Origin of the sequence: Shewanella sp. KX20019, assembly GCF_016757755.1 — a bacterium.
Classification (GTDB): Bacteria; Pseudomonadota; Gammaproteobacteria; order Enterobacterales; family Shewanellaceae; genus Shewanella.
On the sequence record NZ_CP068437.1, the window covers coordinates 4,902,071 to 4,959,741 of the forward strand.

Genomic DNA, 57,671 nt, shown 5'->3' on the forward strand with positions numbered 1-57,671 from the left:
CCTGCAGACCCCGTCATTGTTAATTTTGCAACAAGGACCGATAACAAAAATGCACTTGAAAATCTGTTAAATGTCAGCAAGCAAGCGGGTTATCCCTTGTCGCTATTAGTCTTCAACCCCAAGCATATCTTTGCTGCCGATCTGCCCATTGTTATAGAGCAGCTAAATACCAAATTAAGAGAACAGGATGTGCTGTTACAGCAAGCAGATCAGCAGATCATCATCATGCTACCGCATACGTCAGAACAGGGTGCCATTAATGTAATCAATCAGCTCTCGAGCACTATTTCGGTGTGGCAAGAAAACAATAAAGTGAATATTGGTCTATCGTGTATGCAGCAATTCGATAATCTACAATCGATGATCAAGCGCGCCAATATTAGCCAACTGCGGAAACTAAAAACCAGCTAAAACAACACTCATTAGCCTTCGGCTAAGTAATTTTCGATCTCATCTAAAAACTCGCCACCGAAGCGCTCCAATTTGCGCTCACCAACTCCATTAACCGCAAGCAGCTCACCTGGGCTGGTAGGTAAAATAGACGCCATCTCGGCTAAAGTGGCATCGTTAAATACCAGATACGGCGGCACATCTAGTTCCTCAGCCAAGGTTCGTCTTAATAACTTTAGTCTGGCAAAGAGTTTACGATCATAATTGATTGGTGCTTTAGGGTTATGCCCACGACGCTTAGTGGTTTGGATAACGATTCGTGGTTCAGCCAGTAATAACTCAACCTCCCCTTTCAATACCATTCGTGCTGAAGGATTAAGGGTCACTGATGAGCCTCGAGTGATATCTTGGTTAGCTAGCCCTAGATGAATAAGCTGACGTATAACGCTTAGCCAGTGCTCATGACTCTTCTCTTTTCCTATTCCCCAAGTCGATAGCTTGTTGTGTCCTCGCTCCATCACAGTGGCTGCTTTAGAGCCTCTGAGCACTTCGATAAGGTGATTCACACCAAAACGTTGCCCTAGTCGATAGATGCACGACAGCACTTTTTGCGCATCTTGAATACCATTATATTTTTTAGGCGGGTCCAAGCATATGTCGCAGTTACCGCAGGGTTCTAATGCACTTTCATCAAAATAGTGCAGCAACACTTGGCGGCGACATGTCTGCGCCTCGGCGAAGGCAGCCATGGTGTTGAGTTTATGAAACTCAACCTGCTGCTGTGGCCCAGGTTCCGATTGCTCAATAAGATGCCTAACCCTGCCGATATCCGCAGGGTCAAACAACAGCAGAGCTTCGGAATCGAGACCGTCTCGGCCAGCTCGGCCGGTTTCTTGGTAATAAGCTTCAACACTTTTTGGAATGTCGTAATGCACCACGTAACGCACATTGGACTTGTTGATCCCCATGCCGAACGCCACGGTTGCGACCACTATATCCAGTTGATCTTTTAGGAACCTATCTTGTACATCGGCGCGCTCTTCTTGAGTTCGACCGGCATGGTACGCTTCGGCCTGGTGCCCCTGCAGACGCAAACGCTCAGCGACTTCGTCGACTCTGCGGCGACTACTGCAGTAAACGATGCCACTGTTACCATTTTGCGCATCTATAAACTGCCTTAATTGGTTGGCGGCATTGAGCTTTTCAGCAACGGTATAGCGAATATTAGGCCTATCAAAACTGGTCAATAGCGAGAATGGCTTGATTGTCAGTCGATCACAGATATCCACCCGCGTGGCGTTATCTGCCGTCGCGGTTAATGCCATGATCGGCACTTGCGGAAACTGCTGCCGTAAGCGACCAAGCGCGGCATATTCAGGCCTAAAATCATGGCCCCACTGTGAAATACAATGCGCTTCATCAATAGCGAATAAGGAGATATTCAACTCATGCAGTCGATCAATAAAACTGGCTTGCAGTAATCGCTCTGGTGAAACGTAAAGCAACTTAAGCTCACCATAATGCATCTGCTGCAAAATCTGCTGGCTCACTTCTCGAGGTTGAGACGAGTTAAGATAAGCCGCCGCCACTCCGGTCTGAATAAGACTATCGACTTGATCTTTCATTAACGAGATCAGTGGCGATACCACTATCGTTAAACCTGACAGTTGCAATGCGGGCAGCTGATAACACAGGCTTTTACCACCGCCAGTCGGCATGATCACTAAGCAGTCTTGTCCAGCGCAGATCTGTTCAACGACCTCACGCTGCCCCTCTCTAAAGGTGCGATATCCAAAGACAGACTGAAGGCTTGCAGATAACTGTTCGACTGGTTGTTCGATTGCCGCCTGATCCATAGTAAACCTGTGTTAAATATAAGGCCGACCATTCTAATGGAGCGAACTGCTGTTGTCTCTCCCCAAACGTTTTATCGATTAAAATTTAAACTTGCAACATAGGCTCCATTAGCGATAGATTAAATGCTCTAATTTAAGCGATTGTTCCTAAAAGGAACTAGCAGGGAGCTATATGAGTAATATAATTCAACAAGAAACATTACGCAGGGTCGCTGAAGTTTTTGACAAACACGTGCCTTTTCACAACCTACTCGGCATGGACATTAAACGTTATGATGTCGATGGCATTGAAGTCGTCGTAAAAATGAAGCCAGAATTAATTGGTAACATCCATCAGCAAATACTCCATGGCGGCGTCACGGCCACCGTACTGGACGTGGTAGGCGGGTTAACTGCTTTTTCAGGCCTAGTTGCCAGCCGCGACGATTGGAGTATTGAAGAGCTGGAAAAGCGTATTAAAACTTTAGGCACTATCGATCTTAGAATCGACTATTTGCGTCCAGGGCGAGGCGAGATCTTTACCGGTACCGGTACGGTCATTCGCGCCGGCAATCGAGTGTCAGTCTCCAGAATGGAGCTACATAATGAACAGGGTGATCATATTGCTTTCGGTACGGGCACATACATGGTGGGCTAATCAAAGTATGACAGCGATGCTTGCCATCTAACCCATGGCTTTTACGCTATCAAAATCACCTTCTCAACGCCAAAAACCTACAACAGCGATGGGTTAGATGATTCTTCGGTCTGACACGGTGCTGATACGGAAGTATTTATTTTCTCACTGTCACTGTTTGCTAACACGCTAGCACGTATCTTGAGCTATAGCGGATATATACCCATCCAATCTGAAGATGCAAGATGGGTATAAACACTAAGACTCGCTTGAGTCTATGCAGCGACAGGATTACACTTGCCGCTACGCCCTCTTTTTAGCACATTCCAATGCAAGATACAGAACACCGTAATGGCATAGCATTTGCCATTTGCGCATACACACTATGGGGCTTCGCTCCCCTATACTTTAAACTGCTCACCGATGTGTCTGCGGCTGAAATTTTGCTGCACCGTGTACTTTGGTCATTTGTTTTCATGGGGCTGTTAATGAGCCTGTTTGGGGGCTTTAGCCGTGTCAGGCAGCTGTTGAGAAATCCCAAACAATTAGCTGTTCTATGTGTCACCTCACTACTTATCGCCGCCAACTGGCTGTTATTTATATGGGCGGTAAATAATGACCATATGCTAGATGCCAGTTTAGGTTATTTTATTAACCCGCTGGTGAATGTGTTTCTGGCCATGTTATTCCTCGGTGAGCGCTTACGTAAACTACAGTGGGCTGCGGTTTCTTTAGCCGCCATTGGTGTGTCGGTGCAACTCATATCATTTGGCTCTATACCGTTCGTATCGCTTGCTTTAGCGGGATCTTTTGCTTGTTACGGCTTACTGCGTAAAAAGGTCAACGTTGACGCTAAAACAGGCCTGCTCGTTGAAACAGCCATTTTGATGCCGATAGCACTGATTTACCTACTGAGCAATATGGGTGATTCAATGACACATCTGCTGAACAACGATATGCATCTCAACCTATTGTTGTTGGCAGCGGGTATCGTGACCACGGTACCCTTGTTATGTTTTGCCGCAGCTGCAGTACGGATCCCCTTCACTATGCTCGGCTTTTTTCAGTACATAGGGCCCAGCATCATGTTTATCCTCGCAGTAAACTTGTTTAATGAGCCCTTTGATATGGAAAAAGGCATTACCTTCGCTTTTATTTGGGCTGCATTAGTCCTGTTTACCATCGATATGTTCTATAAGCGAAAACAAAAAAGATAACCGACAGATAGAACGTAAAAAGCGAACCTCAATAGGTTCGCTTTTTATGTTTAGGACAGAAGCTGCATTATAGGTCCAAGGCCAAAATCTTAGATTTACGTTGATAGTTATACAGCTGTTTCTTTGTCCCCGGTAACTCATCAACTTCAACAATCTTAAAGCCGTGCTCTAAGAACCAATGAATACTACGAGTCGTTAGTGCAAATAGCCTTGAGTAGCCTCTTACACTTGCCTGACTTATGATATTTTTCAGCAGCAAGCTACCACGGTCTGCATCTCGATATTCTGGATGCACCACCAAACAGGCGAACTCGCCCGCATTGTCCTCTTCAAAAGGATAGAAGGCAGCACAGCCGATCACTAAACTATCCCGCTCAATCAACATAAACTGTTCAATTTCCACTTCGAGTTGCTCACGGGAGCGGCGTACTAAAATGCCCTTCTCCTCGAGCGGCCTAATCAGATCCAAAATACCGCCGATATCCTTGATAGAAGCACGACGTAAGCGCTCCGCACTTTCAGTTACAATTTGCGTTCCGATACCGTCCCGAGAGAACAACTCTTGCAATAGCGCACCATCATCTAAATAACTGACAAAATGACAACGACTCACCCCATTACGGCAGGCATCAATACTGGCCTGTAAAAAAGCTTTAGTCCCTAAACAGAGCGGCGCTTGTTCAGGCAAGTTATTGAGGATGCTTTGTGCATCAGTCGGCATCAGTTCCGCTAGTACCTCGCCATGTTCATCCATAATCCCTTTGTGTGCACTAAAGCCAATCATCTTGTCAGCCTTCAACTTAACCGCTATTTGCGTTGCAACCTCTTCAGCCGTTAGGTTAAAGCTCTCTCCAGTAACAGAAGCCGCCACAGGGCCTAGTAAAACGATGCCACCGCTATCTAGCTGCCGCTTAAGCCCTTGGCTGTCAATCCGCCTCACTCTGCCGCTAAGGCTGTAATCCACACCATCTTCAACCCCAAGTGGCTGCGCAATAACAAAATTGCCGCTGACCACATTAATTTGTGCGCCCTGCATTGGGGTATTACTCAAACTCATCGACAACCTTGCTGTTATGTCGAGCTGCAACGCGCCCACCACTTGCTTGATCAATTTAAAAGTATCTTCGTCAGTGATCCTCACGCCATTGTAATATTCCGGCGTTAGACTGTATCGTGCCAATGCTTCATCAATTTGAGGTCTTGCACCATGTACAAGAACAATCTTTATCCCAAGGCTATGTAGCAGGGCAATGTCGTTAATAATGGCTTTAAACTGTGGCTGCGCTAATGCTTCGCCCCCCAGCATAACGACAAATGTTTTGCCTCTATGTGCGTTGACATAGGAAGCTGAGTGACGAAAACCATCGACAAGTTCTGTAGTACGCACGCTGAATCCACCTTTTAGTCTAAATAGACAGTCGCAACAATTGGTTTTATTGATAACACCTACCGATGATACTGCATTTTAATTCACTAAAACAGCATTTATTTTCACTTTGCGAGAGTAAAAAATACTACAACTAAACAAGTAAATTTAAAAGGTTGATAGGATTAATGTTAATAATGATGAGATTGAATATTCAGTCGTTGTCGCAGCAAAAGGGATGACGGGTGATATATGTTGAATTTTAGCCAAAAAAAAGCCTCTAAAAATAGAGGCTTTTAAAGATGCTTAAAACAAGTTATTACTTGATTTTAGCTTCTTTGTACATAACGTGCTGACGAATAACTGGATCAAATTTCTTGATTTCCATTTTTTCAGGCATGTTACGCTTGTTCTTTTCAGTCGTATAGAAGTGACCAGTTTTAGCGCTAGATACTAGCTTGATCTTCTCACGATTACCTTTAGATTTAGCCATGGTTTATTATACCTTCTCGCCACGGGCACGAAGTTCAGCAATAACTACTTCGATACCTTTCTTATCAACGATACGCATACCCTTAGTAGAGATACGTAACTTAACGAAACGTTTTTCAGTTTCTAACCAGAATCTGTGATTCTGTAGGTTAGGTAAAAAACGACGACGCGTAGAATTCTTTGCGTGCGAACGGTTGTTACCAACCATTGGTTTCTTGCCAGTTACTTGGCATACTCTTGACATGTCAAACTTCTCCAAAACAATATATATAACGCTCGAGCATTAATGTACCTCGAACACGGCCGTCGCCTGAGGCACACAACAGAGGGCGCATTTTATACAGGATCTAAAATCAAAGATCAAGGGTTAGATTAATCTATCCACCCTCGTTCGGCGAAAGAAACTATCTCTCGATCGCCTACAACCATATGGTCCAACAGGGAAACATCGATGGTTTGTAGTGCTTGTTTCAATCGCTCAGTAATTCGTCTATCGGCTGTACTTGGCTCTGCAATTCCAGAGGGATGATTGTGACACACGATCACAGCCGCAGCTTTTTTTTCAAGCACCAAGCTCACCACATCTCGTGGATAAACAGATGCCGAATTTATTGTGCCCCTGAATAATTCAACAAATTGAATGACTCTATGCTGGCTATCTAATAGTAAAACAGCAAACACTTCGTAGGCACGATCTGCTAATTGTCTCATTAAATAGTCTCGAGTTAAATCAGGATCCGATAAAATTTTGCCTCTTTTTAGATTTTCTTTAGAAATTCGGTTACCGATCTCAACTGCAGCTTGCAATTGAGCAAACTTAACCGGGCCGATTCCATCCAAGCGACACACTTGTGCTTGAGAGGCTGTCAGCAAGCTTCTAAGCCCTCCGAATTCCGTTATCATCATACGAGCTAACTCAACAGCACTTAACCCCTTAAGACCGACTCTGAGTAATACAGCCAGCAACTCCGCATCCGATAGCTGCTGCGCACCATTAAGCAGTAATTTTTCTCTTGGCCCTTCACCTTGCGGCCAGTCTTTAATTCCCACAGTAACCTCCTTGTCATTACTTATAATTAAGTATGGTCGAGAATTTACTAACTTGTTCATCAACTCGATTAGGATTGTGATATCTTAGGCCGCAACATCGACTGCACGGATAGCATTAAAATCCGTCAAAATGATTATGGAAATAGACGTATGGGTTTGAAAAACAAGAAAGTCCTTTTAGGGATCGGCGGTGGCATTGCAGCCTACAAATCTGCTGATTTAGTGCGCAAGCTGAAAGATCGAGGCGCAGACGTTAGAGTCGTTATGAGCCGAAGCGCACAGGAGTTCATCACGCCTCTCACCCTACAAGCTTTATCTGGTTACCCGGTGTCTACCGATCTACTCGACCCGAGCGCAGAAGCGTCTATGGGACATATTGAATTAGCCCGCTGGGCTGACTTAGTCATCATAGCACCCGCCACGGCAAACTTAATTGCCCGCATGAGTTGCGGCATGGCTGATGAGCTCATCACCACCACATGCTTAGCTACAGAAGCCCCTATAGTGCTTTGTCCGGCAATGAATCAACAGATGTATCGCAATGCCGCAACACAAGCCAATTTAAAGACCGTAACGCAACGCGGGATCGCCGTCTGGGGCCCTGATTCTGGTTCACAGGCTTGTGGTGAGGTTGGTCCAGGTAGAATGTTAGAGCCTGTTGCCATTGCTGAGCGAACCGAGCGGTTCTTTGGTCCAAAGCTATTAGCGGGAGTCTCATTATTGCTAACCGCAGGGCCGACCCGTGAAGCCATCGATCCAGTAAGGTATATCTCAAATCACAGCTCAGGCAAGATGGGCTTTTCACTTGCTAATGCCGCTGCTGAAATGGGCGCGAAAGTGACGCTTGTTACAGGGCCTGTTAATTTAGCCACCCCAGAAAATGTCACCCGCATTGATGTAGAATCAGCACAAGAGATGCTTGATGCTGTGCTCCCCGAAGTTGAAAACCATCAAATTTTTATCGGTTGCGCTGCAGTAGCCGATTATCGAATCGCGGATATTGCCGAGAGTAAAATCAAAAAATCTGCGCAGGAGATGCAGCTTGCACTGGTTCGAAATCCTGATATCTTAGCCACCGTTGCCAGCCATGCTAAGCGACCGTTTACGGTTGGTTTTGCAGCAGAAACCAATGATGTAGAACAATACGCCAAAGGTAAACTTGAGCGTAAGAAACTCGATATGATCGCCGCCAATGATGTTTCTAACAGTAGCATTGGCTTTAATAGCGACAATAATGCGCTCAGCGTATTTTGGCACGGTGGGAAAACACATCTCCCCGCTGTCGACAAACAAACGTTAGCCAAGCAATTACTCACCCTAATCGCAGAAAAAGTAAAAAAATAAATGAAAACACCGATTGAATTAAAGATTCTAGACTCTCGTATTGGCAGCCAGTTTCCACTGCCAGCCTATGCGACGCCTGGTAGCGCTGGAATGGACTTGCGCGCCATCACTGACACTCAGCTCACCATACTCCCAGGTGAAACAGTGCTGATCCCGACTGGTATTGCAGTCCATGTGGCAGACCCAAGCTTAGCTGCCATAATATTACCTCGTTCAGGCCTAGGCCATAAACACGGTATCGTACTCGGCAACCTAGTTGGATTAATTGACTCTGATTACCAAGGGCCATTAATGGTCTCTTGCTGGAATCGTGGTAGCGAGCCCTTCACTATTGAAATTGGTGATCGTCTGGCGCAGTTAGTCTTTGTTCCAGTCGTACAAGCAGAATTTAAACTTGTTGATGAATTTGATAGCTCAGATCGCGGTGCAGGCGGGTTTGGTCATTCAGGTACAAAATAAGAAACTATCGCGTTAAACGCATCACTATATTTTATAGATAGCACGGAGCTACGTTTTCTTGCTGTCTCGCTCAGTAGTATTCGAGTGAAGGACTGATAAATGGCTGCAAGCCCAAAAATAAATCGCCGCGAACATATTCTTCAATGTTTGGCGACCATGCTAGAAACAAACCCAGGACAACGTATAACCACGGCAAAATTAGCCGCTGAAGTTGGCGTATCAGAGGCAGCCCTCTATCGTCACTTTCCGAGCAAAGCACGGATGTTTGAGGGCCTGATTGAGTTTATCGAAGAGTCGCTGCTTTCTCGTATCAATCTCATCATGGATGAAGAGAAAGACACCATGAAGCGCTGCCAACAGTTGTTACAACTGCTACTGGTTTTCGCTGAGCGTAATCCCGGTATTTCTCGAGTATTAAACGGTGATGCCCTGCTCGGTGAAAATGAGCGTTTACGTAGTCGTATTAGCCAACTATTTTCAAAAATTGAAACTCACCTTAAGCAAATTCTACGCGAAAAAAGCTTGCGTGAAGGCCAAGGCTTTAGCATCGACGAAGCCGTGCTGGCTAACTTACTGCTGGCTATCGCAGAGGGTAGAATAGCCCAGTTTGTACGTAGTGAATTCAAGATGAAGCCGACCAAACACTTCAATGAACAATGGGCATTTGTGCAGCAGCAACTACTGCAAAGTTAACGAATCATGGGGTTAAGTGTCGAATATAAAGCCACTTAACCTTACTACTTATTAATCTATTGAACCGTAAATTATTTTCCCCTATTCTCTCCCTGTTGCTGTTCGAAAATAGAACACTCTCAAATAAAACAAGGAAGTAATATGAGGATCCCATCTCTCATCACCCTCGTTGTGCTTATGAGCACAACACTGTCAGCTTTTGCTGAAGATACCCTGCCCATTGCGCAACAATTCAGTCGCGGCGCCGAGTTTAGTAATCTAAAAATATCTCCGGCCGGCGACTATATTGGTGCTATCACCAAACACGAAGGTAAAAATAAGCTACTAATATTGGATGCTGAAACCAAACAACTACACCATGCAGTATTTTTCCCAGGTAATGCTCAAGTGGGTAATTATCAATGGGTAAATAACAACCGCCTGGTATTGCAAAAAGAATATCTGAAAGGTTGGCAAGAACACCCCATCTATTATGGCGAATTATTCGCAGTCAACGCAGATGGTTCCAAAGCTACTTATCTATTTGGCTATAACAGCGGCGAGCAGCAAACGGGCTCGTATATTAAGAAAAATACGCCCATCCGAGCCACCGCCCATATTTTGGATCCTCTGCCCAATGATGACCGTCATATGCTCGTTAACGCCGTGCGATGGACCAACTCAAACTTGGTTGACTATGAGCTTAAGCAGGATGTTTACCGGGTTGATGTCTATCGAGGCAAGCGTAAAAAATTAATGCGCGCCCCCATAGGGTACTCTCGCTTCTTGACCGATTATGAAGGTGAAGTTCGCTTTGCTGTTGGTGAAGATAAGAGCAACACCACTAAAGTGTTTTACCGCAAAGATGGTGAATGGATCAATAGCGATAAGCTCACTCTGGGACTAACTGATTTTAGCCCTATCTCTTTTACTGAACAAAAAGATAGTATTTATGCGGCAGGGCGAGAAGAGGGTCAAACCGTAGGCGTATATAGAATTGATCTTGAGACGGGCAATAAAAAGAAAATAATTCAAGACAAGGTGGTCGATCCTAGTAATTTTTGGATCAATAGAAAAACCAAACAACTGTATGCGGTAGAGTTCGAAAATGGCTACCCAAACTACGCATTTGTTAACCCGAAAGAACAACACTCTAAAGTGTTAAAGCAACTGATTGACGCCTTACCGGGCCACCAAGTCCATATCGTAAGTCAAGATAGAGACTCCAACGTACTCATTATAAAGGCTTCTAATGACCGTAACCCTGGCGATTACTACATTTTTGATGCAAAAAAAGTAAAGTTGGAATACCTAGCATCGCAAAAAGACTGGCTTGACCCAGATCTTATGGCAGAGGTAAAACCCATCAGTTTTACCAGTCGTGATGGGATACTGATCCATGGTTATTTGACATTACCTCATGCTAAAGAAGCTAAAAACTTACCCTTGGTGGTAAATCCTCATGGGGGACCCTATAACACCAGAGATTGGTGGGAGTTTAACGCACAGAATCAAATGATCGCCAGTGAAGGCATGGCGGTATTGCAAGTCAACTTCCGTGGCTCAGGTGGTTACGGTAGTGCTTTTGAACAAGCTGGCTACCAAAAATGGGGCACCGACATTCAATATGACATTATTGATGCAACGCGCTACGTCATAGAGCAAGGCTACGTCGACAAAAATCGCATCTGTATTGCGGGAAGTAGTTTCGGCGGCTATAGCGCGTTGCAAAGCGCCATTATCGAGCCCGAGTTATTTAAATGCGCCATCGGCATTGCCGGTGTGTACGACTTACCGCTTTGGAAAGATGACAGCGATGTAGCAGATTCAGATTCAGGTCAAAGCTATCAAGATCAAGCCCTTGGTACTAACATCGCCCAGCTTAAAGCCATGTCTCCAGCGTACAATGTCAGCAAGCTAAAAGCATCGTTAATGCTAGTGCACGGTGGTGATGATAAACGCGTTCCCATCGAGCAACTTGAATCGTTAGAAATTAGCCTCAATAAAATAGATTATCCCTACAAAAAGTTAGTCATGGATGATGAAGGCCATAATTTTTATAACGACAGCCATAGAGCAAAATATTACAGCGAAATGCTGACCTTCCTGAAAACAAATCTTAAGTTGTAATTCATCACATCGAAAAACCGACTAATTTAGTCGGTTTTTCTTATCGCAAGCTGGTTTTTTGGTGTATATTTGCAGCAAATCGCTGTATCCTCCCTGCTCTTATAGTCAAAGCAAAGCGTTAACACTCTACTATTATTGTTTAACGACACCAGTCAGATTGTGAGTCGCAACGAAGAAAACCAGAGACAGTACCACGACCCGTTACAGTGGAGGAACTTATGACATCAAAAGAAGCTATCCTCAGTGAATCAGCACAATTAGTACAAGCTGCACTACTTGAGCGCGGGCTTGAAACCCCGATGCTGCCATGCGAATTTACTCCTGAAGAGCGTAAAGACAAAATTGAGCATCATATGCGCGAAGTCTTAACGTTAATGTCGTTAGATCTGCGAGATGACAGTTTGGCCGATACTCCGCGTCGCATAGCCAAAATGTACGTGGATGAAATCTTTTCAGGTCTTGATTACGCCAACTTTCCCAAAATTACCGTGATTGAAAACAAGATGGGCTTCGATGAGATGGTCAAGGTTAACGACATTAGCCTTACCAGTACCTGCGAACACCACCTTGTCACTATTGATGGCCTAGCACGAGTGGCTTATTTGCCGCGTAAAAACATTATTGGCCTGTCGAAAATTAACCGCATTGTACGCTTCTTCGCGCAGCGTCCACAGGTACAAGAGCGCCTGACTCAACAAGTTCTAGTCGCACTACAAACCTTGCTTGAAACCAAAGATGTTGCTGTGAAAATGGATGCTGTACATTACTGTGTTAAATCCCGTGGGGTGATGGACTCAACCAGCTCAACCACCACCACAGCATTGGGCGGTATTTTTAAATCTAATCCGGCCACCCGCGCCGAGTTTCTTAGTAACTAGGTTCTAGGTTCTAGGTTCTAAAATATTTAAGCAGATTAGAGAACGAGCCTTCGGCTCTTCTAGAACGCAGCAAACCACTGCGAGAAACTGAAAACAAAAAAGCAAAAGCCAACCTAATAGCTTTTGCTTTTTCCTAGAAGTGAGTCTGCGAACGCTCTAGTAATCTGAACTTATCTTTTAGATCCCGTATTGTTCACGGTAAGCACTCACTGATGCAAGCTCTGTTTCCATACCCGGTTTTTCTGACAAGTAGTTAATCAAGTCTTCAAGCTTAACAATTGACACTATTTCACAACCGAAATCGCGTTCAACTTCTTGAATCGCAGATAACTCACCAGCACCTTTTTCTTGGCGATCAAGTGCAATCAACACGCCCGCAAGCTTCGCATTATGCGCTGCTATGATTTCCATTGATTCGCGAATAGCAGTGCCTGCAGTAATCACATCATCAACTAACATCACGCGGCCTTTTAGCTCGCTACCGACTAAGCTGCCGCCTTCACCGTGCTGTTTTTTCTCTTTACGGTTAAAGCAGTAAGGCATATCGATATCGTGATGATCACACAAGGCAACCGCCGTGGTAGTAGCGATAGGAATACCCTTGTATGCAGGCCCAAACAACAAGTCATGTTCAATCTCAGAATCGACCAATGCCGCCGCATAGAAGCGACCAAGACGCGATAAATCACGACCAGTATTAAACAAGCCTGCATTGAAAAAGTAAGGGCTAGTGCGGCCTGATTTTAACGTAAACTCGCCAAATCTAAGTACCTGACGTTCAAGGGCAAACTCAATAAACTCACGTTGATAGGCTTTCACAATATCTCCTTAAAAAATGTAGGGGCAACTCTATTTATTTTAATCACTTTACTGATTATAAACGCTGACAAAAAGCACTTACAAAAAGGACCCCGTAGGGCCCTAATAACAAAAACATAATTTAGCTTAAAGACGCTTTTTGAATATCAACGATCTCTCGGATACCGTGCTTAGCCAAATCTAATAAGCTTAATAGCTCTTCATGACTGAACGGCTCGCCTTCAGCTGTGCCTTGAATTTCAATCATCTTACCGGTTTCAGTCATTACAACATTCATGTCGGTTTCAGCAGCACTGTCTTCGATATATTCTAAATCGCAGATAGGCTCGCCTTTATAGATACCAACACTAACAGCAGCAATAAGGAACTTAAGTGGGTTAGTTTTTAAAATACCTTTACCACGTGCCCAGTTAAGCGCGTCAACCAAAGCAACACAAGCACCAGTAATAGCAGCAGTACGCGTACCGCCGTCAGCTTGGATAACATCACAATCGATAACGATAGTGTTTTCGCCCAAAAGCTTCATATCAACAGCCGCACGTAATGAACGACCGATTAAACGCTGGATCTCTTGAGTACGACCAGACTGCTTACCACGAGCTGCTTCACGGTTCATGCGGCTATGGGTTGAACGTGGCAACATACCATATTCAGCGGTAACCCAACCTTGGCCCTGGCCTTTAAGAAAACGCGGTACACCCTCTTCAAAACTGGCGGTACACAGCACTTTAGTATCACCAAACTCAACTAAAACCGAACCTTCGGCATGAGCGGTAAATTGACGTGTGATAGTCACTGGACGAGATTGTGCTGGAGTTCTGTCGCTTGGGCGCATAGTGAATTCCTGTATTTGAAAACATTGGGGTAATTTGGCTGCATATTATAGGGATATGTGAGCCAGTATGCTATCTGAATAATAAAACTCATCTCAAAAGCACGTCAGTAAATTATGGCTATATCCTGCACCTTCGTGCCAATTGAGTATATAATCACAGCTCACTTAGACGAACTACACTGGAAATTATCCATGATCCAAAGCATGACAGCCTATGCTCGCATTGAGCACAAAGCAGACTGGGGCACCGCCTCTTGGGAAATCCGTTCAGTTAACCAGCGCTACCTAGAAACATACCTGCGTCTGCCAGAACATTTCCGCAGCTTAGAGCCAGTGCTAAGAGATCGTCTTCGTAAACGTTTAAACCGCGGTAAAGTTGAAGTCAATCTGCGTTATGACTTAGCAGACAGCACCAGTAGCGAACTGCAATTGAATCAAGATTTGGCCAAACAGATCATCAATGCCGCTAACTGGGTAAAAGATGAAGCAGGCCAAGGCGAGCTCAATGTTGTTGACGTACTGCGCTGGCCTGGCGTGATGTCTAGCTCAGAGCAGGACATGGACTCTTTAGGTAAAGAGCTGCTAGTGGCATTCGATTCAGCTGTCGACCAGTTTATTGAAGCACGTGGCCGAGAAGGCGAAGCCATCAACGTTATGTTGCAAACTCGCCTTGATCAAATCGTTGATCTCGTTGCAGTGGTTCGTTCTCACATGCCTGTTGTTATGCAGTGGCAACGAGATAAGCTAACCAACCGTTTAGCAGAAATCACCGGCGAACTTGATCCTGCACGTATGGAGCAAGAGATGGTATTGATGGCGCAAAAGATGGACGTTGCCGAAGAGATGGACAGACTAGACGCTCACGTAGCCGAGACTCGTCGCATACTCAAAAAAGGTGGCGCACAAGGCCGCAGACTCGACTTTATGATGCAAGAGTTTAACCGTGAATCAAACACGTTAGCTTCTAAATCTATCAGTGCAGAAGTCACTTCTGCAGCAGTTGATTTAAAAGTGCTTATCGAGCAGATGCGCGAGCAGATCCAAAACGTCGAGTAAGCTCTGAATGCCCTGCTAGCTCTACCTTTAACCCTGCTGTAACACTTGTTTTGGTAGGGTTTTTTATTTCTACCTTGTTTTTACTTGTTTCAGATTGTTTGCTATTGTTTCACCATAAGTGGGACTAAAATGGTGACTAAATAGATTAGTCACCACTTTAAAATAAGTTAGTCACCAATTTGGACTTGAGCAAATGAACGATAAGCAGATAAAGTCTTTTTTAAAAAGCAAAGAGCTAGGACGTAAGGCTGTAGGTGATGGACTCTATATCCGAGTACAGACTGAAGGCGTCGCTTACTGGGAGGTTCGTTACAGCATTAACGGTAAGCGCCGCTCTATGATGTTACAAGGTGGTGTATACCCAGCGATGCCTTTAGTAGAGGCGAGAGCTGAAGCCGCAAAGATTAAGTTATTAGCTAAGCAAGGTATAGATTCACTTGCTGAACGAGAGCGTCAACAAGAAGAGACCATCATTACCGTCAATGACCTTTTCGACGATTGGTATCAAACAACCGCTTCACGTTTAAAGCACCCAGAAATTCCAATGCGTATGTACACCAAAGATATTAAACCAACCATCGGTCCACTGCGGATTGCAGATGTAAACGCACTAGATATTAGGACTATCATTCATAAGGTCGCTACCAGTAACCGCCCTACCGTTTCTAATAAGACCTTGCTGTGTTGTAAACAGCTATTTAATCATGCCTGTAAACTTAATCTTATCGTTGGTAACCCAGCCACAGCTTTTAAACCTATTGATGCTGGTGGTGTAGAAAAAAGTAGAACAAGAGCACTAAAAGTTTCAGAGCTCGTTAGTTTATTCAAAGTATTAAGAGACAACCACCAAATATTTACAAGAGACAACTACTTAGCAGTTGCTTTATTACTCTCATTAGGCGTTCGAAAAGGGGAGCTAATCGCGGCTCAGTGGCGTGAATTGGATTTTAACAATCAGCTTTGGCATATGCCAAAAGAACGAAGTAAAACTGGCGTAGCTATTACTATCCCCCTACCTCCTCCAACTATCGACTGGTTTCAAGAACTTCATGCTAGAGCTGGTGGTTCGGAGTTTGTTTTCCCATCACGACGTGCAAGTAAACGCCGTGGTTATATCTCTAGCGACACACTAAACCATGCCTTAGCAAAGCTCTTCGGAAAAAAGGTCGACAGCAATAAACAACCCTATGACAACTTACTAGGACAAGCAGGTATTGAACACTTCACCATCCATGACTTACGTAGAACCTGTCGTAGCTTGTTAGCTGAGATCAAAGTCCCCCCTCATATTGCTGAACGTTGCCTCAACCACAAATTAAAAGGTATTGAAGGTGTCTACAATCAGCATGACTATTTAGAAGAACGCAGAGAGGCTTTACGCCTATTAGCGGGTCTATTAGCTCCTCTTGTCAATGACACCCACAGCTCTACACTCTCTACCAATCCCATACTAATCATATAGTTAATCGCATACAGTTTAATTGGAAGTGATCATAAAACTAAACTAATCAAAAAAGTGATCACTCAAAAATTCTAACTAAAGTATTAATACTAATTATCATGATGAAATTCAATTACACAGAGTTACAGTTTTGGTGTTATGACGATTGTGATTATAGTAATCTAAGCAAACTTAATGAACTACCGACATGGGAGCATTAATGCTAATTCGATTTAAAAAAGGGGCTCTGTTCTAGGTATCACCTAGGAGAGAGAGATGAAAAAAGAAGTTCGACTTATCCGTTTTTACGGTATCAATGAAGCTGGACTGGCAACATTACCCCGTAAAGTTTCAGGTAGACATATTTCACGTATCTGTGTTGGTGAAGATATGGGGTGTTCCCACTGCTTCCCACACGGTATTGATACGTCAAACAGTTACCTAACGAAAGAGCAGCGAAACTGGAAAAAGTACCGCAAAACTCAGTACCGCTAATAAAAATCCTAAACGAAAACAGCACTCATTTGAGTGCTGTTTTCGTAGTGATAATTCGCTAAGTCATGATATGCAATCCGTTCTTCTGCATAAACAAAACTATGCCTAAAACTAAACTGGACTTCATTCCCATACTGCTTTTTTCTGAAATGGTGTTGACATAATTTGGACGTGACTGTAAGTTAATTATCGTAAGGTTATGTGCGACCTGTCAGCTCACGGACAAAGCGAAATGCAGCACGAAGTAATAAAACCACTTCACAAAATAATTTAGTATCTTCCACTGCGGAATGTGAGCACGCAGTATTAATCGGATGCTTTATTATGACCAAATACCCTTCAGTGAGCCAAGCAAAGGCTCATGCAAAGTACATATCAAGAACTCTAAATATCAAGCTTTCTCATGCAAAAGAGTCTGTTGCCTACATGTATAGCTGTTTCGATTTCCGTGAGCTTTGCGATAAGTCCGGCTTAGAAATTACAGAAGAGCTAGGTAAGTACATATCAACTCCAAGTGTCAGTGATTTACAGAAGCTTGTTCCACTTCTAGAACCACATATACAAGCAATACGTGAGCACATCAATCCAATTATTCACCTAGAGTCTTCGGTATTATCCAAAATAGCAAAAGGAAAACTTTACCGGCTCTCTCGTGATGTTGTCTCAGGTATGCTTTGCAAAGATACTGAAGCTGACTGGTCAGATTCAGCTTCTGTTATTAAGCTTATTGAATTCCTTGATGACTCGGTTTCTACCGTTCTCCTGCAAAGGTCTAATAAGCCAGATTCGCGTAATTATGCCAACCCTTGGATTAAACCAACCGCTCTTGGATTGAAAGTCTACGGCACTTATCATTTTAACAATAAATTCGTGGATATTGTCATCCGAGAATTCGACTTCCAATTTGATCACCCTTTAAAAGGTAACAGTATAGCGAGAAGACAGTGGTTTGGTGATTACGTTGTTGGATATCTAAGACACATTGCAGAACAACTAATTTCTCTTGGATATCAAGGCAACCTGAAACTTTGCAGAGTTAACAATCTCCGAGGTTGTGAACTCCTTGAGGATACATCTGGGGTCTATGCTACAAAAGATGATGGTCAGTCTTCAGCTTTCTACAATTTACTGATTATTGGTGGTAAATGGTCTTGTTATAAAAATGAAAATGAGAAGCCCTCCTCATTTGGTGTAGAGATACCTCTCTCAACTCTTTCTGTAAAAAATAGAGCTAAGTGAGAAAAGCGGATAATTTTAACCTAATTAACTTGCCCTTTCACTTCATCCTATATTCGTGAATCCACCTATTAGTACTTCCTCATATAGCTTGAGCGCTACCCCAATCTCAAACTAAAAGGTATAGAGAAGTTATTAACCCGCATGACTACTTAGAGGAACGAAGAGAGGCTTTATGCGAATTGGCGGTTCTATTAGTCGCCTCTTATCAATGACACTCATAAAAACATAACCCCTTTTATTAAGCGTGATTATTCCAACAACACTAAACTTGCAGAGATCAAAAAATGTCAAAAAAACTTGAGAATAGAATAGCTAAAAATTTCGATAAAGTTTTTAATTTTGAACAATTCACTAGCCAAGATCAGCTAAACATTGAACCTGTTGGACGTGATTTTCTTAATCAATTTGTAAGTGAATTTTCAAGATTGAATAGACTCTCTATTCCATTAACCGTACATCACATTGAAAACATCAATGGAATACCAACACCGACAGAATACCCAACAAGTTTTCAAAAGATAAAACACCAACTAGCATACATACAGTTCTTATATGAGGAATTAGAACGACTTCAAAATAAGCTCATTAATTTCCCTCAAGAAAACAAATTTCAACTCGACGATATCAAAGCCTTAAGTCAATCCCATGAAAAATCAGAGCAGGCTAAATTTACGCTAGGCTTGCTTGTTGGTGCTCATAATCAAGAGATGAATAACTCTTATTTTAACGAGGCAGGTAAAGCAAAAATGCAGGCTGAACAGCTAAAGTCGATTAATAAATATAATCAAAAATATGCCAAGGCACTCGAACTAACACAAAAAGTGCTTTCACATTTCTATAGTGTTGAAAGTAACCATCCTTTTAAGCCTAGTTTACTGATAGATTATATTGAAATGCTGTGCAATGAACACAAGATCGGCTACCCCAAGGATAGAAAGTCAGAAATATTTAAAGATTTTATAAACATTTGCCTCAAAGCTATCACACCTCATACAAACTGGTCAGGCTCGACAAAACATGATTATAAACATATAGATAGAAGATCGTTCAATAAAACATATAAGCCTTACATAAAGCAATTAATTACAAAATAAGCAAAGGGCTCACAGAGAGCTATCTATTAGTCATCCTCAAAACAGCAAAGTCACTCCTGAAACATACAGAGATAATCTTAAACAGGAGTGACCATGAAAATATCAAGTTCAACATCACAAACCAAATCGCCAGACCGCATCATTCGCGAAGCCGAGCGCAAAAGCATCACTTCAATTTCACGATGCACTGCTTGGAGGCTTGAGCGTAGAGGCCTTTTCCCAAAGCGTCGCCAGTTATACCCACAAAGTAACCTAGTAGGTTGGCTATTATCAGAGCTAAATGAATGGGTATCTTCCCGTCCGTCTACAAATTTAAGGTAGTGAACTATATGACTCAAAATCACATTGACCATCTTGAAATGTATATTGATGAGAACCGACAAGTAAATAGGGCTCAGGTTCTTCGGCTGCTCGGTGATATAAGCCGCTCAACACTATACCGTAGAGTGAGTTCGGGTGAGTACCCCTCTCCAGTCACTAAGCAGGGCAATAAGTCTTACTGGATTTTCAAAGATATTAAAAAAGCTCACCACCTTTATCTAATAAAAAATCAGCAATCAGCGGTTAGGGAGAGATCATGAAATCAACAGCTATAGCCTATGAGCCATTATTAACGCTATCAGATATTTATCACTATCTAAATGTAAGTATTACCACTCTGCATCGATTAGTTATAAGTGGGAGCTTGCCACCAGCATGGTTCACTCATAAAGGTACGAACTACTGGAAGTTATCTGACATAGATAAATGGCTTACATCTTAAGTCATCTATAGGCTTTAGAAGCAGGTTAACACCTGCTTTTTTTATCAAAGTAGCTGACACACTTTGAACTAATGACCACACACGTGGCTGCAAACTGAAAAGCCTTAAAACCCAGACATGGTGCATAGTCCAGGCTTAAACCGACAACTCAGTACGGCGGATATTAAATAATATACCGTCACCATACCAACCAAATGTCTAACTTTAAGAATACTAATGATGTCGATTAAAACCAAACAACGTAATTTATACAAACCTTTCGCTAAGTCATCCAAGCGCTTTTTTTGTATCAATCAACACAACTCAAGTTTAGCCGCTTACAAGGACCATGCTTATCATGTCTTCAAGCCTAAACAAAAGTCCTTAAACAAAAAGATGGTCAACACCATTATCTCTGATTACGAAATTATGCTTAGTCATTACAGTCGAGTATTCGTTGTCAGAATTGAGCTGCACCCGAATACTTACTCGGCAGACAACAAAGTCATTAGGCTGTTCTTAGAGCGACTAATAACATTCCTATCTGGCGAATACGAAAGTAAGGTTATTTATCATTGTGCCAGAGAACAAGAAACTTCAGATCTAGAGCATTACCATCTCGAACTCATGCTTAGCGCTCATAAAATTAACCATTCCAACCGAATACTCTCATTAGTTAAAGCTATGTGGGAGATGCATGCTAATGGCACCGTGTCATTTGTCGACAATCCTTTCTGCATAGTGCATAGAGGCAATAAAACCTCGCTCAAACATGCTATTTACCGATCAAGCTATCTGGCTAAAGAACACACCAAAGAACTCAATGGTAATGCTAAAGGCTTCTTAAGTAATAAGCTCCCACCAGCAAAGACCTTTGATCCTACCAATGACTTAATGCTGGTGGACCCATACATCACATTAGAGATAAATAGACGAAAGCAGGCATTTGAGGTTACTCAAACAACAGAGTCAGAGTCTAGAACCAAGACTAGTAAGTCATCAAAATATGCTTGGTTTAATACCAAGCCTCACTCTCAGCGGCTAAAAGAGTGTATCGCCTCAAAAACCACCAGTTTAAACCATCTGACTACTCCCTCTTCCACAATACAGAACAGGCAAACTTATCGATACAAGAATGCATTGGTCAATGAACTGTCTGAGGACGTGATCACTATTAAATCTAATAGTGATCACTCTAGTAGCACTCCATGAACCGAAGAGTGATCACAATTAACTTGATCAGATAGGTCATCAATAGCGAAGGCATTCAGCACATATAAACAGCATGAAACAAGTTACACCGGGGGCTTGTGAAAATAGAGTGCTCAAAGCCTTACCAGTTTTATCAGAATGCAAAACAAAGCCCATGAACCGAAGAAATAATAAAAGGTGATCACTTAAATGGTCACTAAAAACAGGAGCTGTAATGGCTAAATTCAACCTAGAGAGCCTGCCAAAATGCGGTGCTAAGACCAGAAGTGGACAGCCATGCCAACGCTACGGCAATAAGACAAATGGCCGCTGTAAGCTACATGGTGGGCGCTCTACTGGTGCAAAGACCAAAGAAGGAAAGCTTGCTGTGCGCGTTAACGCATTACTCAATAGCTTTACCTGGTACTTTAACAATCACTTCGAGATGAAAATCAAAAAGACAGATATTGAAAACGCCATCTCAGCTTACTTTCGCTTAATTGATCTCAGTAATATCACATCAACTGAACTCAATGACGAAGTGATAAACATTGTTAAAGAGTATCGAGTAGAGCTAGAGATGAGCAAATACTATATAGCTAAGCATGATGGTGCAGATGCACTACTTACCGTCCAATCAGCACTAGACCATTACTACAAAGATACAGCCGCCCAACACCTAAAATTTCATATTTACACACCCATCTACCCAGCCCCTAATTACCATAGATATTCAGGTTCAAAAGCCGAGCACGATAATGAGATTCAAATGCTCGCAAGGACTACAAGTAAGAAAGGCGCTTTTTACTCAGGACGGGATTATCCAAGTCCTGAACAAAAAGCATTCAAGAAACAACTCAAAGAAATCAGAAAGCTCTTGTAATGCCTGCTAATCATCAACTACATACAACTCATAGACACTTTTAGAATGACGCCTAGATTGACCTTAAACACAGGCTAAACAATTAATGGAAGATACGTATTGCTTAATTATATAATTTATATAAATTAGCTAATACAAACGTAATAACGTGTATATCAAAGGCGCTATAACATGACTGAACAAGCCATCTTCGACAGCATCAAGCATGCACTCGATGAAGCCCCTCGCAACCAATATACTGCTGAGATGCACCTACAAATGATCAAGTATGCAGATGAGCTCAAAAGCATCACAGCCAAGGAGTTCTGCGAAGGTGTCGGCCTTAAAAGCAGCTTTGGTACTGAATTCAGCAAAATGCGTAACTTAACGGCACGCCTTAAAGCTGCAGGCTTAAACACCGACAATTTATAACAGCCCAACTCTTATTAAAGTTTCCTCTAAGGTTTATTAAACATGGCCATTAAAAAAACAGAACTCTATTCCTCTCTTTGGGCAAGTTGTGACGAACTGCGCGGCGGTATGGACGCCAGTCAATACAAAGATTACGTACTCACTATGTTGTTTATGAAGTACGTTTCAGACAAATTTAAAGGCGACCCATATGGCATGATTGTCGTACCAACGGGCGCTAGCTTTGATGACATGGTAGAGCTTAAGAGTGATAAAGAGATTGGCGACGGTATCAATAAAATCATCGCAAGCCTTGCTGAAGAGAATGATCTCAAAGGCGTTATAGATGTTGCCGATTTCAACGATGAAGATAAGTTAGGCAAGGGTAAAGAGATGGTTGACCGTCTCACTAAGCTAGTGGGTATCTTCCAAGGCTTAGACCTATCAGACAATCATGCCGATGGTGACGATTTACTCGGTGACGCTTATGAATATTTAATGCGCCACTTTGCAACAGAGTCTGGCAAATCTAAAGGCCAGTTCTATACACCTTCAGAAGTCTCTCAAATTCTAGCTAAAGTCGTTGGCATTAGAAAAGACACACAGCAAGATGCAACCGTTTACGACCCGACCTGTGGTTCTGGCTCTCTGCTACTAAAAGCCAGCGATGAAGCCCCACGCGGGCTGTCTATCTTCGGGCAAGAGATGGACAATGCCACCAGCGCATTAGCGCGAATGAACATGATTTTGCATAACAATGCTACTGCAAAAATTACCCAAGGAAATACACTCGCCAACCCTCAATGGAAAGACGCTGCCGATAAGCTAAAGACCTTTGACTTTGCAGTCGCTAACCCGCCGTTTTCTAATAAAAACTGGACCAGTGGTTTAAACCCAAAAGAAGATTTATATAAACGCTTCATCTGGGGTACTCCACCAGAGAAGAACGGTGATTACACCTTCTTACTGCACATTATCACCAGCTTAAAAAGCACTGGTAAAGGTGCGGTGATTTTGCCACATGGGGTGTTATTCCGTGGCAATGCAGAATCTGACATTCGTGAGAACCTTATTAAGCAAGGCTACATTAAAGGTATAATAGGCCTACCTGCTAACTTGTTCTACGGCACGGGCATTCCTGCTTGTATTATTGTGATTGATAAAGAACACTCACAAAAAGCCGCAGCATCAGCAGATGGTCATATCGAAGGCCGTTCAATCTTTATGATCGATGCCAGCAAAGGGTTTATTAAAGACGGTAATAAAAACCGCTTACGCAGCCAAGATATTCACAAAGTCGTCGATGTGTTTAATAAAGGGCTCGAGTTAGAACGCTTTAGCCGCTTAGTCACCATTGATGAAATTGCCAGCAACGACTACAACCTTAATATTCCCCGTTATATTGATTCAAGCGAGCCAGAAGACTTGCACGACCTAAGTGCTCACCTGCAAGGCGGCATTCCTAATAAAGATATCGATGCACTTGAACATTACTGGCAGGTATTTCCAAACATTCGCGCTACGTTATTTAAGCCAGAACGTGAGGGCTATAGCTATGGCTTAATAGCGGCCAACAAAGTGAAACCCATTATTCTGGCCCACGCCGAATTTAAACACTTTGCTAGCCGTAGCCTACTGCCATTTAAAGCTTGGTTAACAAACGCAGCACTACCAGAAATAGCGCAAGACGACAGCCCTAAAGAACTGATTAATGAAATCTCAGAGAGCTTATTAGCAAGTTACGCCAACAGTGATTTACTGAGTAAGTACGATATCTATCAGATATTGATGGATTACTGGGGCGATACCATGCAAGACGACGTCTACGTGCTCATTCAAGACGATTGGAAAGCAGGAAAAGTTTTGCGTGAGCTGGTGGCCATTAAAGGCGAGACATCTAGCAACAAGAGTAAAGAAATACCAGATTTAGTGATTGCTAAGAAGAAGTACAAAGCCGAGCTTATTCCACCTAACCTAATCGTAGCGCGTTACTTTGCCAAACAACAAAGCGCCATTGACGAGCTACAAGCTAAACAAGATGCAGCGACCCAAGCCCTTGAAAACTATCTTGAAGAACATGGTGCTGAAGAGGGATTATTAGTCGAAGCCATTAACGACAAAGACAAAATCACCAAAGCGAGCGTAGCGGCACGTACTAAGCGCGCAACTGATATTGAAGAACTAAAAGGACTTAAGCAGGCCACCAAGTTATTTAATGCAGATACAGCAGCTAAAAAAATGGTCAAAGAAGCTCAAGAAGCGCTCGATTTAGCCGTATTTAACCAATACCCAAAACTCAATATTAATGAAGTGAAAAATCTGATTGTTGAAGATAAATGGCTCGCCAAGCTACAACACAACATCATCGCTGAAATTGAGCGTGTCACGCAGCAAATGGCTAACCGCGTTAAACAGTTAGAAGAACGTTACAGCGCACCACTTCCAGCATTAACTCAATCGATAGATGACTTGAGTGACAAAGTTTCAATCCACCTGAAAGCAATGGGTTTGGAGTGGACGTTATGAGTCAATTAGCTTCAAACCAAGTAATACCTGATGGGTATCAGCAGACTGACGTTGGGGTGATACCCGTGGACTGGCAATGTCTTTCGATTGGTGAGCTACGCCCATTTGTGACAAGCGGTTCAAGAGGTTGGGCTACTTTCTATTCAGCACATGGTGACCCTTTTGTAAGAATAACAAACATGTCGCGTGAATCTGTCGATCTAGATATGACAAATACGAAGTTTGTTTTATTACCTGAGCAGTCATCCGAAGGAAAACGTACATCTCTTGAAAATGGGGATATTCTGATCTCTATTACTGCAGATATCGGAATTTGCAGCTATATAAATGAAAAGTTAGCTAAACCTGCATTCATTAATCAGCATATTGCACTTGTTCGGTTCGATAAGCTAGAAGTTAACTCACAATTTGTTGCACATTTTTTGTCATCTGAAAACGTACAAAAGCTGTTTAAAGGTTCCGCTGATCAAGGTGCAAAAGCAGGTATGAACCTTGAGGCTATACGAAAGATTAGAACAGCAATTCCATCAATTGAAGAACAAACCGCAATAGCCAATGCCCTGTCGGATGTAGATGCCTTGCTGAGCGAGTTAGAAAAACACATCGCTAAAAAACAGGCGATTAAAACTGCCACTATGCAGCAACTGCTCACAGGCAAGACCCGCTTACCGGCCTTCGGTTATCATCAAGAATCTGCTGATTCTGAAGGCGAACTAGAAGATACAGTTAAAGGCCAACTGAAAGGCACCAAATCCAGCGAACTCGGTGGGATACCTGAGGATTGGGAGGTTAAATTACTTGATGAACTATCAATTATCTCTAGATTAGCTGGCGCTGAATACACAAGTATGTGGAAAGAAGATCCAAAGGGGGGAATCATTGCTCTGAGAGGTTTTAATATAGGTAAAAACACCTTAATCAATCGTGATTTAACCAGGATTACTGATTCATTATCAAAAAAATTAAAACGTTCGAAACTAACCAAAGGTGATGTTATATATCCGTGTGTTGGCTCTATTGGTAATGCGGCAGTTATTTATGAAGATAATAAATATCACATACAACAAAATATTGCTCGAATCTCACCTATATCATCGAAACTTCATCCAGAATATCTATGTTATTACCTGATGAGTGAGATGGCACTGAAAGAAGTTGAACGGTTTACTGCCACAACTAGTCAGCCTAGTGTGTTGGTAAGTAGTTTGAGGAAATATAGAATACCTTTTCCTAAACTTAAAGAACAAACCGCCATCGCCGCCATCCTCTCAGATATGGATGAAGAGCTTCAAGCCTTAAGCCAACGCCTAAGCAAAACCCGCCAAATCAAACAAGGCATGATGCAAGAGCTGCTAACAGGCAGAACCCGCTTGCCGTTTGATAAACAAGCTGTACAGGTCGGAGAGGCATAAATGGCTGAAGCTTTAGATAAGGACATCATCAATGTTAGCCAGTTATTGCAATTGGCTAACTTAACAATTCCGACTTACCAGCGTCCCTATAAATGGACCGCACGTAATATTAATCAGCTGTTTCAAGATTTTGACGTCCATCAACGGCAGTCGGCTTATCGTTTAGGTACTGTGGTATTTCACCAAGACTCTCAACAAGAGCATGACAATGCTGTCACCCTAAATATTGTTGATGGTCAACAACGCACATTAACCTTGGTGCTGGCAGTACATGCCATTATTGAGCAGCGGTTAGATACGCTTGAGCGGCAAGACTTAGCTGAAAAACTGACAACCTTAAAAGAGTGTGTCGATGACTTTATGCAAAACCAGCAGTTCGAAAGCGAAATAAGCCAGCGTAATCTGCATCAAAATTATCTAGAGGTTAAACGCTTAGTCAGCCGCCATGAGTTTACTGAAAGTCATATCGAATTTTTATTAAACAAGTGTGAAGTGGTGGTTTTTACCCTTACCGACATTTCTGAAGCTTTTCAGTTTTTTGATTCACAAAATGCCCGAGGTAGAGATTTAGAGCCACATGATTTACTCAAAGCTTTTCACTTACGTGAATTTAGTGATGCTGAAAATGAGCTAAAAGGCACAACTGTTGCTAGTTGGGAAGCGCTAGAAAGCGATGAGCTTGCCGCGTTATTTGCTGAGTATTTATATCGTATTCGCCAATGGGCATTGGGTCATTCCGCGCGTTACTTTGGCAAAAATGAAGTAGTGCTGTTTAAAGGAGTCAATATAGACCGCATTGACCACTTCCCCTATGTAGAATCGCTGCGTATTACTCATCACTATGTTGATGAATATAACCAGCAGTATCATAGAAAAATTGATGGTCAGTATAAAACCTTCCCATTTCATCTCGATCAGATGATTATTAACGGCCGTCGTTTTTTTGAAATGGCTGCGCATTACCAAAACCAAGTCAGTGCAATTGTGAGTGAGGAGCACGGTGCATCTGAGTATTTGTCAGGGCATAAACTAACTGACCATGCACAGGATATTTTGAACACCTTAAATAGCTATTCAGCTCGCACACGTACTGGCGATGGCTACGTAAGATCTATGTTTGATTGTGCGCTGATATTTTACATTGATAAGTTTGGTGATGCCTCACTTTCAACGGCCATTGAAAAAATCTTTATCTGGGCGTATTCACTACGCATAAAACAGCAAGTATTGCAGTTAGCAACCATGGATAACTATGTATTGTCGCGTAATTTATTTCGTACGATAAAAGATGCAACAACGCCTTCTGATGTACTGACGATTGCGCTTAGTACCTTAACCGATGCCGATAATAAGAATAATGCACGAAAAGGGAACGCAGCTAAAGATCCTCTGGTGAAGCTGTTTAAAGGGATGAACTACTATGAGTAATGTCACAAGCCTAAACAATGATTGCGATGAGATTAAAGAGCTCTCGATTAAACAGTTACTCAGTGATAGCGCGACCTATATTGTTCCCATGTATCAAAGGAACTATGCCTGGGGTGAGGGTGAAATCAATCAGCTTATTCAAGATGTCGTTGATTATCAGCAAAAAGGTAATGCTCGCTATTACATTGGCACCTTAGTTGTATTTGAACGTACAGACGGTAGCTTTGAAATCATTGATGGTCAGCAGCGCTTTACCACTTTATCGCTTATCGCAACGTATCTTAAAAGCTCGGCTCTTGATTCTACTGCTAGCGTGAGCATGGAATGGTACCAGCAACTCAATATTGCTTTTGAAAGCCGACCTAAATCCACTGATACCTTTTTAGCCTTATCACAACGTAAGGCCATACATTTACTCAATGGAGAAGAGTATAACGAAGGCATAGTTAACGGCTATTCGCTGATCAAAAAAGCGTTAAAGCAATTAACGACCATCTCCTTAAATGATTTTACCTACTATCTTTTTCACAACGTGCAAATTATGCGTGTTGATGTGCCCAAAGACACCGACTTAAATCACTATTTCGAAGTGATGAACAATCGCGGCGAGCAATTAGAAAAGCATGAAGTGCTTAAAGCAAAAATGATGTCGGTACTGAATACCATAGAAGATAAAGTGGATAAGCAGCAAAGCATCAATACACTGCAAAAGGTATGGGAAGGCTGCGCGAATATGGAACGCTATATTCAATATGGTTTTTCACCCAATGAACGCCATACCTTATTTGGTAAAGATGATTGGGGGCAATTTTCAGCGGTAGATTTTGATGACTTAGTGAGCAGTTTAACCCATGATGCTGACATCAATAATACCAATGCCTTTTCTCTAGCCGAAATAGTTAAAAAGCCTTTAGCAAATAGCAGTACAAAAGCAAGCAATAAAGAAGATGTGCCAGATAGATTCAATAGTGTTATTAACTTTTCTAACTTTTTACTGCATGTGCTAAGAGTGTATACCCAGCAAGATATTGCCTTAGATGATAAACAGCTCATAGCACAATTTGATAGCCACTTATTAAAAACTGAGGAACCGATTGAACAGGTTAAAGCATTCATATTTGCTTTGCTTAAATGCAAATATTTGTTCGACCAATACATCATTAAACGCGAGTATAGCCAAGGTAAGGATGGTTGGAGCCTTAAGCGGTTAAAGTGGTACTCGAAAGAAAGCCAAAGCTTTATCAATAGCCTTGATGACGATACTGGAAATGAATTTGAAGACAGTGAAGATGGTTACGACGGTATTAATCGCCAGTGTTTAATGTTGTTAGCGGCTTTTCATGTGTCAACACCAACGTTGGTGTACAAACATTGGTTAAACGCCGCACTGTACTTTCTTTATCAGCAAGAGTCTGTTGATGCCACAAAGTATTTAAAACATCTAAGAAGAACCGCTAAGCGTTTTGTCTTTGATCGCTTTTTGGCTGTTGGCGAGAGTAAGTCATATTACGAGATGATCTATAAAACCAAGAAAAATGTTTTCCCTAGAAACATTACAACTGAAGATATTAATGTCGATAAGCTTCGCTTTGGGGAAATTGAAAACAATTTCGTCTTCAATTATTTGGATTTTCTACTTTGGCGTAAAGGGAAAGGCCAAGATGCGGTGGTAACTGAATTTGAATTTACCTTTCGTAGCTCTGTAGAGCACTTCTACCCTCAACATCCGATGGATGGTTTTCTACCTTTAGAAACCGATGCTCTTCACGAGTTCGGTAACTTGTGTCTAATTAGCCACAGTAAAAACTCACGCTTAAGCAACTTTCCCCCTAAGGCTAAACTCGCTCACTTTGCCGCGAATATAAAACAGAAGCGCATTGATAGCTTAAAACTTTATCAAATGATTAAGTTAGTTGAAGACAAAGGCAATTGGGGCGAGACTGAAATTGTTAGTCATGGTAAAGAGATGTTGAGCACTTTATGTCGTTCAACCAAAAGTTAGAACCTTCTGTTTTCATAAATTGGCTGATACATGGAGTAGTACATGAAGCAAGAATTGAGAAATGCGTATATTGCTAGGATAACGACTGAAATGGCCGAAGTGTTAACTGGTGCTAGGTTTGAGCAGTTCGGTTACATTATCGTAGAACATTATTTTGGTGATTATGAGTTAAATCATAGGGGCACTAATTTATCAGGGGCTCCTGTAGGTCACGTAGTTGATACATTTTCTACATGTGGAAAGCTAGTTTGTGAATATAGTTCCGATGCCAATTACTTCAGCGATTTTAGTAAAATAGAAAATGATAAAACTCATGCTCTCAATCACTACTCCGCAACCTTAGAAACTTTATTTTTATTAAGCAATCGAGTGTGTCCACCAATCAGACAGCGACAAGTCACCGAGTTGATATCAAATACTGCATCTAACAACGTTGTTGAGCTGATAATTTGGGATGCACGTAAAACAGCCGAGTATATCGTCGATGACTTGTTATTCGATGAGACTGTTACTGAACGTCTAGCTCATTTCCTCCCATCGGTCCAAACCATCCGTAATGAATCTGCTATTAACTTAACTCTTCCAAAAATAGAAGCCTCTTACCAAGCAAGAGAGACAATAGAAGGTGAATTATCAAGCCAATTACTTGCTGGTAACTCAGTAGTTATTGTTGGGTTTAGTGGGACAGGAAAATCTAATCTATCAGCAGCTATTGCTAACTCAATAAAAAATGAGTTTGATATATCTCTTTGGTTAGACGCTTCAGAATTATGGGACATCAATAATCTTGGTACTTACGATGTGTTTAGAAATGGTCACCATTTAAATATTCTTGGGCTTTTACGTTCGAAGAAAGTGCTTTTAGTGCTTGATGATTTACTTGCCCCCGTATCTCAAAATCAACTTGAAGCTTTATGTGAAAATGGTTCTACAATTCTAGTTACTCGAAGAGATAATATTGATAAAAAAGATTGGCTGCTTCCACTTCTAAGCACCGAAGTAGCAAAGCAAATATTAGAATATGAAATAGAAACTCCCTGCCCAGATAAACTGTTTAACAAAGTATACGATATCGTTGGTGGCTACCCGCTCATCTATGCATTAATGAATACAAATATGCATTCTGATGACTATGACTGGAGCGACATTGAAAGTGACTGCGATGCCATTTCTGAATATGAAGATGATAGAAACCAGTTACTAACTGAGCGGTTACTTGGCCATCTCTTAGGACATTTATCCACTCAACTTTCATTTTTAAAGGCATGTAAGACTAAGGTTATTGATCATGATTTTGCAAAAGCCTCAATCAAATCAATCGGAATAAAGAAGCTCATCAAATCAACAATTATAACCAAACCAAGTCTTGGTTTTTTTAAAATTCATGATGTCATATTTGCAGCATTAGCAAATATTGACGCAGGTCAGACAGATATTGCAGACCTATTACAAGGCTATCTCGAAAACAGTGAAGCTGTAAACTGGTCCTCCTTCTTACGGGTTTCACACAGACACAACGAGCTGATTTATAGCCTTTATAAGTCAACAGGGAAGAGTATCTACCTATATTCGTATTTGATTGCCAGTGTCCCGGCAACTTTAGTTAAAGAGGAAATCACTTCTCCTTCAGTACAATTTGAAGCAGTTAAAAATAATTTACCTGAAATTGATCGAATCCAAGTTGCTGCACTAATCGAATCGATAGAGAACCTATATTTATTGGATAAAGAAACATCCGAAGATTTAGCAAAAGATCAGTTAGAACCGATACTACCGATATTTTTAGAGTTAATAAGCCTTGTCGTTGGCAATACGGAATTACTGAAATTAATTAGGCATCACTACGCTAAATGTTTACTTAGGTTAAACCAAGAGCCTGAGGCTGAAATCGAGTTTTTTACTTTAAGCCAAGAACACCCTTCCATGTATGAAGCCAAACTCCAATTGGCTCGAATCTATGCTAGAACAGATAGAGCAGATGATACAAAAACACAAATAGAAGAAATATTAGACGCTTGGGATACCGAAAGTCGTCCATCTATATCTGTCGCTCTAGCTTCTTTTGAACTAGTTTCTCGCAGTTCAATGAAAGCATTTAAGAGTGAGTTGAATAGCAAATACTCAGACCTTGTAGCGTTAATAATAAAAGAAGCTATGGCATTTGGTTATGATCACTCATATAGAGCTTTTGGAGTTTTTTCTGGTGATTGGGCCTATAACCACCCTGAAAAATTTTTAGATATATTCAATTATTTACCATTACCCCACTTGTCATCTATTCCTGATAATTATACCAAAAACTCTATTGGTGATTTATATCGTGAAGCAGGAAAAATTTGTTTGAGAGCTGACGAACCAAAAGCCGATGCATACTTAAGTTTAGCTATAGATTTTTACGAGTCAGTACCGAGCCAAAGTCCTTTTAACTTGCGCAGAATAGCTGAAACATATTGTTTAAAAAAACGTTATGACACTTCAGAATCAATATGCCTATCTCTTCTGAATCAAAGTCAGAAAGATCCTTTTGTTTACTTCTGGTTATCAAAATCGCTAATTGGATTAAGTAGGATACCTGAGGCATTAGCGAATATTGATACAGGGATTGAGAAACTAGAAAGTTACCCAGAAACCTTTAAAGCTGCATTCTTGGAAGTTAAGAGCGATATTCATCGAGAAACCGGTTTAAATGATTATATAACATTACTTACAGAAGCAGCTGGACTCACTGATTCACCTAAGTACAAATCACAATTAGAAGATAAAATACTCAATGAAGGCAGTACGAAATGAGCACTGTAGGCCATAGATAAAGAGGATCGCATTCGCACTTGTTACCAACATTATTGTTTGCGGTACATAGGCCGTGAACACATGAACAATGCTTCGCTAAGAGAGCGCTTCGGTATCGAAGGGAAAAACAGCGCCACGGTGAGCGAGTAATAAAAGATGCTGTGAGTGCTGGACTGGTTAAGCCCTATGACGCAGATGCTGGCACCAAAGCTATGCGCTACGTTCCACACTGGAGCTAATTTGCTTGATAGTTGCTTGATTGAATGCGTGTAATTTGATACTAATTAGCTGGATTGAACTTTAACCTGCTGATTTTAAGAACTTAAATTTGTTTGATCGTTGCTTGATAGCAAAGGTTTGATTGAAAGGAATTAATTGATGAGTACCGTAGGCCAAAAAGAGCGTGCCACCCAAGAGCGCGTTGTCAGATTTTTCCGTGATCAACTGGGTTATGACTATTTAGGTAACTGGGAATATCGCGAAGATAATCGCAACATTGAAACTGGTCAACTCATCAAATGGCTTAGTCACCGTGGTGTATCTGAAGCCTTGATAAAGCGTACATTGCGCAAACTAGATATTGCGACTGCCCTCGGTGAAGGCAAAAACCTCTATGACGCTAACAAAGAGGTCTATCGCCTATTACGTTATGGTGTCAAAGAGAAAGAAGGTACTGGTGAGCAGAATAAAACTGTTTGGTTAATCGACTGGGAAAATGTTGAAGCCAATAATTTCACTATAGCGGAAGAAGTATCTGTAAAAGGAGAGAATAAAAAGCGCCCTGACATAGTGCTTTATGTAAACGGTATTGCTCTTGGGGTGATCGAACTAAAACGTTCATCTGTATCGGTGAGCGAAGGCATTCGACAAAACCTCGATAACCAGAAAAAGTCATTTATCCGCAACTTCTTTACCACCATGCAATTAGTTATGGCTGGTAATGATACCCAAGGCATTCGCTACGGTACCATCGAAACCACAGAAAAATACTATCTTGAGTGGAAAGAACCTGAAGGTGATCATTCTCTGCCACAATCAGATGTTCAGTGTGAGACGCTACTCGATACTCACTTAGCTCAGTTATGTGATAAAAAAAGATTTTTACAATTGATCCATGAATTCATCGTGTTTGATGCCGGAGTAAAAAAAACCTGCAGGCATAATCAGTTCTTTGGTATTCAAGCAGCTAAAAAGCATGTCGCCTCCCACTCTACTAACAAGCAAGGTGGCATAATTTGGCACACCCAAGGCTCGGGTAAAAGCTTAACCATGGTGTGGTTAGCTAAGTGGATCCGTGAAAATGTCACGGACTCACGCGTACTTATTGTTACTGACCGTACAGAGCTAGATAAACAGATTAAAAAAGTTTTCTCTGGCGTCGATGAACAGATCTATCGAACCAAAAGTGGCCAAGATCTCGTTGCAACACTGAATAACCCTAACCCTTGGTTAATGTGTTCGATTGTTCATAAATTTGGTCGCAATGGTGAAATAACAAAAGAAGAGGATAAAGACGAAGCAACGACTGACTATATTGAAGCCTTAACGAAAAGCATTCCGAGTGACTTCAGCGCAAAAGGTAAGTTGTTTGTTTTTGTGGATGAGTGTCATCGAACTCAATCAGGGAAATTGCACACTGCAATGAAGGTCATCTTGCCTGAAGCAATGTTTATCGGCTTTACAGGCACGCCATTAATGAAAAAGGATAAGAAAAAATCCTTAGAAGTATTTGGTCCCTATATTCATACCTACAAATTTAACGAAGCTGTCATTGATGGTGTGGTTTTAGACTTGCGTTATGAAGCCCGAGATATCGATCAGCACTTAACATCACAGAAGAAAGTAGACCAATGGTTTGAAGCCAAGACCAAAGGCATTTCTAATCTAGCCAGAATGCAGCTCAAACAAAAATGGGGCACCATGCAAAAGGTGCTCTCTAGCAGGTCTCGCCTAGAGCAGATAGTAAGCGACATCCTCATGGATATGGAAATAAAACCTAGACTGATGGATGGTCGCGGCAATGCCATGTTGGTATGCGCCAGTGTTCACCAAGCCTGTGTTGTATATGACCTATTTAGTAAAACTGATTTAGCGGGTAAATGCGCGATTGTGACCAGCTACCTACCTCATGCCAGTACCATAAAAGGTGAAGAGTCTGGTGAAGGCTTAACTGAAAAGCTATTCAAGTACGATACCTATCGCAAGATGCTAGCTGATTATTTTGAACAGAATGAAACCGATGCCGCAAAACGAGTTGAAGAGTTTGAAGAAGCAGTTAAGCAGCGCTTTATTGATGAACCTGGGCAAATGCGTCTGCTTATCGTGGTTGATAAGCTGTTAACTGGTTTTGATGCACCTTCTGCTACCTACCTGTACATAGATAAGAGCATGGCAGATCACAATCTATTCCAAGCTATATGTAGGGTAAACCGTTTAGACGGTGAAGATAAAGAGTACGGCTATATCATCGACTATAAAGATTTGTTTCGCTCCCTAGATAAAGCAATTAAAGATTACACCGCAGAGGCTTTTGATGGTTACGACCAAGATGATGTGGCAGGCCTACTAAAAGACCGTTTAGTGCAATCTAAGGAAGATTTAGATATTGCATTGGAAACTGTTCGCGCTCTTTGTGAACCCGTTAAAGCGCCGCGTGATACTAAAGATTTTATTCACTATTTTTGCGGTGAATCTGGCGTTGAGCCAAATGATCCCGATGAACGAACCGAGAAAGAAGCACTACGACTCACGCTATATCAAGCCACAGCTAAGTTATTAAGAGCTTTTGCCAATATAGCTAATGAGATGGAGCAAGCTGGGTACTCTGCATCTGAGGCAGAAAAAATTAAACAAGAAGTCATTTACTACGAAAAAGTACGTGATGAAATCAAATTGGCTAGTGGTGACTTGCTTGAAATGAAGCGTTTTGAGCCCGCTATGCGTCACCTTTTAGATATGTATATTCGGGCTGATGATAGCGAACAACTGATCGATTTCGAGGAGCTAGGCCTTATCGATTTGGTCGTGAATAACAACGGTGAAGGATTAGACTCTTTACCAAAAGACTTGCGCGAAAATGAAGAAGCCATGGCTGAGTCTATCGAAAATAACGTCCGTAAAACCATTGTCGATGAAAACCCAATCAATCCAAAATACTTCGAACAAATGTCATCACTACTCGATGAGATTATCCAGCAACGTCGTGAAAAAGCACTTAACTATCAAGAATACCTAGAAAGGATTCGAGAGTTGGCCAAGAAAGTTGTTAATCCTAGCGGTAATCGCAGCGCTAGTTATCCAGAATCTGTCGATACGGCGGCAAAGCAATCCTTATACGATAATTTAGGTAATGATGAAGTTCTAACAACTAAAATTGATACCGCTGTAAGGTATACAAAAAAAGCGGAATGGTTAGGTGACCGATTCAAAGAGCGTGAAATAGCAAATGCAATTCGCCAAGAAACAGCGAGCTATAAAGTTGATATCGTAGAAGTTATGGGGCTTGTTAAAGCTCAGAAGGAATATCATTAATGCCATCAAATGATAGCGACCACATTGAAATTAGTGGCATTCAAGTTCAGGTCAACCGAAAGGACATTAAAAACTTACACCTAAGTGTATTGCCTCCTAATGGTCGTGTCCGCTTATCAGTACCGCACACCACAAGCGAGCAAGCCATTCGCCTTGCGATTATTACCAAGCTAGCCTGGATCAAGAGGCAGCAGAAAGATTTCGCTGCTCAACCTCGCCAATCAAGCAGAGAGATGGTTCGCGGTGAGAGCCATTATCTTTGGGGCCAGCGTTACCGTCTCAGTATTGTTGAGGCTTCTAGCAAGCATGTTGTGACAATAAAAGGGAATACTAAGTTGGAGATATCAGTGGCCAATACAACGACCACAGATAACCGTTTGAAATTACTAAACGACTTTTATAGAAAACAGATGCAGGACTCACTGATAAAACTACTCCCTCATTGGCAACAAAAACTAGACGTTCAATCTAGCAGTGTTTGTATTAAGAAGATGAAAACCAAGTGGGGTAGCTGTAACATTCAAGCAAAGAGATTGTGGCTCAACCTAGAGCTCGCCAAAAAGCCTCCTGAATGCATGGAATATATTTTGGTACATGAGCTAACTCATCTCATCGAACGTCATCACAACGACCGTTTTAGAGCCATTATGGATAAACATATGCCTGATTGGAAAGAACGAAGAAACCTACTTAACAGCTTACCGCTAGCATATGAAGATTGGAGTTATTGATGGATTATTCTGAAAAAGTTAATAGTGCCGCTAAAGCACAGGCGAAAGAGATCTGGAAGCTGCTTGAGTATATCCGTGGCGCTTCACCAATCTCTGATTATCGTTCGCTTGCTTACGCTCTCTTGTTTATTCGATACATGCAGGACAATAGTGGCCAACATTTCGAAGCCCCAAGGTTTAATTCTTTTAATGCTATTAGAGAGCATATTGATCATCTCACAAAATTTTGTTCAGATTTAGGTCTATTCTCTGAAGAGTTAGGTCATATTACTAGTCATCATATTTTAGAAATTTTAATAAAGAACAATAACATAGATGAAGAATATGTAAGGATTGCTCTCCGTAGTAATGTTGATAACAGAAGTAAAGCAGTAACTAGATTTACTTTAAGTGAGTTAAATACCCTTTTTGCTGAAAATGAGTCAAAATCTGGTAGCGAGTTTTATACACCTAGAGACGTTAATAGGCTTGTTACAACTTTAGGCCTGACCTATTCTCCCAAGACAATTTGTGACCCATTTGCTGGTGGCGGTAGCACCGCATTTTCATTTCATGAAGCCCTTGAAGGAGAAGTAACAATTGATACTCAGGAAATGAACAGTGACGTTCATTTCCAAATTATTGTTAGTCGAATTTTAAGAGGTGTCCATGGTAATGATTTCATAGGAGATTCGATTACTCGACCCGAATATACAAGGAATAGTTATGACCTAATTGTTTCATTCCCCCCATTTGGGTTGAAGATCCCAAAGTCAACTAGACAAGATATTATTAGTAGCTCAAATAACCCATGGCTTGATCTTGCTTGGGGACTGCCAGAATCCAGAAGTGATTGGTTTGTATGCTTATCAATGTTGTCAGCTTTAAAAAACCAAGGAAAGCTCATTATTGGCATGTCGTTGAGTTCGTTAACGAGAGCTGGAGCAGAAAGTCATATTAGGCAAGTATTAACTTCTGAAAAAGTAATTGAAAAAATCATTTTGCTCCCTAAAGGAATTCATTACTCTACCAATATATCAACTGTTTTATTGGTTCTGGATGCGAACCATCAACAAAGCCAAGAGGGCATTCGCTTTATCGATGCCTCACTCTTCTACGAGCCCCGCAGAGGTAGAAATACGCTATCTAATGACAATATTAAAAAAATAGTAGAGTCTTGCCATTCCGATGGACGCTTTAGCGCCACAATTCCTCATGAAGAAATTGCTCACAACAATTACAATTTAGACCCTAGTTTATATATTGAAAAAACAATAAAAGTTAGCCAAGTACAATTAACCAACTTCCGTGGATATACCAACTTTACAATACCTTTGCATGACTCTCTAACTGTTTTAGTTGGTGAAAATGGAGCTGGTAAAACATCAATATTAGAAGCTATTGCATGTGGTTTAGGCCCATTTTTAACAGCTATGCCTGATGCTAAAGGTAAATTGATACGCAGATCTGATATTCATGTTGGTCCTAATGGAATTGCTGATTCAGCTCGCATATCAATGGATACAGCATCAAGTCTGAGTTGGGATTTAGCGACTAAAGGTTCTGACAGAAACACTTTAGCAAAAATTGGGACGCTGGCTCTTTCCGACTTTGCGAATCAAATAGTGGATACCAATAAGGAATATCCGCTAATCGCCTATTATGGAACTAATAGAGCATTATCCACATCAAGTGGAAAGGTTTCTATCAGTCCGTTTGAGAAGGTTCAACGTGGCGAAGGGTATGATTCAGCATTAGATGCCAAGATTAATTATGGCATATTAAAAAATTGGTTTTCTAAAATTGAGGTCGATGAGCTAAAGCTCAGGGATGAAAAGAAGAAGCACACTTTCACTCACCCTGCAAAGCAGTTGATATCTCGCGCGGTTAAACAAATTGTCGAAAGGGTTCATGATGTAACTTTCGATAAAAACTCTAACGACGTAGTTGTATCTTGGAAAAATGAACAAAATCGGCTCATTTTATTAGGCCTTGAACAGCTAAGTGAAGGCTACCGGAATATGGTGGCGCTCACCATTGATCTTGTTAGAAGAGCCTATCTTTTAAACCCTAAGTCAGATTCCCCTCTAGATGTTTCAGGTGTTGTTTTAATTGATGAAATCGAACTTCACTTACACCCTCGTTGGCAACAAAGGGTACTTGATGACTTAACTGCACTATTCCGTAATCTACAGTTTATTGTCACAACACATAGTCCACAAGTGTTAACCACTGTTAGAGGTGAGTCTATTAGGGCTGTATCTAGCTCAATGAAGGAAGCAGAGATGGTTGATTCTCCATTTGGAGGAGAAAATAGCCGTGTAATGCAGCAGATTTTGTTTGTTAACCCGAGACCAGACACTGTGGTATCGGAAAAGCTCAAAGAGTACTTCTCTTTGATTGAAACTGGTGACGGGGAGAAAGCCAAAGCACTTGAACTAAGAGAAGAGCTGGTCCAGTTAACAGATGGTACTGAACCAATGCTAATGGAAGCTGACTTGGCCATAAAACGTGTTAGTTGGATGAAATCTAGAAAGAGTAAATAATGTCAATTCAAGATATTGAAGAACCTGAATTGCTCCGAGATTTCAGGATTGAAACCCCTAATGCCACTTGGAATCAGTTAAGAGCAAATTCCAATGTAAATAATACGGTAAAGATTACGGCGATAAAGAAAACGGGTGGTTTATGTGTGTATTGTGAGCATAGATTAATAGCCAAGAATGATTCTCAGTTAGAACATTTTTATCCGAAAAATGGAAACGACAACTATGAATTTGGCGATGGAGTGCCTAACAGAGCTATAGAATGGGCAAACTTGTATCCTGGTTGCTTAGGTGGCACAGCTCAAGCATCACACTTCACTATTAAGCAAGATATAGATTTTCGGACTGGCGCGAATAAAAGGAATAAAAACAGGCTAACATGTGGGCAGAAGAAAGGAGAAACAGATCCAGATGGTGTTTTCATTTCCCCATTAAAGCTAAACAATCAAAATCCTATTTATTTGTTCAATGAAGCTGATGGCTCTATATCCTTAAACGAAGAAGCTTGTACTTCTCAAAACATACCAGTTGAATTAGGAACTAGCCATTTGACGAGATTGAATTTAGACAGTCAAAGGTTAAGAGATGCAAGGTTGGCACTAGCGAGTTCTCTGAGAAGTGAATTTAATAAAGCATTTGCGATTGATGCTGATAATGTTGGTGAATTAATCGATGACTGGTTAGCGCTTGATGAAGACGGTATTTACTCATACCCATTTATTAGCTTAATTTTTGGTAAATATACTTAACTATTAAAAATAGGTTTCGCCAGACATAAAATGATCTCAGTTAGTATTCCTAATGTGTTTCGAGTAACAACATTTACCCAATACAGACTGCATTTACGGGACTAAAGTGGTGACTAAAACTAAAATCAAACCATGACAACAACATTAAGCAACTGTAATTAAATACATTAATACCAGCTCGCTACATTCAGATCCAGAACGTTGAATAGGGTTTACTCTCACTTGTTATGAGCAACGCTTCAGGTCTCGAAGGGTTGCTACTTTACTCAGCAACCCTCCTTATCGACCAGCCTCTTCGATCTTATTTTTAGCCCATCAAGTATTGCATCGCGAATATAAACAGGGAAGCTATCGGGTAACTGCGCTTGTACTTTTTCCATCACCAAATCAACGGAGCTGGCTATCTCGCGCATGATAGCGGACATAGCGGCAACGTCAAAACCGACTGCTTTTGCAGTTTGCATAAAATGCCGCGGGAAGATCTGTGCAACCTGATACTTCTTACCTTTAGTAGCCTTAAGTCCCATAGCCAACTTAGCATCACGAATATTTAAGCCCTTACCACCAATCACGGGGTACATGGACAAAATATCGTAAAAGGGAGTCAATCGATACCCGGCACCGGCCTCAATGAAGAGTGAGAAGTTTTTTGCATGACCATCTGTAGCTGCTAATAACCAAAACAGTACCTGAGACTTCATGAAGTCGTATCTATCTTGCTCTGCATTCCTAGAACCCAGTAGGTACGGCATTATTTTTTCAATACCTGGGCCGCCATGACTTTCATATTTTTTGGCTGCTGGAATATTTAATGTCTGACAGAAATCCTCTTGAGGTAATCGCATGATCCATTTGCCATCACTTGATAACCTGCGATCAAACCTCTCAACCGCGAGCGCCTTAATATCGCCGACCCTAATTATTGAGCAGTGCGGTACATCTAAGCCAAACTCCCTGACTATCATCATGCACAGGTATTCATTTTCAACGCTGTCTGGCATATCAATGGTGTGTGAATGACTCTGGATCTCACCGATTGGCAGCTTAATAATATGCGTTGTTGGAGTAGCCTTGATAGGAAGGCGCCATTGTCCATCTAGATTGAGTAAAGCTGTTTTTTCTTGGGCGCCCGCAATAGAAATTCGAAAATCATCTTCTTCCGCTAACATACCTAACGGAATACCTGACTGATAGCCCTTTAGTACTTTTTCCAATGCCGTATCAGATAAGGGCTTAGATTCAATTTTTTTAATATCAAAAGCTTTTTGTCCGCATGCTACTAACTGTAACGCCCCTACACTGTCTTGTCCGATTTTAGCTAATAGATCGAATGCTTGTGTCGATTGCGCATTGTGGCGAGCAACAATTCTGTTTCTCACCTCAATATTATCTGGCAGTAAATTATCAAAGAAGTTATAAACCTCATCGCCTTTATACGCTTTTTTTCGCAGCGGCATAGACAAAGAGATTGGGCGACTATTCGGTGTACTTAACCATTGAGCAGCATACTGAAACAGATGGAAACCCGTAGTGGATTTAGTGAAACCTCCGACGAGATAGCCATTCATATAAACATCTAGAACAGCCATTACCACTCCTCTTTCCATTCACGGTCAGAGCTCATGGTTCTATCGTCCAGTAACTTACTCGCCAGCTCTGGATTTCTAACCTTAATGTCTAGCTCAAGATTTAAAGCTGATAAAATCTTAAATAGCGTTTCTAATTTGGTGGAACCAGGGTTTTGCTCAAAGCTTGAAACCGTATCCTGACGAATGCCTACCTTATGTGCCACTTTGCTTTGCGACAGTTTCATGTTCAATCGTGCATCTTTGAGATACGCGCTAAGCTGCTTTGAGTTAGTCACCTTCATGATGGTTTTACCTATTAGAAACAATTCCTAAATCCACTTTACACGCTAAAGCGGGTAAATCAAGTTTTACACGCTACAGGCGTTGAAATGGTATTTACACGCTAGAGGCGTTAAAACAATAATTACACGCTAAAGGCGTTAGAACAACAGCAACATACTCTAACTGTTATCACGACATAAAGGTGTGACGATAATATGGAAGCACAGTACTAAATCCGTATAGAAAACAACTTAAAAATGAAGAGAAGTGGTGACTAAAATCGCGTAACGTAATCCAGGGTTAACCCTCGATAATAAAACATGACCAAGCCCCTATTAATGGGGCTTTTTGTTTTATTTGCAAATACGCTTACTTCGCCCTACACAATTTAAACTAGACTCAATAATACTCGATGGATTGATTAAGTATTCAGGATGAATAAAACTCTAGTTGAGATAAGCTATGACGATAGGGAACACGCGGAGATATTACTAGAACAACTGTCACTCCACACAGATCTGTGTCTGGTCAGAAAACGTATGGATCTCGGTGATTATCAAGTAGGCAACTGGCTTATTGAAAGAAAGACTCTCCCCGATCTCGTCCTCTCCCTCTGTAACGGTCGACTTTTTTCACAGATCTCACGATTATCTGACTCCTCAAACAATGCAGCACTACTCATCGAAGGTTCATCACGTGATATTGCATCTTACGACATTACACGAGAAGCCCTGATTGGTGCGCTTTGCTCTATTTCAGTCAACTTCAATATTCCCATTTTACGTAGTTTGTCCCAGTATGAATCGGCTAAAATCATTTACTTTTGCGCCACGCAATTAAACTGTAGAGAAACAGAGTTAAAACTCCACGGAAGAAAGCCGAAACGCAGAAAAAACCGCCAACTCTTTATTCTTCAAAGTCTCCCCGAAATCGGACCTCGATTAGCAAAACGACTGTTGAGTCACTTTGATAGCATCGAAGCCGTAATGACCGCATCTACTGATGAACTCATAAAAATTGAAGGGATTGGACTAGGGAAGGCTAGAAAAATCCGTGAAATATTAATACCATAAACTTGTAGCTATCTTGCATCACTTCAATATTCGAAGCTGCGGTTTCTCTTGGTAAGGGCAAGGGAAATTGCCCGGCTCAACATTCGGGTATGTACTGGCGCTGACTCCACTGGCGAAGCGATATAAACAATCTTCGATAAAACGTTCCACTGGAAAGAACTGATGCTTTTTACTGCGCTGGCCGTTGACCTTTCGCGGCTGCTGATTGATATACATGCTCAGTTCCCATGCCTCCTCGCTATCAAAATAGCGTGGTTGATGATCTGCAAACAATGATTTTAAATAGTACTGCACCTCTGCGATATGAGCGCCGATGCTACGATCTAAATTACGAAAACAATGCTGTTTGGTTTGCTCAAAATAATGCTCAATATTATCGAGCACCTGCATCCCTTCATCATCGTTCTTTATGATCCCTTCGGCTCGAAATCAGCCAACAGCATGTAATCTCCAATGGTTATAAAAATCTATCTCTAGCAGCTCCCATCTGGGCTTGAATGGGTAGTGAAGCAGCATGCAGTAACGACTATAAGACTCCATAGAGACCACCACCCAGCTACCATCATCGTAGGGCTGCCATTGACGATCCGACAAGTGTATAACCCGCCCCAGCCAACTCACACGATTGGCGTTAGTACTAACGGGTTCACGCCTGGATTGTTGCCATCGACGTCTGTCATTCGCTCAATGGGCTGCTTAAGCATTCTACACATTGGCTTGGATAGGATTAAGAACAGCGCCATCATCTGATTAATTCCTTGAAGGATCAACATATTATCACTTATAGTAAATAACTTTTCGCCACAGATTAAATAGCCACCGCTTAATCCGCCAACGTCGCACCTTCAGCCCACACACTCTGATAGAAGCGATAGCAAAACGCCTATTCGCACATTTTGACAATGTCGAAGCCGTATTCACAGCCACAGAATAATAGCTTTCAAAAATTGAAGGGCTTGGGGGAAATAAAGCCAGAAAAACCCTCAATATCTTAACGCGACAAACAGCAAGGCTATCCATTTACCTATACGACAGCTTCATAGGTAAGCGTGTATCCTTGCTGCGTTAAAGTATGCAACTATAACCTACTTGGAATTGACTCAAGCGCTTAAAACTCATAATGTAGCCCCAAATTTATAGCGAAATATCCCATGTCTATTCAAGTAGAACCCATAAGTTTGTTTAAGTCGTTATCTGACAATATTCGTTTATCTATTCTGTTATTGCTGCAGGCTGAAGAAGAGCTGTGCGTATGCGAGTTTTGTGAGGCTCTGGACGAGATCCAGCCCAAGATCTCACGCAATCTGGCTTTGCTTAAAAAAGTGGGTTTAGTGGTTAACCGTCGCCAAGGGCAATGGATTTACTACTCGATCAACAAGCAGCTGCCACAGTGGGCTAGGCAAGTACTACTTGAAACCTATAGCGGCAATAACGAGCTTATTGCCGCACCGCTTGCAAAACTAAATCTGATCGGTGCTAACAAAGAACGCCCGCTGATTTTATGTAAAAATGGCACGCCATAAAAAGGTGAGCCGCCCTAAAGGGAGCGACTCACTTAACCGTATATTTGAAAAAACTAGTAGATTGTTTTTACGTTAAAACTACGAATGTAGTACACATTTGGATTAGTATTAGCATCCAAATTCAGCTGCTGAGTTTTATGCATACTAATCAATCTAGCCGCCTCGCTCGTTGGATCATTCAAGTCACCAAATACCCGCGCATTCGATGGGCAAGCCGATACACAAGCAGGCTTTAAACCTTGATCCAACCGATGATCGCAGAAAGTACACTTCTCGGTGGTTCGTCTTGATCTTGTTACCGGATAAGTGTCACCGCGCTCAGGATTTAAGTAAGGCAGTACTTTATTGTCCACTCGCTTGAGTAGCGCGTAAGGCGATGCTGTAGCGCCTTCGATAAGCGCTTGGTCATCTTGCCATTTACGATGCGGTTTTTGCTTGTTATAGCTGATAACACCGTAAGGGCAGGCGCGCATACACTTGCGACAACCGATGCACTTATCGTTTTCTTGTAACGTGAGGCCACGCTTATCTTTATACATGGCCCCTGTAGGGCACACTTTTACGCAAGCCGCATCGCTACAATGGTTACATAAAGTTGGAATATAGCTATATTTAACGTCAGGAAAACGCCCCTCAGTGACATTTAGGTGGCTTGACCATTGAATTCCATCGGCTGTGTTGTTTTCTGTTTTACAGGCTAAATCACAACCACCGCAACCTACACATTTTTGTAGATCGATTACCATTCCGAGTCTCATAATCTCTTACCTCAGACTTTTGCTATTTGAATGCGAATATGACCGTAGAATGCTGACGCACCGCTTAGCCTGTCATACCTATCGGCAATAATGTCATTATTGTTGCCCCCTCTTGCCTCTACGCCAAACTGAGTGCTCGCAGTGCGACCATAGGCCCAGTGACCCTGACCAAAACACTTGGCTACAGTGCCAGGACGAACGCCTTCCCATAGTGCAGCGGTACAAGTGATTTGACCTACCGGGCTACTGATGACAATTTTGTCCCCTGTTTTTACGCCAAACCTAGCCGCGTCAATCGGGTTTATCTTTGCAGTATCTTCTTGGGCAAGATCGCCAGGGTCGACATTTTTAAACTCATAAAACCAAGATGTGTTGGCACTGCGACCCTCTTTGCTTAAGCGAGATTTGTGGTCAACTAATAGCAAAGGGTACTTATCTTTATCACCAAAACGGTATGGCTCTTCGTAATGAGGTACAAAAGCCAGCTTTCCTCTTGCTTGGTAGTCGCAAACCTCCATCACCTCATCGATACTGACGTGGTGATTTTTAGCATGCTTAGCGAGCGCCTTTTCTAGCGTTTTACTGTAGAACTCAAACTTATGGGTCTCGGTTTTAAACTTACCCCAGCGTGATTCCAATTTGTAAGGGTGGCTATTCCACACACCGTCATCTATAAATTGCTGCCAAGAACTCATCGGCTCACCATACTTATTAGATGCATTAAGCCACAAAGGTGAAGTGACATAACGGACCAATAACTTACCGAGTTGCTGTTCATTTTCAGCAGGCAGTTTGGTTTCTGGGTCGAGTAACTGTTCATTGATATAGCGCCACGGCTTATCAAAACCTTTCTCGGCTAGCTTCTTAGCCAACAAATAAGGCACTTCGGATTCATCATCTTTAGTATCCCACAACCGTTTAATTGATGGCTGTTGAACTGATACTTGATGCACCCCATTGCCAATAGAGTCTAGTACGCCCCATTTCTCGAACATATGATGATTAGCCGGTAGAACAAGATCGGCAAACCAGGTGAACTCCGAGATGTTAGTGGTCACGTGGGCCATAAATTCGACTTGGCTTAGTGCATCATTCCAACGCTGTCCTTCAGGGGAAGAGAAGTTGAAATTGTTAAAGTAGGCCAGTATGACTTTAATGTCATAAGGATCTGCGCTGAGCATGCCGTTAGGCGTATTGCTGGTCACGACACCACCACCTGGCTTGCCTTTTTTAAGCGCGGGGAAGGCTAACGTTCCACGTTGATCGATCTTCGGATGCTTGACACCTTTCTTGGCAACGTCATCTAAGTACGGCTTCGAGTCCGGGAATTTTTTGTTGAGCTTAATTTTATTTGCAGGGAATACTCCCCCCTTACTGTCGATACCGCCAAACAGACCATTTAGAGCATGGCAAGCCAAAGAGGTATAAGTGCCGCGGGTGTGCATAACAGCACCGCGAGATGTCCATACTTGCACCGCGGGTGCTGCTTGGCCCATATCTTTAGCAATTTGCACAATCGTTGCCGCTGGGATTTTACTGATTGATTCGGCCCACTCAGGAGTACAGTCTTTAAGTGTTAAGTTCCACCAGTCAACAAGGCCATGGGTGTGCTTGTCAGCAAATGCGCTGCTATCAACATCTTGACCTGCTATGAATTGATTCTTGCCAGATTTAAAGTCTCCCACGAACGGCTTATGCCAAAGACCTTCAATTAATGCGACATGTGCAATGGCGAGTGCCAAGACACTATCTTGCGAAGGTTCGATCGGGATCCATTTATGCGCTTTACTTGCCGACACCGATAAACGCGGATCAACCACAACCACTTTGGCACGATCTAACGCATCGCCCCAAGTCTTGGAGTAGTAGGAAACTTGGCGGTTACTGGCTATAGGATCGGCGCCAAAAGACAGTACAAATTTGGTGTTTTCAAGATCGTATTGGTTGTAGCCCCAGTTGCCATCCTGATAGTAAGGCCCCATTTTATGGGCCTCTGCACAGATAGAACTGTGGGAAATATTATTCGGTGAGCCAATCATTTGAGTCATATGTTTGTACATGAATTCATTGATATGGGAGTAGCGACCACGGATCAATGCGTATTTGTGAGCCTCATCAGTCTCACGTAGCGCTAGAATCTTATCTGCTAATAGGTCAATTGCTTCGTCCCAAGAGATAGGTTTAAACATGGGATCATGCTGTTTACCTTTTTTAGAGTTGGTCCGTATCAAAGGGGTGCGAACTCTATCTGGGTCGTACACTTGCTGTAGGCTTAAATGCTGCCTTGGGCAACTCGCTTCGCCATGCACTTTTGAATTAACGTTACCCCTTAGCTTTATCGCTCTGCCGTCCATGACATAGACTTGCTTGGCACACCAAGAGGTACACCCTTGGCAAGTTGTACCTACCCATTTACCGGTTCCAGTCAGCCGATCTTTACTCGGCAGTTCATTCTCTATGCCTTTAATAACAGGCTCCATCGAACTACTGCAGCCTACACCCGAAAGTGCAGCAGCGGCGACGCTAGTTTTTAACAGGGTTCTCCTGCCTGTATTAATTTTATCACTCATCTCAACACCCCTTAACAGACCCATTGCAAACATTGCGATATATCCATAGAAACGAATACATACACTTATCTATATATATAATTATTTATATATATAATTATTTATATATATAATTGATCATGTTTAACAGCATTATCAAGGGGCATTTATCACAGATTTAAAGTTTAAGATTTACTAATTTTTGATGCTGAGCGCGAATGATATTCGATGCAGCACTCATCACTACCAGCTAAAACTTTACGGTTAAACCAATTGAGTCCAGGGCGATAAAAGAAAGTAGTTGCTAATCGAGCATAGAGACAAGCTCGATTCCATTAGATTAGAGCAATTTTTTGCCATCACGCCGGCCGACTGTGATGCAAGCTGTCAATACATTAAGATTGCGCTTTAACGGCAATATTAGCCTCATAATTACTGAGTTTATGATATAAGCCAAGCAGCGTTGCAGCGCTAAGTAACACCGCCAACCAACTCCATATAGCAGCAACACCGAGGTTAATTAGCTGAAAACCGATAAGCGCACTTAATGCCGCGATCATTGCAAAGGGAAGCTGAGTCACTACATGTGCATGCGGCTCGCAACCTGAGCTGGTCGCGCTAATGACACTGGTGTCAGATATCGGAGAGCAATGGTCACCAAATACAGAACCAGCCATCACCGCACTTAACACCGGCAGCATTAACGCGATATCGACAGCAGCAGCGATTTCAGCACCGATAGGGATCATAATCGCAAACGTGCCCCAACTTGAGCCAGTGGTAAAGGCCATTACAGCGCAAAGAATAAATGTACCAGCGACGAGCATATCGCTTGAGATAAACCGCTCCGCCCAATCTGCCAATAGCTTAGCCACGCCTAAGTCAGCAATCACAGCACCAATCATCCAGGTGAATAGCAAGATTGAGATAGCAAAACTAATGATCTTAATGCCGACGAACATGTCAGCCATGAGCTGCAAAGCTGTTCTTCCAGAAAATTTCAACATCAATACCGCGATAGTCGTCGCCAAAATACACGCATCACGCATGGCGGCACCAATATCAGCCGAAGTGACCCACTGAGTGATATCAACTGATTCCGAGTTAGCCGCCCCAGACCATAAGGTAAAGCCCACGGACGCAACCAACAAACTTGCCATGGGGACTCCTAATAACCATGGGTTGCCGGCTTCTACTTCAGTAATGTCTTGCTCTGTCGCAGCGGTGTAACTAAAACCAATGCCAAACCAAGCTATCAATAGTGACAGTATAATTACCGTAATGGCGTAAAAATTAAGTTTTGCTATCTCAATAAAAGATTCCAGCGGTGAGAGAGGCAATAGTGTGACGCTGGCCAAAATGGCCATAACATAAGGCCCCCAACTAGAAAATGGTAGTAAAGCACACAAGGGTGAAGCATTGGAATCGACAAGGTAAGCGATCTGTTCCTTACTCATATTATATCGTTGGCTGAGTGGCTGACATACATGCCCCACAGCAAGACAACTAAAGATGCCATCAATAAATACAACCCAACCAAGCACTACCACCCCAACCCGCGCTTGCCGGCCACTTTGAATACGATGATATAACCAATCAGCAAATGATTTTACCGCTCCACCTCGGGCTAGCAGCTGTGTCATCACACCCAGCAGTACCATCGCGGCCAGCACATTAAGATGCCAAGCTTGCCACTGGCCATTAGCGTAAAATTGCATCCAAGCTTTTGACGATAAATACACCGTCGTATTAACAGGATTAAACTCACTGATAATAAGCGCGCCAGAGATAATACCAACACCTAGCGCGACAAGGGTGCGTCGTAAAACTAGGGCTAACACTAAGGTTAACACCAACGGAGTAAGCATTAAGATATTGCCCGACATAGCTGCAATTCCTGTAGAAATAAAGGGAAGACTACTAACGACTTAGTAACAAGTACAAAAAAAAGCCAATCTCACAACTATTATCATAAGATTTTGGTCCATTTAGCATAATTAACTATTCACCAAGACCCCGTCGCTGCTAGAATCGGAGCTATCATCATGCTACCAAAGGGACTCGCCATGAGCCTTGAACTATTGTCAAAATTGGAAACAAAAATCCAAGCTGCGCTTGAAACGATTGAGCTACTTAAAATGGAGCTTGAAGAAGAGAAACAGTCGAGCAGCAGTTTGACAGAACAAAACCAACAGTTACAACAAGAATTGAATTCTTGGAACGAAAAAGTAACCGGTTTGGTTGGCTTGCTTAACGAAGAGGTTAGCTAACCTTTTTAGGTGAGTTTACGTAATCGTTATTTTTGCAGCTGTGTCGCTAAATATGTTCACATAGCGACACCTGCGAAAATGATTACTACCCATAACGTAGATCTGAGCAAATAAGCTCAGCCTTTCGGTATATTGCATGGAGCTGAGAGCATCTACTTCGATGTTTCAAATCTACTACTCGCGATAAAACCATGCTGTTATTGCACCGATTTACAAATGCATTAAGCCGTTGTTATGCGGTTTGCATATCACTATTTTGCATCTCAATTAACTCATTGAGCTCCAATATAGCTTGCTTAACTTTTGGTAAGCTCTTCCTTGGCAATAAAAATCGCCCTTTATCAAATTCAATTCGACCTAAGTCTTTTACCCAGATCACTCCAGTTAAAAAGATACGCGCATGTTTAACGATTAGTTTCGGTGCATAGACAGGAAAAACTCTCACAAGACCTCCCGACAACTTTTTGTTTGTTGTTATATGTTTTAGTTGGACAGATGTTTTACCATGAAGGTTTCATCAGATCGAAAATAAATTGTAAAAGTTTGAATCTAATTTAAGCAAACTGCAATTTCTTTTTCCCAATCAAACACCTAAATACAATCATCATAAAATTGTCTCTTGCCAATTTTTTGACACCCTGTTACCGTCTAGGAGTTACTCAGGGTAACGTTGAGCTTTTTAGCTCCGTAACCGTGCTTCTTGCGACCAGGAAGCACGGTTTTTTTATAGCTTCAATTTATCCCAGGCACAAAAAAGGAGCCCTAGGCTCCTTATACCAATTGCATTAAGTATTTAGTCAATTCAGAAGCGCTCACGCTTTTCAATTCAATGCGCATTGACGAGAGAATGGTTATTCCCTTGTAAGTAAATGCAAAGCAGAAGTGGAATGCATGAGAGCTTCCCGCAGGGTGGGTTTCAAAGCCCTATATGCTGCGCCGAAAACTCTCGATATAGAATAACTATTAGCTTCATGTTTCCGACTTGCCTTCAGCGCTTTGAATTCCCACTGAATGAACAGATACTTAATGCAATTGGCATCAATACTCGCGAGGACGCATTTACTTCATTGTGGTGAGGTAATACGCAATATCGAGTAGCTCGTCGTATGACTTGATTGCACCCGTTTCTACACGGTACTTACCATTGACCACTAGTGCTGGTACGCCTGAAATCTTGGCATTCTGAGTAGCGCGCTTCATTTTCGACATTTGAGCGTTCACCATGAATGAGTTTGCAGCAGCATCGAATGCTTTACCATCTACGCCATTGGCCACAAAAATCGCTCTTACATCATCACGATTAGTGAAATGCTGCTTTTTTTCATGAATTGCTGAGAAAATGGCTGATTCCATTTTTTCATCCACTTTAAGCTGATGAGCAACGGCAAACGCACGTGACATCTCAACGCCCATCTCGCTCCCGATAAACTCAACGTGGTTTTGCTTAAAAGTCACCCCTTCTGGCAAAGTCGCTTTTATTTGTGGTACTTGTACCTTTGAAAAGTTATAGCAATGCCCACAGTAAAAAGAGAAAAACTCGGTAATTTCAGGCTTTGCCGTTGCAGGGCCTTGATTAACAACTGTGTAATGAACACCCTCTTTGTAATCTGCTGCCATTGCAGCCATAGGCGCAGCTATAAATGCTAATGCGACCAATAATGCTTTTTTCATGTGGATTCCTTGGTGATGCTTAATGCATCTTTAATAATTTTCAGCATAACATAATGCTCTTTCGAGTCGACCTCAAGCACATAAGTTCATTTTTCTGTTACAAAATGAGAGTTCTAACAAAGTTTAATATTGCGGCATCAAACTTAAGGGTGGCTCATCTAGTGCAGCCAGCTGCTCTTTGAAAGCTAAAATTTGCTGTTCCCAGTACTTGTCTTCAGCAAACCATGGAAAATTCATTGGAAACGCGGGGTCGGCCCAGCGACGGCTTAACCATGCATTGTAATGTAACATTCTCATCGCTCTTAAAGGCTCAATGAGCTGCAACTCTCGGATATCAAACTCACAAAACTCTTCGTAAGACTCTAACAGTACTTCTAGTTGCAAAGTCTGTTGCGGTCTATCACCTGCTAGCATCATCCATATATCTTGTACTGCAGGCCCCATTTTAGCGTCATCTAAATCGACAAAGCCAGGGCCATCTGGTGTCCACAATATATTACTTGGGTGCAGGTCACCATGAAGTCGAATATTGTCGTATCTCTTTGGCTGCCACATCGCGCTAGATTTTTCCAAGATTTGCTCAACCACAGTAAAATAAGGTAAGGCTAAACTTCTTGGGATATGACCTGACTCTTTTAGCCACTTAAGTGAGTCATCACCCAGTAACTGCGGTGACATAGTATCGCGATAGACAAAGTCTGCCTGTTTCGAGAACTGGTGAATACGACCAATAAAACGACCAACTGACTCTAACTGCTCGAGGTTATCGACCTCGAACGCTCGGCCACCAATAGAGGGGAATAGCGCAAACCTAAAGCCTTGATATTGGTGCAGAGATCGCCCATCAACAATAACAGGGGTGGCAATTGGCACTTCTTCCTCCATCAACGCGGCAGAAAAGTCATGCTCCTCTTGGATCTGTTGATCTGACCAACGCTCAGGCCGGTAAAATTTCACCACATAACGCAATCCTCTATCACAGCGGAATTGATAGACTCGGTTTTCGTAACTATTGAGTGCCAGTAACCCCGTTTCAGGGTAGATGCCTAACGTTTCAATGGCGGTCAATATAAGATCCGGCGTCAACGCTTGGTAGTGAAATGCTGAATCTTCATCAGCAGTGACTATAGCTGTCTTAGTGGGTTCTATTCTATTCATTTATAAATGCTCTAGCTATATAGGTGACTAGGTGTATCAAGTGCAGCCACGATGAGTGGCTTCATTAGCTCAGCTAAATAGACCAGCACATCGAACTCGTCTTCTCTCTCAGTTGATAGCCAACATATATCGCCATAGAACTCATAGTGCAGTTGTAGGAGGGTACCTTCAAACTCTAATAACCATTGATGCCTGTCGGCTCCCCATTGCCTCTCTACCACTCTGCAATCTATCGCTTTTGCAAAAGGTTCTGCAAAGTCGGCAAACAGTTCAAAATCAATATCTGCTTGCACTGACAAACTCAAGGTTTCACGTTCTAGCTTAATAGCATTTAGTTTCATCTAGCTGACACTCACGACTCTTTTATATTATGACGACCTGTGACCTTCATCGACAGCCAGTTATTGGGCAGATGATACTAGGTTTTGACAAACCAATGCAGTTTCTTCGGCAACACACTGATGGCCGCAAACATATTCTGCATTTTTATCGTCACTTAAGCGCAATAAGCCTTTACCTTTAGCATGGCATTGTTCAACCGATGCATAGTAACCACTAATAAACTCACCAGATTGCTCGATGCTCGGCTTTGCTGCCGCGTCAGGATAATAGAGCAGCGTCCACTCGGGTGAATCTGTACACGCCGTTAAACCAAGAGATAATATTGAAATAAAGCAGACTAGTCGGAGTTTCATGCTAAAGGTCCTCTAAATAAAAAAGGCGAACAAATGTTCGCCTTTTAGTAAGCAACTCAGCTTATTCTACACCGCTTCAACAGCGGAGTATGAACTTTACAGCTATCGTTTTATTTATTTGCTTTTGCTTTAGCCTTTTCTATACGGGTAATACGGCCTTCAAAGCCTGTCACTGTACCATCGCTAACACCCTGCTTGATGGCAGTTTTGCAAATAGCGATAGCAGCATCGAATTCACCATTGTCGTTAAGTAAGGTCGACATATGCATTAGGCCAATACCTTTGATTTCAGTCTCCGGACTATCGGCTTTAGTTTCGGCGGCATAAATAGTAAAGAATGCCGTATAACGCTTAGATAGACTCGCACCATACTCAACATATTCAACTTGTTTACGCTGCTTATAACACTCTGTCACGACCGCAGACATAGCCGTATATTGTGCCGCCGTTCCGATTGCAGCGGCCGTATCAGCAATGGCTTGAGTTAACTTGGGATTGGCCCAAGCTAAATCAACCTCTGCGGCTTTTGGCTCTGGCTCTGGCTCTGGCTCTGGCTCTGGCTCTGGCTCTGGCTCTGGCTCTGGCTCTGGCTCTGGCTCTGGCTCTGGCTCTGGCTCTGGCTCTGGCTCTGGCTCTGGCTCTGGCTCTGGCTCTGGCTCTGGCATGATTTCAACAACCTCACCTTCAATATCAAGCTTTTTATCAAAGCTCACCCCTTCATCTGATGGGCTCGATACCTCACCCGCCGTATCTGGAGTAACATCTTTTACTTCTGGCTCAACCGCTTCATTCGCGGCTTGTTCATCCTGAGCTCTTTTCTCATTTTCTTCATTTGCTAGTCGCTGAGTACGCTTATAGAGATAAACGCCAATGATAACGAGCAAAATAATGGCAATTACTTTCATTATGTTCCACCAGTGGTTAGCCAGAGACTCAATATGTGAGTCTTTTTATGCATTAAAAAAACGCGCGAAAATAGAACGTTATTATTAATGCATTCTCTTTCATAAAATCAAGTATTTATATCTCATTTTTAACCGGGTATCAAAAATAGTGCACTATATTGGCTAAATTTAGCCAAAATGCACCTTAATTAGCAAACATTCAGTCTATTTTGATTAAAACGGATAACCGAGAACAAATAGTCCGACAAAGCACTATTTTGTGCGCATCTTCAAACTTTCAAACATGAACTTTGTTTGTCACGCTCTAGACTTTTATGATGCCAATAACCCAGTAACTTACTAAGGTATACCATGGCTTTCGAACAACTTTTAAGTGGAAAATTGCTTAGCGAGTTTAGAACCATCTTTGCTATGGTGGAAATATACTGCAAAGCACACCATGAAAGCGGTGCTGATGGCTTGTGCCAAGATTGCCAAGATTGCCAAGATTTCACTGAGTATGCTCATACCCGGTTAGATAGATGCCCATACGGACAAGATAAGCCAACTTGTAATAAGTGTCCGGTGCATTGTTATAAGCCCCATATGAAAGCCAAAGCTCGAGAGATAATGATCTATGCGGGCCCTAGAATGTTGCTACCTCATCCGATTATGGCAATAAGGCATCTTTTATCAGAACGTAAAGACGCCCCTGGAAAACCACCAGCAGAATGTTCAAATCGGCACCTTAGAATCAAAGTTAACATTAAAGATTAATCGCTATTTAGGCACTTACAATTAAACTCATCGAGATCCCCCCCTCTGTAATCGCCTAATTTAAAAAAGAAAAACAATAGAACGCACGATAACTTTAAATAGTATCGTGCGCTTCCTTGTTGTATCTGAATTTCACGTCTAGACTTTTGGGAAGTAAACGGAATTATTAGAACAGCAGCGCATTAAAAGATGCCGCTCGTTGGGAACTATCAGCATGGAGGCTGCCGCTTTGACCAAAGAGATCCTACTCGTAGAAGATAACAAAGTCATGTTGATGATGATGTCACAGATGTTATCTTCTCGTGGATATCAAGTCGTGACCGCTAAGCATGGTTTGGACGCATTAACCCAACTAGACTCGCACCCTAATATTCAATTCGTCCTCAGTGATTGGATGATGCCAGAATTAAACGGCATCGAACTATGCTATCAACTAAAATCCCCCAAATATAACCGCTACATATTTTTCGTATTACTCTCCGGTCGTGATGATAAGGATTCCATTGTTGAAGGTATTAACGCTGGTGCCGACGACTTCGTTGCAAAAGACACCAATATCAATGAGCTGGATGCAAGAATCAAAGCCGGATTCAGAACATTAGAGCTGCACAACCAACTCGTTGCCAAGAACATCGAACTCGATTGTGCTTATGCGACAATTAAACAAGATTTAGAGTCAGCCAGCGAACTAATCCAGCGCATGCTGCCTAACCAAACCAGCTTTATGGGCGCTGAAATTAACTACACCCATATTCCTAGTGCACAGATTGGCGGCGATATGCTTGGCTGTATGCAGCTAGATGAGGAACATATTGCCATATACCTATTTGACGTCGCGGGTCACGGCGTCGCCTCTGCTTTAATGTCTTTCTCAATTCAACAAAGCATCAGTTCAAATTCAGGTACTGCCTCGAATGTAAAACGCAAGAAAGATACCGACCCTTTTTATAGTCTTATCGAACCCAGTGAAGTCATTTCACATCTTAATCAAAGCTACATAAGCCAAGATCAAAACAATCTTTACTTCACTATGGTGTACGCCGTATTGAACACCAAAAGTGGCTTACTGAGCTACTCATTTGCAGGTCACCCACCAATGATTTGGCTGAAAAAGTCAGAAGCTTGTTGTGATTTTATTGAGCAAGATAGCTTTGTCGCCGGCATGTTCGACTTTGCTGAATACCAAACAGAGCAAGTACAACTAAAGCCTGGTGATAGGGTATTTCTCTATTCAGATGGCATAACAGAAGCGGAAGACCAACAAAAAAACCAGTTCTCTGAGCTTGGACTAAAACAACTCGTTCTAGCGTTGAGTAATCAGCCCAGCGATACGCAGACCGACAGCATAGTCACAGCCGTAAGTGCGTGGTGCAGTGCTGCGCAGTTTGATGATGACATAAGCCTCCTTGCCCTTGAATGGCAAGGCAAATAAAGAGGAACTATTATGCAATTTGATATTATTGAGAAAGGCCAATACACCATAGTTCAAGTTAACGAAGGTAGGTTTGACGCAAAACTTGCTCCGGCATTTAGAGAGCAGTTAGAGCAAATTAAAGGCAATATCCGCACGCACTTGGTGCTTGATTTAGGTGAAGTTCGCTTTATGGATAGCAGTGGTCTCGGGGCTGTAATGGGCGCCTACAAGATGCTGCGCAACACCAAAATTAGTATTGTTAACCCGCAAAAACCAGTCACAGATCTTCTCAAGCTAACGCGTATGGACAAGCTCATTTTGAGCCACCCAACAGTTGAAGAAGCACTGGCTCCAACCGCTTAAAAGAGGTAGATGTTATGAAAGGAATGATTCTAGCCGCAGGGAAAGGCACTCGTATTAAGCCAATATCTTATGCAATTCCAAAGCCGATGGTTCCCATACTGGGTAAGCCAGTAATGGAGTCAATGATCCAATTATTCGCTAAAAATGGCATAGATAAGATAGTGATCAATACCAGTCATCTAGCCGAAATCATCGAAAATTACTTTGGTGATGGCCACCATTTCAATGTGCAGCTGTCCTATTCATATGAAGCAAAAGAGGTCGATGGTAAATTTGTCAGTCAAGCACTCGGCTCAGCTGGCGGCATGCGAAAAGTGCAAGATTTCTCAGGTTTTTT

Annotated in this window: 54 protein-coding genes (2 of these 54 running past the window's edge); 34 read left to right on the top strand and 20 right to left on the bottom strand. The window is 42.1% G+C overall.

All coding sequences use genetic code 11. From position 1 onward, the window contains the following. Positions 1–411: the 3' end of a histidine kinase gene (locus JK628_RS21225; protein ID WP_202286879.1), read on the top strand. The gene continues 1,338 nt to the left of window position 1, outside the view; 411 of the gene's 1,749 nt are visible here — the last part of the coding sequence; its start codon lies beyond the left edge, outside the window; its stop codon occupies positions 409–411. Between the two features lie 11 nt (positions 412–422). Here the strand turns inward: JK628_RS21225 and recQ are convergent, their stop codons facing one another. Further along, a complete protein-coding gene (gene recQ / locus JK628_RS21230; RefSeq protein ID WP_202286880.1) occupies positions 423–2,246 on the bottom strand; it encodes a DNA helicase RecQ in 1,824 nt (607 codons plus the stop codon). Positions 2,247–2,418: 172 nt separating this feature from the next. Between recQ and JK628_RS21235 the strand changes: the two genes are divergently transcribed. Then, entirely contained in the window at positions 2,419–2,883 is a 465-nt protein-coding gene (locus tag JK628_RS21235) for a thioesterase family protein (RefSeq protein WP_202286881.1), read from the top strand. Between the two features lie 308 nt (positions 2,884–3,191). Continuing rightward, the gene (gene rarD, locus JK628_RS21240) at positions 3,192–4,079 is read left to right on the top strand and encodes an EamA family transporter RarD (RefSeq protein ID WP_202286882.1); all 888 of its coding nucleotides are present in this window, start codon (positions 3,192–3,194) and stop codon (positions 4,077–4,079) included. Positions 4,080–4,146: 67 nt separating this feature from the next. On the opposite strand, the gene argA is transcribed toward rarD, so the two are convergent. The 4 genes from argA to radC all read right to left on the bottom strand — a co-directional run bounded on the left by argA (position 4,147) and on the right by radC (position 6,987). Beyond that, positions 4,147–5,466, bottom strand: coding sequence for an amino-acid N-acetyltransferase (gene argA, locus JK628_RS21245; RefSeq protein ID WP_202286883.1), 1,320 nt, complete (start codon positions 5,464–5,466; stop codon positions 4,147–4,149). A gap of 298 nt (positions 5,467–5,764) precedes the next feature. Continuing rightward, a complete protein-coding gene (gene rpmG / locus JK628_RS21250) occupies positions 5,765–5,938 on the bottom strand; it encodes a 50S ribosomal protein L33 (protein ID WP_011494790.1) in 174 nt (57 codons plus the stop codon). Positions 5,939–5,944: 6 nt separating this feature from the next. Then, positions 5,945–6,181 carry a 50S ribosomal protein L28 gene (rpmB, locus tag JK628_RS21255; RefSeq protein ID WP_202286884.1) on the bottom strand — a complete coding sequence of 79 codons (237 nt, stop codon included), beginning with the start codon at positions 6,179–6,181 and terminating at the stop codon, positions 5,945–5,947. A gap of 128 nt (positions 6,182–6,309) precedes the next feature. Further along, positions 6,310–6,987: a RadC family protein gene (radC, locus tag JK628_RS21260; RefSeq protein WP_202286885.1), complete on the bottom strand. Its 678-nt coding sequence runs from the start codon at positions 6,985–6,987 to the stop codon at positions 6,310–6,312. A 150-nt stretch (positions 6,988–7,137) separates the two neighbouring features. Here radC and coaBC point away from each other — a divergent pair, with 150 nt between their 5' ends. The 5 genes from coaBC to folE all read left to right on the top strand — a co-directional run bounded on the left by coaBC (position 7,138) and on the right by folE (position 12,470). Further along, positions 7,138–8,331 carry a bifunctional phosphopantothenoylcysteine decarboxylase/phosphopantothenate--cysteine ligase CoaBC gene (gene coaBC / locus JK628_RS21265; RefSeq protein ID WP_202286886.1) on the top strand — a complete coding sequence of 398 codons (1,194 nt, stop codon included), beginning with the start codon at positions 7,138–7,140 and terminating at the stop codon, positions 8,329–8,331. After that, positions 8,332–8,790, top strand: a complete 459-nt coding sequence (gene dut, locus JK628_RS21270; RefSeq protein WP_202286887.1) for a dUTP diphosphatase — start codon at positions 8,332–8,334, stop codon at positions 8,788–8,790. It begins immediately after the preceding gene. Between the two features lie 99 nt (positions 8,791–8,889). Next, positions 8,890–9,483 (top strand): nucleoid occlusion factor SlmA, encoded by a 594-nt coding sequence (slmA, locus tag JK628_RS21275; protein ID WP_202286888.1) that lies wholly within the window; start codon positions 8,890–8,892, stop codon positions 9,481–9,483. A 141-nt stretch (positions 9,484–9,624) separates the two neighbouring features. Beyond that, a complete protein-coding gene (locus JK628_RS21280; RefSeq protein ID WP_202286889.1) occupies positions 9,625–11,592 on the top strand; it encodes an alpha/beta hydrolase family protein in 1,968 nt (655 codons plus the stop codon). Positions 11,593–11,810: 218 nt separating this feature from the next. Beyond that, a complete protein-coding gene (folE, locus tag JK628_RS21285; protein WP_202286890.1) occupies positions 11,811–12,470 on the top strand; it encodes a GTP cyclohydrolase I FolE in 660 nt (219 codons plus the stop codon). 177 nt (positions 12,471–12,647) lie between these two features. Here the strand turns inward: folE and pyrE are convergent, their stop codons facing one another. Together pyrE and rph are read right to left on the bottom strand one after the other, a co-directional pair. Beyond that, positions 12,648–13,289 (bottom strand): orotate phosphoribosyltransferase, encoded by a 642-nt coding sequence (gene pyrE, locus JK628_RS21290; protein WP_202286891.1) that lies wholly within the window; start codon positions 13,287–13,289, stop codon positions 12,648–12,650. 121 nt (positions 13,290–13,410) lie between these two features. Continuing rightward, on the bottom strand, positions 13,411–14,124 hold the full coding sequence (gene rph, locus JK628_RS21295) for a ribonuclease PH (RefSeq protein ID WP_202286892.1): 714 nt from the start codon (positions 14,122–14,124) through the stop codon (positions 13,411–13,413). Between the two features lie 192 nt (positions 14,125–14,316). Between rph and JK628_RS21300 the strand changes: the two genes are divergently transcribed. The 19 genes from JK628_RS21300 (at position 14,317) to JK628_RS21390 (ending at position 40,349) form a co-directional block, all read left to right on the top strand. Further along, on the top strand, positions 14,317–15,180 hold the full coding sequence (locus JK628_RS21300; RefSeq protein WP_202286893.1) for a YicC/YloC family endoribonuclease: 864 nt from the start codon (positions 14,317–14,319) through the stop codon (positions 15,178–15,180). Positions 15,181–15,373: 193 nt separating this feature from the next. Beyond that, positions 15,374–16,642: a tyrosine-type recombinase/integrase gene (locus JK628_RS21305; RefSeq protein ID WP_202286894.1), complete on the top strand. Its 1,269-nt coding sequence runs from the start codon at positions 15,374–15,376 to the stop codon at positions 16,640–16,642. 255 nt (positions 16,643–16,897) lie between these two features. Continuing rightward, complete coding sequence (locus tag JK628_RS21310; protein ID WP_202286895.1) at positions 16,898–17,116, top strand: hypothetical protein; 219 nt, start codon at positions 16,898–16,900, stop codon at positions 17,114–17,116. A gap of 324 nt (positions 17,117–17,440) precedes the next feature. Next, positions 17,441–18,355, top strand: coding sequence for a hypothetical protein (locus JK628_RS21315; protein ID WP_202286896.1), 915 nt, complete (start codon positions 17,441–17,443; stop codon positions 18,353–18,355). A gap of 284 nt (positions 18,356–18,639) precedes the next feature. Further along, complete coding sequence (locus JK628_RS21320; protein WP_202286897.1) at positions 18,640–19,449, top strand: hypothetical protein; 810 nt, start codon at positions 18,640–18,642, stop codon at positions 19,447–19,449. A gap of 93 nt (positions 19,450–19,542) precedes the next feature. Next, complete coding sequence (locus JK628_RS21325) at positions 19,543–19,770, top strand: helix-turn-helix transcriptional regulator (protein ID WP_202286898.1); 228 nt, start codon at positions 19,543–19,545, stop codon at positions 19,768–19,770. 256 nt (positions 19,771–20,026) lie between these two features. Continuing rightward, positions 20,027–20,212, top strand: coding sequence for a helix-turn-helix transcriptional regulator (locus tag JK628_RS23590; RefSeq protein WP_202286899.1), 186 nt, complete (start codon positions 20,027–20,029; stop codon positions 20,210–20,212). Between the two features lie 216 nt (positions 20,213–20,428). After that, positions 20,429–21,403, top strand: coding sequence for a YagK/YfjJ domain-containing protein (locus JK628_RS21335; RefSeq protein ID WP_202286900.1), 975 nt, complete (start codon positions 20,429–20,431; stop codon positions 21,401–21,403). Positions 21,404–21,617: 214 nt separating this feature from the next. Continuing rightward, the gene (locus JK628_RS21340; RefSeq protein ID WP_202286901.1) at positions 21,618–22,265 is read left to right on the top strand and encodes an HGGxSTG domain-containing protein; all 648 of its coding nucleotides are present in this window, start codon (positions 21,618–21,620) and stop codon (positions 22,263–22,265) included. Between the two features lie 171 nt (positions 22,266–22,436). Beyond that, positions 22,437–22,676 carry an HTH-like domain-containing protein gene (locus JK628_RS21345; protein WP_202286902.1) on the top strand — a complete coding sequence of 80 codons (240 nt, stop codon included), beginning with the start codon at positions 22,437–22,439 and terminating at the stop codon, positions 22,674–22,676. Between the two features lie 42 nt (positions 22,677–22,718). Further along, entirely contained in the window at positions 22,719–25,181 is a 2,463-nt protein-coding gene (locus JK628_RS21350) for a type I restriction-modification system subunit M (RefSeq protein WP_202286903.1), read from the top strand. Then, complete coding sequence (locus tag JK628_RS21355) at positions 25,178–26,593, top strand: restriction endonuclease subunit S (protein ID WP_202286904.1); 1,416 nt, start codon at positions 25,178–25,180, stop codon at positions 26,591–26,593. Before JK628_RS21350 ends, JK628_RS21355 begins: the two co-directional genes overlap by 4 nt. Continuing rightward, entirely contained in the window at positions 26,594–28,021 is a 1,428-nt protein-coding gene (locus tag JK628_RS21360) for a DUF262 domain-containing protein (protein WP_202286905.1), read from the top strand. It begins immediately after the preceding gene. Continuing rightward, positions 28,014–30,023, top strand: a complete 2,010-nt coding sequence (locus tag JK628_RS21365) for a DUF262 domain-containing protein (RefSeq protein WP_202286906.1) — start codon at positions 28,014–28,016, stop codon at positions 30,021–30,023. Before JK628_RS21360 ends, JK628_RS21365 begins: the two co-directional genes overlap by 8 nt. 42 nt (positions 30,024–30,065) lie before the next feature. Further along, the gene (locus JK628_RS21370; protein WP_202286907.1) at positions 30,066–32,813 is read left to right on the top strand and encodes an NB-ARC domain-containing protein; all 2,748 of its coding nucleotides are present in this window, start codon (positions 30,066–30,068) and stop codon (positions 32,811–32,813) included. A gap of 378 nt (positions 32,814–33,191) precedes the next feature. Then, positions 33,192–36,344: a type I restriction endonuclease subunit R gene (locus tag JK628_RS21375; RefSeq protein WP_202286908.1), complete on the top strand. Its 3,153-nt coding sequence runs from the start codon at positions 33,192–33,194 to the stop codon at positions 36,342–36,344. After that, positions 36,344–37,075 carry a M48 family metallopeptidase gene (locus JK628_RS21380; RefSeq protein WP_202286909.1) on the top strand — a complete coding sequence of 244 codons (732 nt, stop codon included), beginning with the start codon at positions 36,344–36,346 and terminating at the stop codon, positions 37,073–37,075. The genes JK628_RS21375 and JK628_RS21380 overlap by 1 nt, the downstream gene beginning before the upstream one ends. Next, a complete protein-coding gene (locus JK628_RS21385) occupies positions 37,075–39,600 on the top strand; it encodes an N-6 DNA methylase (protein ID WP_202286910.1) in 2,526 nt (841 codons plus the stop codon). The genes JK628_RS21380 and JK628_RS21385 overlap by 1 nt, the downstream gene beginning before the upstream one ends. After that, positions 39,600–40,349, top strand: a complete 750-nt coding sequence (locus JK628_RS21390) for a hypothetical protein (RefSeq protein ID WP_202286911.1) — start codon at positions 39,600–39,602, stop codon at positions 40,347–40,349. Before JK628_RS21385 ends, JK628_RS21390 begins: the two co-directional genes overlap by 1 nt. Positions 40,350–40,615: 266 nt before the next feature. Here JK628_RS21390 and JK628_RS21395 read toward each other — a convergent pair whose 3' ends face one another. Continuing rightward, positions 40,616–41,938: a type II toxin-antitoxin system HipA family toxin gene (locus JK628_RS21395; protein ID WP_202286912.1), complete on the bottom strand. Its 1,323-nt coding sequence runs from the start codon at positions 41,936–41,938 to the stop codon at positions 40,616–40,618. Next, on the bottom strand, positions 41,938–42,219 hold the full coding sequence (locus tag JK628_RS21400) for a helix-turn-helix domain-containing protein (RefSeq protein ID WP_202286913.1): 282 nt from the start codon (positions 42,217–42,219) through the stop codon (positions 41,938–41,940). Before JK628_RS21400 ends, JK628_RS21395 begins: the two co-directional genes overlap by 1 nt. A gap of 414 nt (positions 42,220–42,633) precedes the next feature. Here JK628_RS21400 and JK628_RS21405 point away from each other — a divergent pair, with 414 nt between their 5' ends. Then, positions 42,634–43,272, top strand: a complete 639-nt coding sequence (locus JK628_RS21405) for an ERCC4 domain-containing protein (RefSeq protein ID WP_202286914.1) — start codon at positions 42,634–42,636, stop codon at positions 43,270–43,272. Between the two features lie 18 nt (positions 43,273–43,290). On the opposite strand, the gene JK628_RS23380 is transcribed toward JK628_RS21405, so the two are convergent. Both JK628_RS23380 and JK628_RS23385 read right to left on the bottom strand, forming a co-directional pair. After that, positions 43,291–43,656 carry a hypothetical protein gene (locus JK628_RS23380; RefSeq protein ID WP_237524081.1) on the bottom strand — a complete coding sequence of 122 codons (366 nt, stop codon included), beginning with the start codon at positions 43,654–43,656 and terminating at the stop codon, positions 43,291–43,293. Between the two features lie 233 nt (positions 43,657–43,889). Further along, on the bottom strand, positions 43,890–44,045 hold the full coding sequence (locus JK628_RS23385; RefSeq protein ID WP_237524082.1) for a hypothetical protein: 156 nt from the start codon (positions 44,043–44,045) through the stop codon (positions 43,890–43,892). 378 nt (positions 44,046–44,423) lie between these two features. Here JK628_RS23385 and JK628_RS21415 point away from each other — a divergent pair, with 378 nt between their 5' ends. After that, positions 44,424–44,795 carry a metalloregulator ArsR/SmtB family transcription factor gene (locus tag JK628_RS21415; RefSeq protein WP_202286915.1) on the top strand — a complete coding sequence of 124 codons (372 nt, stop codon included), beginning with the start codon at positions 44,424–44,426 and terminating at the stop codon, positions 44,793–44,795. 53 nt (positions 44,796–44,848) lie between these two features. On the opposite strand, the gene arrB is transcribed toward JK628_RS21415, so the two are convergent. From arrB to JK628_RS21430, 3 genes are all read right to left on the bottom strand, one after another. Next, positions 44,849–45,553 carry an arsenate respiratory reductase iron-sulfur subunit ArrB gene (gene arrB, locus JK628_RS21420; protein WP_202286916.1) on the bottom strand — a complete coding sequence of 235 codons (705 nt, stop codon included), beginning with the start codon at positions 45,551–45,553 and terminating at the stop codon, positions 44,849–44,851. A gap of 11 nt (positions 45,554–45,564) precedes the next feature. Further along, positions 45,565–48,123 carry an arsenate respiratory reductase molybdopterin-containing subunit ArrA gene (gene arrA / locus JK628_RS21425; RefSeq protein ID WP_237524083.1) on the bottom strand — a complete coding sequence of 853 codons (2,559 nt, stop codon included), beginning with the start codon at positions 48,121–48,123 and terminating at the stop codon, positions 45,565–45,567. Between the two features lie 374 nt (positions 48,124–48,497). Beyond that, on the bottom strand, positions 48,498–49,988 hold the full coding sequence (locus tag JK628_RS21430; RefSeq protein WP_202286917.1) for a Na+/H+ antiporter NhaC family protein: 1,491 nt from the start codon (positions 49,986–49,988) through the stop codon (positions 48,498–48,500). 180 nt (positions 49,989–50,168) lie between these two features. On the opposite strand from JK628_RS21430, the gene zapB reads away from it, so the two are divergent. After that, positions 50,169–50,372, top strand: a complete 204-nt coding sequence (zapB, locus tag JK628_RS21435) for a cell division protein ZapB (RefSeq protein WP_202286918.1) — start codon at positions 50,169–50,171, stop codon at positions 50,370–50,372. A 232-nt stretch (positions 50,373–50,604) separates the two neighbouring features. Here zapB and JK628_RS21440 read toward each other — a convergent pair whose 3' ends face one another. The 6 genes from JK628_RS21440 to JK628_RS21465 form a co-directional block, all read right to left on the bottom strand. Further along, positions 50,605–50,817 carry a DUF1107 domain-containing protein gene (locus tag JK628_RS21440; protein WP_202286919.1) on the bottom strand — a complete coding sequence of 71 codons (213 nt, stop codon included), beginning with the start codon at positions 50,815–50,817 and terminating at the stop codon, positions 50,605–50,607. A 614-nt stretch (positions 50,818–51,431) separates the two neighbouring features. Next, complete coding sequence (locus JK628_RS21445) at positions 51,432–52,043, bottom strand: thiol:disulfide interchange protein DsbA/DsbL (RefSeq protein ID WP_202286920.1); 612 nt, start codon at positions 52,041–52,043, stop codon at positions 51,432–51,434. 123 nt (positions 52,044–52,166) lie between these two features. Further along, positions 52,167–53,201, bottom strand: a complete 1,035-nt coding sequence (locus tag JK628_RS21450; RefSeq protein WP_202286921.1) for a serine/threonine protein kinase — start codon at positions 53,199–53,201, stop codon at positions 52,167–52,169. Positions 53,202–53,212: 11 nt separating this feature from the next. After that, positions 53,213–53,542, bottom strand: a complete 330-nt coding sequence (locus tag JK628_RS21455; RefSeq protein ID WP_202286922.1) for a DUF3630 family protein — start codon at positions 53,540–53,542, stop codon at positions 53,213–53,215. Between the two features lie 60 nt (positions 53,543–53,602). After that, positions 53,603–53,896, bottom strand: coding sequence for a hypothetical protein (locus JK628_RS21460; protein WP_202286923.1), 294 nt, complete (start codon positions 53,894–53,896; stop codon positions 53,603–53,605). A gap of 110 nt (positions 53,897–54,006) precedes the next feature. Beyond that, the gene (locus tag JK628_RS21465) at positions 54,007–54,801 is read right to left on the bottom strand and encodes a hypothetical protein (protein ID WP_202286924.1); all 795 of its coding nucleotides are present in this window, start codon (positions 54,799–54,801) and stop codon (positions 54,007–54,009) included. A 351-nt stretch (positions 54,802–55,152) separates the two neighbouring features. Here JK628_RS21465 and JK628_RS21470 point away from each other — a divergent pair, with 351 nt between their 5' ends. The 4 genes from JK628_RS21470 to JK628_RS21485 form a co-directional block, all read left to right on the top strand. Next, the gene (locus tag JK628_RS21470) at positions 55,153–55,557 is read left to right on the top strand and encodes a nitrous oxide-stimulated promoter family protein (RefSeq protein ID WP_202286925.1); all 405 of its coding nucleotides are present in this window, start codon (positions 55,153–55,155) and stop codon (positions 55,555–55,557) included. Between the two features lie 214 nt (positions 55,558–55,771). After that, positions 55,772–56,989 carry a SpoIIE family protein phosphatase gene (locus JK628_RS21475; protein ID WP_237524084.1) on the top strand — a complete coding sequence of 406 codons (1,218 nt, stop codon included), beginning with the start codon at positions 55,772–55,774 and terminating at the stop codon, positions 56,987–56,989. A 12-nt stretch (positions 56,990–57,001) separates the two neighbouring features. Then, complete coding sequence (locus tag JK628_RS21480) at positions 57,002–57,334, top strand: STAS domain-containing protein (protein ID WP_202286926.1); 333 nt, start codon at positions 57,002–57,004, stop codon at positions 57,332–57,334. A gap of 14 nt (positions 57,335–57,348) precedes the next feature. Beyond that, positions 57,349–57,671: the start of a sugar phosphate nucleotidyltransferase gene (locus JK628_RS21485; protein ID WP_202286927.1), read on the top strand. The gene runs 871 nt beyond the window's last position; 323 of the gene's 1,194 nt are visible here — the first part of the coding sequence; it begins with the start codon at positions 57,349–57,351; the stop codon falls past the right edge of the window.

What these genes read in the sequence shown, in the direction of transcription:
- JK628_RS21415 (WP_202286915.1), top strand. Translation starts at nt 44,424, where the DNA reads ATGTCTATTCAAGTAGAACCCATAAGTTTGTTTAAGTCGTTATCTGAC.
- recQ (WP_202286880.1), bottom strand. Translation starts at nt 2,246, where the DNA reads ATGGATCAGGCGGCAATCGAACAACCAGTCGAACAGTTATCTGCAAGC.
- folE (WP_202286890.1), top strand. Translation starts at nt 11,811, where the DNA reads ATGACATCAAAAGAAGCTATCCTCAGTGAATCAGCACAATTAGTACAA.
- JK628_RS21300 (WP_202286893.1), top strand. Translation starts at nt 14,317, where the DNA reads ATGATCCAAAGCATGACAGCCTATGCTCGCATTGAGCACAAAGCAGAC.
- JK628_RS21380 (WP_202286909.1), top strand. Translation starts at nt 36,344, where the DNA reads ATGCCATCAAATGATAGCGACCACATTGAAATTAGTGGCATTCAAGTT.
- JK628_RS21320 (WP_202286897.1), top strand. Translation starts at nt 18,640, where the DNA reads ATGTCAAAAAAACTTGAGAATAGAATAGCTAAAAATTTCGATAAAGTT.
- JK628_RS21325 (WP_202286898.1), top strand. Translation starts at nt 19,543, where the DNA reads ATGAAAATATCAAGTTCAACATCACAAACCAAATCGCCAGACCGCATC.
- JK628_RS21375 (WP_202286908.1), top strand. Translation starts at nt 33,192, where the DNA reads ATGAGTACCGTAGGCCAAAAAGAGCGTGCCACCCAAGAGCGCGTTGTC.
- JK628_RS21280 (WP_202286889.1), top strand. Translation starts at nt 9,625, where the DNA reads ATGAGGATCCCATCTCTCATCACCCTCGTTGTGCTTATGAGCACAACA.
- arrA (WP_237524083.1), bottom strand. Translation starts at nt 48,123, where the DNA reads ATGAGTGATAAAATTAATACAGGCAGGAGAACCCTGTTAAAAACTAGC.
- JK628_RS21385 (WP_202286910.1), top strand. Translation starts at nt 37,075, where the DNA reads ATGGATTATTCTGAAAAAGTTAATAGTGCCGCTAAAGCACAGGCGAAA.
- rpmB (WP_202286884.1), bottom strand. Translation starts at nt 6,181, where the DNA reads ATGTCAAGAGTATGCCAAGTAACTGGCAAGAAACCAATGGTTGGTAAC.
- JK628_RS21390 (WP_202286911.1), top strand. Translation starts at nt 39,600, where the DNA reads ATGTCAATTCAAGATATTGAAGAACCTGAATTGCTCCGAGATTTCAGG.
- slmA (WP_202286888.1), top strand. Translation starts at nt 8,890, where the DNA reads ATGGCTGCAAGCCCAAAAATAAATCGCCGCGAACATATTCTTCAATGT.
- JK628_RS21395 (WP_202286912.1), bottom strand. Translation starts at nt 41,938, where the DNA reads ATGGCTGTTCTAGATGTTTATATGAATGGCTATCTCGTCGGAGGTTTC.
- JK628_RS21365 (WP_202286906.1), top strand. Translation starts at nt 28,014, where the DNA reads ATGAGTAATGTCACAAGCCTAAACAATGATTGCGATGAGATTAAAGAG.
- JK628_RS21310 (WP_202286895.1), top strand. Translation starts at nt 16,898, where the DNA reads ATGAAAAAAGAAGTTCGACTTATCCGTTTTTACGGTATCAATGAAGCT.
- JK628_RS21370 (WP_202286907.1), top strand. Translation starts at nt 30,066, where the DNA reads ATGAAGCAAGAATTGAGAAATGCGTATATTGCTAGGATAACGACTGAA.
- JK628_RS21335 (WP_202286900.1), top strand. Translation starts at nt 20,429, where the DNA reads ATGATGTCGATTAAAACCAAACAACGTAATTTATACAAACCTTTCGCT.
- JK628_RS21475 (WP_237524084.1), top strand. Translation starts at nt 55,772, where the DNA reads ATGGAGGCTGCCGCTTTGACCAAAGAGATCCTACTCGTAGAAGATAAC.
- JK628_RS21405 (WP_202286914.1), top strand. Translation starts at nt 42,634, where the DNA reads ATGAATAAAACTCTAGTTGAGATAAGCTATGACGATAGGGAACACGCG.
- JK628_RS21350 (WP_202286903.1), top strand. Translation starts at nt 22,719, where the DNA reads ATGGCCATTAAAAAAACAGAACTCTATTCCTCTCTTTGGGCAAGTTGT.
- JK628_RS21450 (WP_202286921.1), bottom strand. Translation starts at nt 53,201, where the DNA reads ATGAATAGAATAGAACCCACTAAGACAGCTATAGTCACTGCTGATGAA.
- JK628_RS21455 (WP_202286922.1), bottom strand. Translation starts at nt 53,542, where the DNA reads ATGAAACTAAATGCTATTAAGCTAGAACGTGAAACCTTGAGTTTGTCA.
- JK628_RS21445 (WP_202286920.1), bottom strand. Translation starts at nt 52,043, where the DNA reads ATGAAAAAAGCATTATTGGTCGCATTAGCATTTATAGCTGCGCCTATG.
- zapB (WP_202286918.1), top strand. Translation starts at nt 50,169, where the DNA reads ATGAGCCTTGAACTATTGTCAAAATTGGAAACAAAAATCCAAGCTGCG.
- JK628_RS21460 (WP_202286923.1), bottom strand. Translation starts at nt 53,896, where the DNA reads ATGAAACTCCGACTAGTCTGCTTTATTTCAATATTATCTCTTGGTTTA.
- JK628_RS21430 (WP_202286917.1), bottom strand. Translation starts at nt 49,988, where the DNA reads ATGTCGGGCAATATCTTAATGCTTACTCCGTTGGTGTTAACCTTAGTG.
- JK628_RS21345 (WP_202286902.1), top strand. Translation starts at nt 22,437, where the DNA reads ATGACTGAACAAGCCATCTTCGACAGCATCAAGCATGCACTCGATGAA.
- JK628_RS21400 (WP_202286913.1), bottom strand. Translation starts at nt 42,219, where the DNA reads ATGAAGGTGACTAACTCAAAGCAGCTTAGCGCGTATCTCAAAGATGCA.
- JK628_RS21470 (WP_202286925.1), top strand. Translation starts at nt 55,153, where the DNA reads ATGGCTTTCGAACAACTTTTAAGTGGAAAATTGCTTAGCGAGTTTAGA.
- rarD (WP_202286882.1), top strand. Translation starts at nt 3,192, where the DNA reads ATGCAAGATACAGAACACCGTAATGGCATAGCATTTGCCATTTGCGCA.
- JK628_RS21360 (WP_202286905.1), top strand. Translation starts at nt 26,594, where the DNA reads ATGGCTGAAGCTTTAGATAAGGACATCATCAATGTTAGCCAGTTATTG.
- JK628_RS21235 (WP_202286881.1), top strand. Translation starts at nt 2,419, where the DNA reads ATGAGTAATATAATTCAACAAGAAACATTACGCAGGGTCGCTGAAGTT.
- JK628_RS23385 (WP_237524082.1), bottom strand. Translation starts at nt 44,045, where the DNA reads ATGTTGATCCTTCAAGGAATTAATCAGATGATGGCGCTGTTCTTAATC.
- JK628_RS21315 (WP_202286896.1), top strand. Translation starts at nt 17,441, where the DNA reads ATGACCAAATACCCTTCAGTGAGCCAAGCAAAGGCTCATGCAAAGTAC.
- JK628_RS21340 (WP_202286901.1), top strand. Translation starts at nt 21,618, where the DNA reads ATGGCTAAATTCAACCTAGAGAGCCTGCCAAAATGCGGTGCTAAGACC.
- JK628_RS21465 (WP_202286924.1), bottom strand. Translation starts at nt 54,801, where the DNA reads ATGAAAGTAATTGCCATTATTTTGCTCGTTATCATTGGCGTTTATCTC.
- JK628_RS21305 (WP_202286894.1), top strand. Translation starts at nt 15,374, where the DNA reads ATGAACGATAAGCAGATAAAGTCTTTTTTAAAAAGCAAAGAGCTAGGA.
- arrB (WP_202286916.1), bottom strand. Translation starts at nt 45,553, where the DNA reads ATGAGACTCGGAATGGTAATCGATCTACAAAAATGTGTAGGTTGCGGT.
- rph (WP_202286892.1), bottom strand. Translation starts at nt 14,124, where the DNA reads ATGCGCCCAAGCGACAGAACTCCAGCACAATCTCGTCCAGTGACTATC.
- dut (WP_202286887.1), top strand. Translation starts at nt 8,332, where the DNA reads ATGAAAACACCGATTGAATTAAAGATTCTAGACTCTCGTATTGGCAGC.
- JK628_RS21480 (WP_202286926.1), top strand. Translation starts at nt 57,002, where the DNA reads ATGCAATTTGATATTATTGAGAAAGGCCAATACACCATAGTTCAAGTT.
- rpmG (WP_011494790.1), bottom strand. Translation starts at nt 5,938, where the DNA reads ATGGCTAAATCTAAAGGTAATCGTGAGAAGATCAAGCTAGTATCTAGC.
- JK628_RS21355 (WP_202286904.1), top strand. Translation starts at nt 25,178, where the DNA reads ATGAGTCAATTAGCTTCAAACCAAGTAATACCTGATGGGTATCAGCAG.
- JK628_RS23590 (WP_202286899.1), top strand. Translation starts at nt 20,027, where the DNA reads ATGAAATCAACAGCTATAGCCTATGAGCCATTATTAACGCTATCAGAT.
- coaBC (WP_202286886.1), top strand. Translation starts at nt 7,138, where the DNA reads ATGGGTTTGAAAAACAAGAAAGTCCTTTTAGGGATCGGCGGTGGCATT.